General features: G+C 50.3%; 50 protein-coding genes and 1 tRNA gene (1 of these 51 running past the window's edge). 5 read left to right on the top strand and 46 right to left on the bottom strand.

All coding sequences use genetic code 11. From position 1 onward, the window contains the following. The 23 genes from IJG50_06125 to IJG50_06015 form a co-directional block, all read right to left on the bottom strand. On the bottom strand, positions 1 to 282 hold the beginning of the coding sequence (locus IJG50_06125) for a hypothetical protein (GenBank protein ID MBQ3379425.1). 426 nt of this gene lie to the left of the window's left edge; only the first 282 of its 708 coding nucleotides appear in the window; it begins with the start codon at positions 280 to 282; the stop codon falls past the left edge of the window. A gap of 113 nt (positions 283 to 395) precedes the next feature. Then, the gene (locus IJG50_06120) at positions 396 to 1,079 is read right to left on the bottom strand and encodes a hypothetical protein (protein MBQ3379424.1); all 684 of its coding nucleotides are present in this window, start codon (positions 1,077 to 1,079) and stop codon (positions 396 to 398) included. 69 nt (positions 1,080 to 1,148) lie between these two features. Beyond that, the gene (locus tag IJG50_06115) at positions 1,149 to 1,724 is read right to left on the bottom strand and encodes a 1-acyl-sn-glycerol-3-phosphate acyltransferase (protein MBQ3379423.1); all 576 of its coding nucleotides are present in this window, start codon (positions 1,722 to 1,724) and stop codon (positions 1,149 to 1,151) included. 67 nt (positions 1,725 to 1,791) lie between these two features. Continuing rightward, positions 1,792 to 2,466, bottom strand: coding sequence for a (d)CMP kinase (locus IJG50_06110; GenBank protein ID MBQ3379422.1), 675 nt, complete (start codon positions 2,464 to 2,466; stop codon positions 1,792 to 1,794). 34 nt (positions 2,467 to 2,500) lie between these two features. Then, positions 2,501 to 3,733: an NAD(P)/FAD-dependent oxidoreductase gene (locus IJG50_06105; protein MBQ3379421.1), complete on the bottom strand. Its 1,233-nt coding sequence runs from the start codon at positions 3,731 to 3,733 to the stop codon at positions 2,501 to 2,503. A gap of 2 nt (positions 3,734 to 3,735) precedes the next feature. Further along, positions 3,736 to 4,566, bottom strand: coding sequence for a MurR/RpiR family transcriptional regulator (locus IJG50_06100; protein MBQ3379420.1), 831 nt, complete (start codon positions 4,564 to 4,566; stop codon positions 3,736 to 3,738). A 238-nt stretch (positions 4,567 to 4,804) separates the two neighbouring features. Further along, positions 4,805 to 5,536: an rRNA pseudouridine synthase gene (locus IJG50_06095; GenBank protein ID MBQ3379419.1), complete on the bottom strand. Its 732-nt coding sequence runs from the start codon at positions 5,534 to 5,536 to the stop codon at positions 4,805 to 4,807. 108 nt (positions 5,537 to 5,644) lie between these two features. Next, positions 5,645 to 6,079 carry a GerW family sporulation protein gene (gene ytfJ / locus IJG50_06090; GenBank protein MBQ3379418.1) on the bottom strand — a complete coding sequence of 145 codons (435 nt, stop codon included), beginning with the start codon at positions 6,077 to 6,079 and terminating at the stop codon, positions 5,645 to 5,647. Positions 6,080 to 6,136: 57 nt separating this feature from the next. After that, positions 6,137 to 6,739, bottom strand: coding sequence for a DUF2953 domain-containing protein (locus tag IJG50_06085; GenBank protein MBQ3379417.1), 603 nt, complete (start codon positions 6,737 to 6,739; stop codon positions 6,137 to 6,139). Between the two features lie 30 nt (positions 6,740 to 6,769). Continuing rightward, entirely contained in the window at positions 6,770 to 7,318 is a 549-nt protein-coding gene (gene scpB, locus IJG50_06080) for an SMC-Scp complex subunit ScpB (protein MBQ3379416.1), read from the bottom strand. Between the two features lie 18 nt (positions 7,319 to 7,336). Further along, positions 7,337 to 8,059, bottom strand: coding sequence for a segregation/condensation protein A (locus IJG50_06075; GenBank protein MBQ3379415.1), 723 nt, complete (start codon positions 8,057 to 8,059; stop codon positions 7,337 to 7,339). A 9-nt stretch (positions 8,060 to 8,068) separates the two neighbouring features. Continuing rightward, complete coding sequence (locus IJG50_06070; GenBank protein ID MBQ3379414.1) at positions 8,069 to 8,734, bottom strand: site-2 protease family protein; 666 nt, start codon at positions 8,732 to 8,734, stop codon at positions 8,069 to 8,071. Between the two features lie 15 nt (positions 8,735 to 8,749). Next, the gene (locus IJG50_06065; GenBank protein MBQ3379413.1) at positions 8,750 to 9,949 is read right to left on the bottom strand and encodes an AI-2E family transporter; all 1,200 of its coding nucleotides are present in this window, start codon (positions 9,947 to 9,949) and stop codon (positions 8,750 to 8,752) included. A gap of 167 nt (positions 9,950 to 10,116) precedes the next feature. Continuing rightward, on the bottom strand, positions 10,117 to 11,835 hold the full coding sequence (locus tag IJG50_06060; protein MBQ3379412.1) for a thiamine pyrophosphate-binding protein: 1,719 nt from the start codon (positions 11,833 to 11,835) through the stop codon (positions 10,117 to 10,119). 186 nt (positions 11,836 to 12,021) lie between these two features. Then, positions 12,022 to 13,173, bottom strand: a complete 1,152-nt coding sequence (locus tag IJG50_06055; protein ID MBQ3379411.1) for a hypothetical protein — start codon at positions 13,171 to 13,173, stop codon at positions 12,022 to 12,024. A 26-nt stretch (positions 13,174 to 13,199) separates the two neighbouring features. Further along, positions 13,200 to 14,492, bottom strand: a complete 1,293-nt coding sequence (gene lysA / locus IJG50_06050; GenBank protein ID MBQ3379410.1) for a diaminopimelate decarboxylase — start codon at positions 14,490 to 14,492, stop codon at positions 13,200 to 13,202. Beyond that, complete coding sequence (locus IJG50_06045) at positions 14,461 to 15,090, bottom strand: YihA family ribosome biogenesis GTP-binding protein (GenBank protein ID MBQ3379409.1); 630 nt, start codon at positions 15,088 to 15,090, stop codon at positions 14,461 to 14,463. Before IJG50_06045 ends, lysA begins: the two co-directional genes overlap by 32 nt. 12 nt (positions 15,091 to 15,102) lie before the next feature. Continuing rightward, on the bottom strand, positions 15,103 to 17,541 hold the full coding sequence (lon, locus tag IJG50_06040; GenBank protein ID MBQ3379408.1) for an endopeptidase La: 2,439 nt from the start codon (positions 17,539 to 17,541) through the stop codon (positions 15,103 to 15,105). Positions 17,542 to 17,672: 131 nt separating this feature from the next. Next, the gene (locus tag IJG50_06035) at positions 17,673 to 17,828 is read right to left on the bottom strand and encodes a hypothetical protein (protein MBQ3379407.1); all 156 of its coding nucleotides are present in this window, start codon (positions 17,826 to 17,828) and stop codon (positions 17,673 to 17,675) included. 236 nt (positions 17,829 to 18,064) lie between these two features. Further along, complete coding sequence (locus IJG50_06030) at positions 18,065 to 19,273, bottom strand: aspartate kinase (GenBank protein MBQ3379406.1); 1,209 nt, start codon at positions 19,271 to 19,273, stop codon at positions 18,065 to 18,067. 29 nt (positions 19,274 to 19,302) lie between these two features. Continuing rightward, a complete protein-coding gene (locus IJG50_06025; protein MBQ3379405.1) occupies positions 19,303 to 20,190 on the bottom strand; it encodes a homoserine kinase in 888 nt (295 codons plus the stop codon). Between the two features lie 9 nt (positions 20,191 to 20,199). Beyond that, positions 20,200 to 21,429: a homoserine dehydrogenase gene (locus tag IJG50_06020; GenBank protein ID MBQ3379404.1), complete on the bottom strand. Its 1,230-nt coding sequence runs from the start codon at positions 21,427 to 21,429 to the stop codon at positions 20,200 to 20,202. 26 nt (positions 21,430 to 21,455) lie between these two features. After that, positions 21,456 to 21,902, bottom strand: a complete 447-nt coding sequence (locus tag IJG50_06015) for an ACT domain-containing protein (GenBank protein ID MBQ3379403.1) — start codon at positions 21,900 to 21,902, stop codon at positions 21,456 to 21,458. A 214-nt stretch (positions 21,903 to 22,116) separates the two neighbouring features. Between IJG50_06015 and IJG50_06010 the strand changes: the two genes are divergently transcribed. Next, the gene (locus tag IJG50_06010) at positions 22,117 to 23,313 is read left to right on the top strand and encodes a cofactor-independent phosphoglycerate mutase (GenBank protein ID MBQ3379402.1); all 1,197 of its coding nucleotides are present in this window, start codon (positions 22,117 to 22,119) and stop codon (positions 23,311 to 23,313) included. Positions 23,314 to 23,392: 79 nt separating this feature from the next. Here the strand turns inward: IJG50_06010 and IJG50_06005 are convergent, their stop codons facing one another. The 8 genes from IJG50_06005 to IJG50_05970 form a co-directional block, all read right to left on the bottom strand. Next, positions 23,393 to 23,695, bottom strand: coding sequence for a hypothetical protein (locus tag IJG50_06005; GenBank protein MBQ3379401.1), 303 nt, complete (start codon positions 23,693 to 23,695; stop codon positions 23,393 to 23,395). 225 nt (positions 23,696 to 23,920) lie between these two features. After that, positions 23,921 to 26,779: a hypothetical protein gene (locus IJG50_06000; GenBank protein ID MBQ3379400.1), complete on the bottom strand. Its 2,859-nt coding sequence runs from the start codon at positions 26,777 to 26,779 to the stop codon at positions 23,921 to 23,923. A 4-nt stretch (positions 26,780 to 26,783) separates the two neighbouring features. Continuing rightward, positions 26,784 to 31,235, bottom strand: a complete 4,452-nt coding sequence (locus tag IJG50_05995) for a hypothetical protein (GenBank protein ID MBQ3379399.1) — start codon at positions 31,233 to 31,235, stop codon at positions 26,784 to 26,786. A gap of 330 nt (positions 31,236 to 31,565) precedes the next feature. Then, positions 31,566 to 31,910 carry a hypothetical protein gene (locus IJG50_05990; protein MBQ3379398.1) on the bottom strand — a complete coding sequence of 115 codons (345 nt, stop codon included), beginning with the start codon at positions 31,908 to 31,910 and terminating at the stop codon, positions 31,566 to 31,568. Between the two features lie 86 nt (positions 31,911 to 31,996). Then, complete coding sequence (locus IJG50_05985) at positions 31,997 to 33,574, bottom strand: MBOAT family protein (GenBank protein MBQ3379397.1); 1,578 nt, start codon at positions 33,572 to 33,574, stop codon at positions 31,997 to 31,999. Between the two features lie 3 nt (positions 33,575 to 33,577). Beyond that, positions 33,578 to 33,805, bottom strand: coding sequence for an acyl carrier protein (locus IJG50_05980; GenBank protein ID MBQ3379396.1), 228 nt, complete (start codon positions 33,803 to 33,805; stop codon positions 33,578 to 33,580). Positions 33,806 to 33,817: 12 nt separating this feature from the next. Continuing rightward, positions 33,818 to 35,215: an AMP-binding protein gene (locus IJG50_05975; protein MBQ3379395.1), complete on the bottom strand. Its 1,398-nt coding sequence runs from the start codon at positions 35,213 to 35,215 to the stop codon at positions 33,818 to 33,820. 23 nt (positions 35,216 to 35,238) lie between these two features. Then, positions 35,239 to 36,897, bottom strand: coding sequence for a hypothetical protein (locus tag IJG50_05970; GenBank protein ID MBQ3379394.1), 1,659 nt, complete (start codon positions 36,895 to 36,897; stop codon positions 35,239 to 35,241). Between the two features lie 361 nt (positions 36,898 to 37,258). Here IJG50_05970 and IJG50_05965 point away from each other — a divergent pair, with 361 nt between their 5' ends. Together IJG50_05965 and IJG50_05960 are read left to right on the top strand one after the other, a co-directional pair. Further along, positions 37,259 to 38,524 carry an S-layer homology domain-containing protein gene (locus IJG50_05965; GenBank protein ID MBQ3379393.1) on the top strand — a complete coding sequence of 422 codons (1,266 nt, stop codon included), beginning with the start codon at positions 37,259 to 37,261 and terminating at the stop codon, positions 38,522 to 38,524. 167 nt (positions 38,525 to 38,691) lie between these two features. Then, a complete protein-coding gene (locus tag IJG50_05960; protein MBQ3379392.1) occupies positions 38,692 to 39,957 on the top strand; it encodes an S-layer homology domain-containing protein in 1,266 nt (421 codons plus the stop codon). A gap of 687 nt (positions 39,958 to 40,644) precedes the next feature. Here IJG50_05960 and IJG50_05955 read toward each other — a convergent pair. Next, a complete protein-coding gene (locus IJG50_05955) occupies positions 40,645 to 40,890 on the bottom strand; it encodes a GIY-YIG nuclease family protein (GenBank protein MBQ3379391.1) in 246 nt (81 codons plus the stop codon). A 4-nt stretch (positions 40,891 to 40,894) separates the two neighbouring features. Continuing rightward, complete coding sequence (locus tag IJG50_05950) at positions 40,895 to 41,596, bottom strand: RibD family protein (GenBank protein ID MBQ3379390.1); 702 nt, start codon at positions 41,594 to 41,596, stop codon at positions 40,895 to 40,897. Positions 41,597 to 41,792: 196 nt separating this feature from the next. On the opposite strand from IJG50_05950, the gene IJG50_05945 reads away from it, so the two are divergent. Beyond that, positions 41,793 to 42,860 carry a hypothetical protein gene (locus IJG50_05945; protein ID MBQ3379389.1) on the top strand — a complete coding sequence of 356 codons (1,068 nt, stop codon included), beginning with the start codon at positions 41,793 to 41,795 and terminating at the stop codon, positions 42,858 to 42,860. A gap of 315 nt (positions 42,861 to 43,175) precedes the next feature. Here the strand turns inward: IJG50_05945 and IJG50_05940 are convergent, their stop codons facing one another. The 9 genes from IJG50_05940 to IJG50_05900 form a co-directional block, all read right to left on the bottom strand. Next, positions 43,176 to 44,459, bottom strand: coding sequence for an O-acetylhomoserine aminocarboxypropyltransferase/cysteine synthase (locus IJG50_05940; GenBank protein ID MBQ3379388.1), 1,284 nt, complete (start codon positions 44,457 to 44,459; stop codon positions 43,176 to 43,178). A gap of 89 nt (positions 44,460 to 44,548) precedes the next feature. After that, complete coding sequence (locus IJG50_05935; protein ID MBQ3379387.1) at positions 44,549 to 45,283, bottom strand: PrsW family intramembrane metalloprotease; 735 nt, start codon at positions 45,281 to 45,283, stop codon at positions 44,549 to 44,551. A gap of 45 nt (positions 45,284 to 45,328) precedes the next feature. Then, complete coding sequence (locus IJG50_05930) at positions 45,329 to 46,039, bottom strand: SHOCT domain-containing protein (protein MBQ3379386.1); 711 nt, start codon at positions 46,037 to 46,039, stop codon at positions 45,329 to 45,331. Positions 46,040 to 46,295: 256 nt separating this feature from the next. Then, a complete protein-coding gene (locus IJG50_05925; GenBank protein ID MBQ3379385.1) occupies positions 46,296 to 46,766 on the bottom strand; it encodes an NAD(P)H-dependent oxidoreductase in 471 nt (156 codons plus the stop codon). Between the two features lie 97 nt (positions 46,767 to 46,863). Next, a tRNA-Arg gene (locus IJG50_05920) sits at positions 46,864 to 46,938 on the bottom strand. A 194-nt stretch (positions 46,939 to 47,132) separates the two neighbouring features. Next, complete coding sequence (locus IJG50_05915) at positions 47,133 to 48,053, bottom strand: glycyl-radical enzyme activating protein (protein MBQ3379384.1); 921 nt, start codon at positions 48,051 to 48,053, stop codon at positions 47,133 to 47,135. 5 nt (positions 48,054 to 48,058) lie between these two features. After that, positions 48,059 to 50,257, bottom strand: coding sequence for a pyruvate formate lyase family protein (locus tag IJG50_05910; GenBank protein ID MBQ3379383.1), 2,199 nt, complete (start codon positions 50,255 to 50,257; stop codon positions 48,059 to 48,061). A gap of 287 nt (positions 50,258 to 50,544) precedes the next feature. Then, a complete protein-coding gene (locus tag IJG50_05905) occupies positions 50,545 to 53,157 on the bottom strand; it encodes a hypothetical protein (protein ID MBQ3379382.1) in 2,613 nt (870 codons plus the stop codon). Position 53,158: 1 nt separating this feature from the next. After that, the gene (locus IJG50_05900) at positions 53,159 to 53,521 is read right to left on the bottom strand and encodes a BlaI/MecI/CopY family transcriptional regulator (protein ID MBQ3379381.1); all 363 of its coding nucleotides are present in this window, start codon (positions 53,519 to 53,521) and stop codon (positions 53,159 to 53,161) included. Positions 53,522 to 53,724: 203 nt separating this feature from the next. Between IJG50_05900 and IJG50_05895 the strand changes: the two genes are divergently transcribed. Beyond that, a complete protein-coding gene (locus tag IJG50_05895; GenBank protein ID MBQ3379380.1) occupies positions 53,725 to 54,150 on the top strand; it encodes an EamA family transporter in 426 nt (141 codons plus the stop codon). Between the two features lie 58 nt (positions 54,151 to 54,208). On the opposite strand, the gene IJG50_05890 is transcribed toward IJG50_05895, so the two are convergent. The 4 genes from IJG50_05890 to IJG50_05875 are packed head-to-tail and all read right to left on the bottom strand — an operon-like array spanning position 54,209 to position 57,302. After that, complete coding sequence (locus IJG50_05890) at positions 54,209 to 54,367, bottom strand: FeoB-associated Cys-rich membrane protein (GenBank protein MBQ3379379.1); 159 nt, start codon at positions 54,365 to 54,367, stop codon at positions 54,209 to 54,211. Between the two features lie 12 nt (positions 54,368 to 54,379). After that, complete coding sequence (locus IJG50_05885; protein ID MBQ3379378.1) at positions 54,380 to 56,842, bottom strand: ferrous iron transporter B; 2,463 nt, start codon at positions 56,840 to 56,842, stop codon at positions 54,380 to 54,382. 11 nt (positions 56,843 to 56,853) lie between these two features. Beyond that, positions 56,854 to 57,078, bottom strand: coding sequence for a ferrous iron transport protein A (locus IJG50_05880; GenBank protein MBQ3379377.1), 225 nt, complete (start codon positions 57,076 to 57,078; stop codon positions 56,854 to 56,856). Positions 57,079 to 57,089: 11 nt separating this feature from the next. Beyond that, positions 57,090 to 57,302: a ferrous iron transport protein A gene (locus IJG50_05875; protein ID MBQ3379376.1), complete on the bottom strand. Its 213-nt coding sequence runs from the start codon at positions 57,300 to 57,302 to the stop codon at positions 57,090 to 57,092. Positions 57,303 to 57,671 lie beyond the last annotated feature (369 nt).

Raw genomic sequence — 57,671 nt, 5'->3', positions numbered from 1 at the left:
CGTGATAGTTATCGTGTCGCCGTCAAGCGACCATTTAATGCTGTTTGCGTCGCCTTCGATATCCATGGTGCCCTTGCCGCCCGCGTCAAGCTGCAGAGAAAATCCTGCGGCGTCATCTCCGGTCAAATCGATACCGAACGCCGAAACCTTAACGGATATGTAATTTCCCTCATATCCGGTCTCCTGTGCGCTTCCCGATGAGCCTCCGGAGCATCCTGCAAGCATGACTGCCAACATAAGTACAGCTACCATGATTGCTATTACCCTTCTCGTTCCTTTCATTTTTTTCCCTCCTAATATTTTTTAAGCCTTGGACTTGTGCTTTGATTTTAGCACATTATCCGCAAAATGTCTAGATATCAAGTGTTTTTTCGAGCATTTTTCGTGTTTTTTTCTTATTGTGCGCAATAAAATGTAAGATTCTGCCCCTTTTCAACGTAGTTTACCGAAAGCGTGCCGTCCTCCTTTAGAGTAAACGTTACGTTCACGTCTTCCATAATACCCATGTCATCGAAAACGCTCCATCTGCCTTCGATCGGCTCTGCGTCGGCAAACGTGACAGACGCCGTTTTATCCGAACGTATATCGATCGTGAGCGCGTTCGGCGACACCTTATCCGATGCATCGCTGCCCAGGGCGTCGTATACCGCGTCGGACTTCCAGGCGCCGACGAACAGCTTTTCTTCGTCGGTCAGATAATTTACGGGATCCGCAGCGTCGGAGCCTTCCCTTGCAAATACTATGCTCATGCCGCTGCCGCCGATATCGTTGAGACGTATCACGTCTTTTTCTATCTCGCCTGTCATCGTACCCTGCTCATTTGTTATTGATATTTCGCCGTCTTTTACGGACCACTCTATATCGTATGTTTCGCCGTCAATATCGAACGTGCCCTTTCCTCCTTTTGAAAGATCCAAGGTGAAGCCCTCCACTTCACTGCCGGTATGGAGCCTGTCAAATACCGTTGCGGCGACCGATATATATTTGCCCTCCGGCCCGCTTCCTGCCGAACATGCCGAAAATACTGCGGCCATACACAAGAGCGAAAACACAAGCGCAGTTGCGCGTTTTATATTCATCTTTTGCCACTCCTTTATATTACTGTATAAAAAGCATATCCGCTCTTTATAATTGCGAATATGCTTTCTTCAATTTGCCCTTATTCTATCCATAATCATACCGCTTATAGTGCGGTAATCTTCCGAATTCAGCTTTCTGGCCGCGTACTCTGAAAAGTCGATCGCTTTTCCTACTGTTATAAGCAGCTTAGAGCGGAATTTTTTGCCGCCGCGTATCGTGATCGGTATCACGGGGCGTCCCGTCTTTGCCACGATAAAACCCACGCCGGCCTTTGCCTCCATATCTTCTCCCGTTATATTGCGCGTACCCTCGGGGAAGAGTCCCAGCACACCGCCGTCCTTGACTATTTGTATCGCGGTCTTCATAGATTTTATGTCGTTTTCGCCACGGCTTACAGGGAACGCTCCCAGCCTGGTCAGAAAGTAATTCTTTAGCTTACCGTTAAAAAGTTCCTTTTTTGCCATAAAGCGCACCTGCTTCGGTAAGGTAGTCCCTATAATAATGGGATCAAGATACCTGGTATGATTGGAGCATACTATCGCCCCGCCATCAAGGTCGGACGGGTTGGCCTCAAACATTATTTCTACCGAGTAACAGAGTCTTAAAATGAGATTGCCTAAAACATATGCCATTCTATATAACATAAACGACCTCCCTTCACAAGGCGTCTGACTTCTGTACAAAAACCGTTTGACGCAGAGCAAGCGTCTCTCAGCCTATTATTTTATCAACGGCGTCTATCGTCTGTTCAAGCGTAAGCTTAGTTGAGTCAACGAGCACCGCGTCGGGAGCGCTTTTAAGCGGCGCGTTCGCGCGCGTGGAATCGTTCTGGTCGCGGTACAGAACGTCTCTGAGAACGTCGTTATACTCCACCGACTCGCCTTTTTGTATCATCTCGTTATAACGCCGCATCGCGCGCGCCTCGGGCGTCGCCGTAAGATATATTTTTTTCTGCGCGTTCGGCAAAACGACCGTGCCTATGTCTCGTCCGTCAAGCACACAGTCATGCCCGGCTGCAATATCCCTTTGAAGTCCCAAAAGAAACTCTCTTACGCATCCGAGAGAAGACACGTCCGACGCGCAGACTGAGACCTCGGGAGTGCGTATCTTTGACGTGACGTCCTCTTCGTTCATGATCACATGCTGTTCGCCGTTTATATATTCGAGACCTATCTTGATTTTCGGAAGCAGCGCTTCTACCGATACGCGATCCTTTGGGTCGACCGCGGTTCTTATAACAAAAAGCGCAACAGCGCGGTACAGGCTTCCCGTATCAAGGTAGAGAAAGCCTCTCCTCTCTGCAATGGCTTTTGCTATCGTTGACTTGCCCGCTCCCGCAGGGCCGTCTATCGCTATGTTTATTTTACTCACGGCAAATACCTCCATTACGAAGCGCCAAAGCTTCGGCACACATAAAAAATCACTTTACGTTATCTCCGGCCATATATCCGGTCGAGAACGCTATCTGCAGGTTGAATCCGCCCGTATATCCGCTTACGTCTATAACTTCGCCCGCAAAGTAAAGCCCTTTTACGAGCTTCGACTCCATAGTCGATGGGTTTATTTCCTTAGTGTCCACACCGCCGGAGGTTATTATCGCCTCTTCAATGGGGCGAGTCCCGGAGATCGGCACTCTGAAATCCTTTATCAAACGCGCGAATGCGGCGCGCTCATCCTTCGTTATGTCGGAGCATTTCTTTTCCGGCTGAATGCCGGAACGCTTTACCATAACGGACGTGAGCTTTCCGGGGAAAAGCTTGCCCAGCGAATTGGAAAAATTCTGCTTTGCGGCGGCGTCGAACTCGCTTTGGAGCCTCTTTTCAAGAGTATCCATGTCAAGCGCGCTCTTTAAGTCTATTGAAACTGTGTATCCGTTCTCCTCATAATCTCTCAAATGCGTACTCGCACTGAGCACGATGGGGCCTGAAATGCCGAAATGCGTAAAAAGCATCTCTCCGAAATCCTCGTATACGAGCTTCTCGTTTTTGTCGTACACCTTAAAGCCCACGTTTTTAAGCGAAAGGCCCTGAAGCTCACGGCATACCTTGTCGGGACTTTCAAGCGGTATCAGCGCGGGCACGGGCGGGACGATGTGATGTCCAGCAAATTCCGCGAACCAATAGCCGTCTCCCGTGGAGCCCGTCTGCGGATACGAAAGACCGCCCGTAGCTACGACTACGCTTTTTGCCGGATAATACAGATCGTTCGACAGATATACGCCCTTTACGGCTCCGTTTTCTATAACGACCTGATCTACGTCGCCGTTTATAACGCGGACGCGGCTCTTTTTTAAGAAAAACTCAAGCTTTTCAAGCACATCGGCCGCCTTCTGCGACTGCGGGAAAGCGCGTCCTCCGTGTTCCTCTATGAAATAAAGTCCCAGATTGTTGAAAAATTCGATAAGCTGAGCCGAGCCGAATGTCTTTAGCGCGCTGTACATAAAGCTGCCGTTTACCGGTATGTTTTCAACGAACCCCTGCAGGTCGCACCCTACGTTAGTTATATTGCAACGTCCTTTGCCCGTGAGCAAAAGCTTTTTACCAAGCGACTTATTCTTTTCAAACAGAATAACGTCCTTTCCTCTTACTGCGGCCATTCCCGCCGCTATCATTCCGGCGGGACCTCCGCCTATAACCACTACCTGAGAAGCCATTGTCACACCTCGTTGTTCTTTTCATATACGTCGTATTCGTCCCAGATATTTTCAAGCTCCTCAAATACCGAGAAAACTTCTTCCTTTTTTCGTAAGCCTATTGCAACTATAAGCGCGTTTATCACACTTAGCGGCGCAACAAGCGTATCCACAAACGATATCATATCGCTCTTGGCTATAAGATTATAGTCCGAATGATCCGTAAGCGGCGAGGTCAGCGTATCGGTTATCGCCACAACGGCAGCGCCTCTATCCTTTGCGTACTGAAGCGCGCGCACCGTGCGCCTTGAATACCTGGGAAAGCTTATGCCAATTACTACATCGCCTTTTTTGACTCTCAGCATCTGCTCAAACATCTCGCTTACGCTCGACGTATTAACAAGACGCATATTGTCAAATATGAGATTAAAGTAAAAACCCAAAAATCCGGCCAGCGAAGCCGAACTGCGTACGCCGAGAATATATATGTTTTCCGCGTCGAGTATAGCCGACACGGCATTTTGAAAATCGTCCTTCTTTATATCCTCCAGCGTGAGCCTGAGTTTATCTATATCGGATAATATCACGTTTCTAAGCACTTCATCCTCGTTTATCCTTCCGGATGAAGCCTGTATCCTCTGTACGGACGTAAGTTTTGCTCGGATAAGCTCCTGAAGCGCCTTCTGAAGCTTCGGGTATCCGTTGTATCCCAGTTCCGTTGCAAAACGCACTACCGTAGACTCGCTCACTCCTACGGCTTGACCGAGTTTGCACGCTGTCATGAACGCCGCTTTATCGTAATTTTCAACTATGTATTTTCCGATTGCCCGATGTCCTTTTGAAAAGGAGGGCATAGATGACTGTATCTTTAAAAGCAGATCTCTTTCGGACGTCACTTTTTGTCTCTCCTTTATACGTTTGCTTGCTTTTTACATAGAACATTTTATAACACGCCAAAGCTAAAAGCAAGAATAATTTCATTTTTTATCCGGATTCGCGCGTTATCAGCCGTTTTTTAGATAAATCCGTGTGAAAAATGAAGATTTTAAAACCGTTTCATGCATAAACCAAATTCGGCTCGGTAAAAAGCCGTCAATCGTCGCGCGTTATATCCTGAAGCTGTGCAAGCTCCGCAGGATTTAAATATCTGTAATGACCCGTTTTCAGATCTCCGAGTTCCAAAAGACCTACCGATATTCGTTTAAGTCTTTTTACGAACAGCCCCGTCTCATCGCACATGCGCCTTATCTGACGGTTTCGTCCCTCGAATATTTCTATGCAAAGGACCTCGTTGTCGCCTTTCATAGAAACTCTTGACACATTCGCTCCGCGCGTTATATACCCGTCGAGCTTCATGGGGCGCGAAAGCTTGATCATCTGCCCTTCGCTTGCCTTACCCTTTATGAGCACATGATACTTTTTGCTTATATGGTGCTTGGGATGCGTCATTCTGTATATAAAGTCGCCGTCGTTCGACAAAAGCAGCAGTCCTTCGGAATTATAGTCTAGCCTGCCCACGGGAGACACCCTCACCGGAACGTCCGAAAGCAGGTCTATTACAGTCTTTCGCCCTCTGTCGTCAGACGTCGAGGTTATGCATCCGCGCGGCTTGTTGAGCATTATGTAAACCTTTTTGTCAGTCTCCGAGCCTATGCGCCGCCCCTCCAAAAACACCTCGTCCTCTCCGGGCGTTACCATATCTCCCGGCACGGCGGTACGCCTGTTGATGCGCACCTTTCCTTCCTCTACCATTTTGTCCGCGCCGCGACGGGAAGCCGCTCCGTGCATAGCCAAATATTTCTGTATTCTTATTTTCTCCGCCAATACTCTTTCCTCCGAAGCCTTCTTTGAAATTATCGTAAGTTTACAATACAAATCACCTGCCGCAAAAAAGCGTATGCAGCAGGTGATCGCGTCTTTACATTACGTCTCTCATTCCTGCGAATCGTTGTCGGGCGTCCAAGTGCTTTCCTGCGTACCCATTTTTTCATCTACTATCATCTTCACCTTGTCGATAACGTCAGGTATGAGCTCAATGACCTTATCTATCGTAGTTATCGAGTTGGATACGGATATAATCTTTACCTGCCCCTTGCTTACGATAAGAAAAGCAATCGGCGTGACCGTAACTCCGGAGGACGCCGCCGCTCCGAACGGCTTTTGAATTGCCGACGGATCGGATTCCTTGGCCTGCTTCGGGATATCGCTTCCGCCCGCAACGAAACCGAACGATACCTTCGATACGGGGATTATTACCGTACCGTCAGCCGTTTCTATCGGCGTACCCACTATCGTGTTCACGTCTACCATTTCCTTGATGCTGCTCATCGCCGTTTTCATAAAATCATGAATAGGATGTTCGTTCATAATTACACCGCCTTACTGTTTAAAAATTCGTTTTTATTCTAACCTTTTATATTAAATTTATGTCACGGGGTCAAGCCTGCTTTTTGGCTTTGCGCCCTTTTTTTGATTTTTGATCCTGTTATACGACATAAACAGATTTATTCCGAAGATAATAAGGCTTATAAGCCTTGCCTTTATGCATACGCGCGCCCTCACATCGAACGTCTGTGTGTCAAATTCGGGACGAACGTCTATACGCATATTCTCCGTTTTAAAGTTTGACCAAATGAACGGCTCTATCACATATACAGCCGAATAAATATATCCCGTCGTCATGGCCGTGCTTTTCGCGTCGGCTGAGCCGAAGTCTATATCGACCGATACGTCCTCGAGAATTATGGTCTTCGTTATTCCGCTGACCGCTTCTTTTGCGACGGCAAATCCTACGGAAAGCTTGTCAAGAAATCCGAGAGCCTCGTCCTCGCTTTTTTTCTTCTTTTTGGGCTTTTTCTTCGCCTTCTTCTGAAACTTCTTCACGAGCTTTAAAACATCGAGCTTTATGAATAAAAGCGACACGAAAACGGAAAGCTCCCCGTCGTACGTTATACGCACCTTTAAAAAGGAGAAAAGAAAGCCAAGCACAAGCGCCGCAATAATAATAAATACAAGCGTCTTTATCATTTCTCTCCCCCCTTTTATTTATTACGGTTATTATTGTGCGTCGGAGGGATTTTTATCCCCGCCGCTTTTGTTTTCTTCCGGCTTCGGAAGCTCGTCTATTGACGAAAGACCGAACATTTTAAGAAACTCATGCGTAGTCACGTAAAGCTTGGGCCTTCCGGGCGCGTCGAGCGTTCCCGCCTCTTCTACAAGGCCTCGCTCAATAAGATTCTGCAGCGAATACGAGGAGTCCACTCCCCTTATCTGATCTATATACGCACGCGTTACAGGCTGATTATACGCCGTCGCGGCAAGCACCTCGAGCGCCTGCTGTGACAGCGAGTACACACGCCCCGTATCGAGTGCGTTTTTTATTTCTGGCGCATATTTGGGCTTTGTCACAAGGCGCACGCAGTCTTCCATGCGTATAAGCTTTATCCCTCTTGCGGGCGCATCGTAATCGTTCATCATCTCGTCTATACACTCGTTTACGGCCGATGCGTCAAGTCCTGTTGCCGAGGCTATCCGCTCTAAGGAAAGCTCTTCTCCGGATGCGAAAAGCACCGCCTCTATTGCCGCTTTTATATTGTCTCTCTCCAAAAAAACACCGCCGTTCGTCTAAATATGCGTGTCAGCCGCTTCTATCTCGTAATTCATATCACCGACGTCTCTTACGGATATTTTTTTGTCGCTGACAAGCTCAAGCACCGCAAGGAACGTGGCAACTATTTCGGAGCGTGAGCGCGCCCCCGAAAAAAGCGTTATGAAATCAAGCTTCAGGGCTCTTTTAAGTCTGCTTTTTATCTCGCTTATCTTATCCGATACGGAATATATTTCACGCTTCAAAAAATCGGCAAGCGTATCGGGATTTGTCGGCTTTAAGCGCTCACTCCTTTGCAGTACGCGGATATACGCATTTCTAAGCGAGCTTTGAGGCATCGTTTCGCGATATTTTTTCGGAAAAGACAAAGGCATTGGCATATGCGCATACGTTTCGCCGGCTTCATCCCTAAGCTTTGCAAGACACGCCGCGTTCTGCTTGCATTTTTCGTATTCTATAAGCGCCCATGTAAGGTCGCGCCGCGGATCGTCGTCTTCGTCGGCTTCTGCCCTCGGCAGAAGCATGCGCGACTTTATAAGAAGCAGCTGCGACGCCATGACAAGAAAGTCTGCCGTAAGCTCCATGTTCATCTCATCCATCGTTTTGATATATAAGAAGAACTGTTCTGATATCTCGAAAATATCTATATCGAAGATATCAAGCTTGCTTGTTTTTATCATATCGAGCAAAAGGTCAAGAGGTCCCTCATATACCCTAAGCTTAAAAAGCGGTTTGTCCATGCTCCCTCCTTACGAAAAAAGCGAAACGAGCGAAACGGCCAAAAATTCTATTCCCGACCACACCTTGGAAAAAAGAAACGACAGCGGAACATCAAGCACGTTTAAAAACAAAAGCGCCATTAGTCCCAGCATGATATATCTTTCGTATCTCATAATGCCGAAATACGTGCGCTCCGGCAAAAATGCAGTCACAACACGCGAACCGTCGAGCGGCGGCACGGGTATGAGATTGAATACGCCGAGGCCAATATTTATACTTATACATACGGAAAAGAAGGTTATTATTGCTATGGCGGTTGCTCCCAGGCTGCCGTCCGGCTGCGCTGCGTTTATCTGCACTATAAGCGCGATCACATAGAATAAAAAGGCGAGTATAAAATTCGACACAGGTCCCGCAAGCGCCGTTATCGCCATTCCTCCTTTGGGGTTTTTAAACCGCATGGGATTTACGCCCACGGGCTTTGCCCAGCCGAAACCCACTAAAAGAAGCATTATTCCGCCGAATATGTCGATATGCTTCAAAGGGTTAAGCGTAAGCCTGCCCTGTATTCTGGCCGTATCGTCGCCCATGAGATAGGCCGCGAGACCGTGCGAAAACTCATGCACCGTAAGCGCAAGTATTACTGCGATCACTCTGAAAATAAGCTCTGAAAAGCTTGATATATTAAAAAGCATCCGTATCTCCCGTAATTATTCTTTCGGCGGCCGGTCGTCACTCTCCGCACCGCTTTCGCTTTGCACTGCGGCCGCCGCATCGTATTTGCTTCTGTCAATGCCGCGCTTCGTCACGGCTTTCTCTGCGTATTTTCTGATAAGCGAATATATAACCGCCATAAGCGGCACGCCAATAAGCATACCCGTAACGCCGCCTAGTCCTCCGCCTATGATTATAGCTGCAAATACCCAAAGTCCCTCGAGCCCTATTACGTTACCCACGACCTTGGGATATATGAGATTGCCCTCTATCTGCTGGAGTATTATTATGAAAATAATAAATACGAGCGCCTTTATCGGGTCGACCATAAGTATGATGAACGCCGACGGTATAGTTCCGAGATAGGCGCCGAGCACGGGGATCAGACTCGTCGCGCCGACGAGGCACGCAATGAGCGGCGCATAAGGTATGCCGATTATCAGCATTCCTATAAAGCAAAGGCAGCCGAGTATTACGGCTTCCAAAAGCTGACCGCCGATAAAGCGCGAGAACGTCACGTTCGCCTCTTGGGCTATCTCTATTATTTTATCTGCCGCTTTTTGCTTAAATACGGCATAGCAGAGTTTTTTCGATATTCTTACGAGCTTTTCCTTCGCGTAGAGCATATAGGCGGCGAATATCAGACCTATAATGAAATTCATCACCGCTTTTGTAGCGCTTACCGTAGCATCCAGCGCCATGCTTGCCGCGTTCTTTATAAGGTCGCTCAAGGTCAGCTCGAACTGCTCCCAAAAGCTTTGTACCGTGTCCCAAAGATTATCGGAAAGGCTGAGCCTTTCGGCGAACTGAGAAAAGCCTGCGTTCGCGCCGGCAAGATAATCCGGAAGGCTCTCCGCAAGCAGCCGCACACTTTTTGCCACCTGAGGCACAACGACTAACGAAAGTACCGTGATAAAGAGCGCAAACGTGGCGTAAGTGAGCAGTATGCAGACAACTCGCTTTAATTCTGCGCCGTTTTTAAGCGAGGGAAAGCTCTTTTTAAAAAGATGCTTCTCGTAGATCTTTAAGAGCACATTCATTACGAACATAATGCACGCGCCTATCACGATGGGCTTTATCACGCCGAATACGAAGCCCAAAGACGTTACGACAACATCTATATGCGACAGCACGAGATAAAGAATCACGATATAAGTTGCAAGCAGTATATATTTTTTGAAAACCGCCTTATCCAAATACAGCCCTCCGGTCGCACACGTTTTACTGTTTTTCATTATATAACAATACGGCGTCAAACGCATTACAAATTTGTAAATTCATTTTTAAAATATGCATAAAAAAGAGTAAGCGGCGCGTTCGCGCCGCTTAGAGTGTCTTATATTCACCCGGTTACGCCGGTATATTACATAAGAGTCGAGAGAGAGCCGCCTGCCGTCATCGGGCTTAAGGTAACTCTGTCAACTACTACGTTTACGATGCCGGGCTTGCCGGATGCAATTACCTTCTCGATCGCGGGGATTATATCCTCGGGCTTTTCAACGAGAACGCCTACGCCGCCCCACATAGCGGGAAGCATATCGTAACGGCGGTTCATTTCGAGCTCGCACGCAACGGTACCGTTCTTTGCAACGTAGTCTTTATTGCCGTATTCCTCAGACAGCTTGATAACGCCCCATGCGGAGTCGTTCGAGATAACTGCTACGAGCGGAACGTTGTTCTTTGCGAAAGTATCGAATTCCATGGGATAGAAGCCGAAGCTGCCGTCGCCGCTGTAGTAGATTATCGGCTTGCCGGTGCCGTAGTAAGTACCGAGCGAGAAGCCTGCGCCGGTGCCTATCGTACCGAGAGGACCGAACGTAACTACCTGGCTCGGACGGCTTGCCTTTGCGAAGAGGCCCGACCACAGCGAAGCCTCGCCGCCGTCGCAGATTATCGAGAAGTCCTTGCCCTTGTCGGACTCTAAGAACTTAACTACTTCCATAGCGCAGCGTCCGGGGTTAATCGGTATAGCGTCGGAGTTAGCCGCAGCGTTTACCTTATCGTCGTACTCTTTGTTGAGTTCCTTTGCTCTTGCAGTCCAACCGCCGTCCTTAACGGGCTCGGGCATCTTCTTTAAGAGAGCCTCGTAGATCTGCTTCATAGCTGCGCCTGCGCCCGCTACGATACCGATGTCGGCGCGGGTGTTGAAGCCGATGAAGTTCTTGTCGGTGTCTATCTGAACCAAAGTAGCGTCTGCATTGAAGAACGGAGCCCAGCCGCGGCGAACGAGATAGTTGTTGTTCATGCCTATTTCAACTATAACGTCAGCTTCGCACAGGCATCTGCCGCCTATCGAAGCCAGCGGATGATGGTCGTCTATAAATACGCCGCGCGCAAGGTTGCAGACCATAACGGGGGCCTGAAGATGTTCTGCAAGCTTAGTGAAGCATTCGCCGTACTGTGCGTTCCAGCGCGCGTGGTCGCCGATGAAGAAAGCGGGCTTCTTAGCCTTTGCCAGAGCGTCCGCAACTGCGTCGATAAGAACGGGATCGCCGAACGGAACGGCATCGGTGCGGTATTTTGCGGGCAGGTCGAGCGGCTTCTTCTTTCTCGGAAGCGTCTCAACGTCGTCGTCAAAGGGAACTGCGAGAACGTCTGCGGGCATCTCTAAGTAAACGGGTCCGGGAGTGTCTGCAAGCGCATATCTGAACGCCATCGAGATATACTCGGCGGTGCGGTTGCCTGCGCCTACTCTTCTTGACCACTTCGTGCAGGTAGACATAACTTCGAGAGAGTTTATGCACTGCAGAGCGCCGGTATCTACGAACGGCTGCATGCCTGCGCCGCCGATGTGGATAACGGGCGAACCTAACATCTTAGCCTCGATCATAGCCGTAACGGTATCGGTGATACCGGGGCCTGCCGTTGTGATAACTACGCCCGGCTTGCCGGTAGCTCTCGCATATGCGTCTGCCGCATATGCTGCTGCGCACTCATGGCGGCAGTCAACTACCTTTATGCCTTCGTCGCGGCATCCGTATAAGAGCTGGGTGATGTGTCCGCCTACAAGCGTGAACACTACCTCAACGCCTTCCTGCTTCAGAGCCTTGGCAGCGAGATAGCCGCCGTTAATCTTTCCCATAATTTTTTACCTCCTATATTCAGAATTTTTACGGTGCTATGTAAAAAATGTGTATAAAGCACATATCTGTGTAACATTATATCCTAAATCTTTCCGATTGTAAACACCGCATTTGGCTTTTTGCACAATTTTTTGCAAATAAAATGCGGCCGAAGCCGCATTTAATTTACATCTCTCAAGTTTTTGTTACGAAATATCTATACTTATGCATTGCGACTTTGACGTAAATCCGTCAGAACACAGCCAAACAAGTTTAGCATAAGCTGCGCTTTTGGCGTCTACGACGGCGGAAGACGAAAGCCGAGTGCAGGAGATCATCTGCCCGCTTTCATCATACAAAGCTGCAAATACAAGGCTTTCCTCAGATATATCTCCGGTCACAACAATGCACCCGTCGGCGCATACGTATGACAGAGTCTCGCCCGTATCATCGTCCTCGACCGTGCCCCCGGGCGCGTCTTTTGGCGCTATAATTACTTTTGTCGCCCTTGTTTTGTCAGCGTTGAGTATCGAATATCCCGACCAGCCGTATTCCGCCTTTTCACTGTCGGTCTGCTCTGTCGAAACATATCCGTCCGACGGATAAATAAGCTCCATATTTTCACCTGTCACGATCGGCTTATCCCAACTGTTCACGGCAGTAACGGAACCCTCCGCCACAAATATGCCGCCCGTTATATTAGCTCCGGCAAAGGCTGCGCCCACGCTCCAGTCGTCATCGGACGATACAACGCCCTTTGATTCAACGTATCCGCCGCTCATATTGAAATCACAGCCATATATCGAGCCTATCCACGACCATTGACCGCCTATTCCCGCAAAATTGGCTGCATAAATGCACCCTCCTGTAACCGTCATACGATCCGCGCAAATGGGAAGGTATCCGCTTGCTCGGATAACGCCGCCGTTTACCGTAAGATCCTCTGTAACTATCGGCAGAGAAGCAGTTATCTCGCCGTCGTTTATCTCAATGCTTTCCGCCTTCATGCCTATAACTACACCGTCGCCCTCCTGCGGATAGCGCGAATAAAGCTTTCCTCCGTTTACAACAAGCTGCTTTGTGCTTATTTGGTTGAACGTAAGCTCGCCGTTTCCTTGTATGGTCAAGGCATGTTCGTTTCCATATATTACCGATACTGTTTTATCTGTGTCTATCGTAAGTATTGCGTCTTCGTCAAGCTGTATTATTTTATCCGACTCAAGCTCGCTTGCATTGACAGCGCCGCCTATCTTCTGAAAATCGGGCTCGCCGTCGCTTGCCGATGCAGAAGCGACGCATAAAAGCACAAGCAGAATTGCAGTTATCAAAGAAAAGATCCGTTTGCGTCTTGCACTCATTTTGATTCCCTCCAGCCCATGTTTTATTACAAGTCGTTTCTTATAAGATCTTCATAGCTTTCGCGGCGTATGACCTCGCGGCTTTGTCCGCCGCTTACGAACACCGTCGCGGCGCGCGGCACGCGGTTATAATTCGACGCCATGGAATAATTGTATGCGCCCGTCGAGAATACAGCGATTATATCGCCGGCCTGCGTCTTTTGAAGCGGCATATCTTTTCCTATAAGGTCCCCGCTTTCACAGCAGCGTCCCGCAAGCGTTATGATTTCGCTTGGCTCCTCTCCCGCACGGTTCGCGACCGTCGCCGAGTAACGCGACTCATAAAGCGCATAGCGAGGGTTGTCCGTCATGCCGCCGTCAACGGCAACGTAAGTGCGAACGTCCTTTATGGTCTTTACAGAACCCACGGTATAAAGAGTCACTCCCGCCGCCGCAACTATGGAGCGTCCCGGCTCTATAAGTATTCGCGGCACGGGCTCTCCCATACTTTCACACTTCTTTTTAATATGAGAAAGCACCTTTGAGAACATTTCCGAAGGCGAGATCGGCTTGTCCTCCTCAGTATATTTTATGCCGTAGCCTCCGCCTAAGTTAAGCTCGCGTATATCTATCGAAAGCTCGCGTCTCAAGCGCGCTATAAAGTCTATCATAACGTCGGCAGCGCCGAAGAACGGCTCCGTCATGAATATCTGCGAACCGATATGGCAATGTACCCCAACTACTTCTATGCCCGACAGTCCGGACGCCGTTTTCATTATTTCAAACGCCTCGCCGTTTTCAAGCGCAACGCCGAATTTCGAATCTATCTGTCCGGTCATGACGGCGTCGAACGTATGAGCGTCGATGCCGGGTTTTATGCGGAAGGATATCTTAGCCCTGACGCCGCGCTTTTTTGCAAGCTCATTTAAAAGGAAGAGCTCTTCTTTATTGTCGACCGCAAAGCGTCCTACCCCATAGGAGAGCGCAAGCTCTATCTCGTCGGCTGTTTTGTTGTTGCCGTGAAAGTATATCTTTTCAGGCGGAAAGTTCTCCTTCATCGCCGTGTAAAGCTCGCCTCCCGACACAACGTCGACGCCGAGCCCTTCCTCGTTTACAAGGCGATACATAGCACGGCACGAAAACGCCTTGCTTGCATAAAGCACAAGCCCGTTTTCTCCGACGCCGTCATATATTGCGCGCTTAAATTCGCGGCATGTATCTCTTATCATATCTTCGTCCATCACATAAAGAGGCGTACCGTACTTCTTTGCAAGATCCACAGTGTTCACGCCGCCTATATGGAGGCAGTTATCCTTGATCGTTTGATTTGGGTAAAGCATCTTTAACCTCCGTTATATTGTCAAATTCATTTATTATGTCAACTATTTCTTTGCATCCCTGCCCCGTTTTCGCAGAAAACGATATGACCTCGGTATCCTCACTCAGCGCAAGCTTTTCTCTTATATTGGCAACCGACTCCGAAGCGGCAGTTTTGGAAAGCTTGTCCGCTTTTGTCGCAACTACCATAAAGGGGATCTCTGCGGCCTTTAAAAATTCGGCCATGGCTATGTCGTCGTTCGTCGGATCATGGCGTATGTCCACAAGCGAAAAAACAAGCTCTATGTTTTTTGAAAGCCTGAAATAATCCTCTATAAAGACTCCCCAGGTCCGTTTCTTTTCCTTAGATACCTTTGCAAAGCCGTATCCCGGCAGATCGACGAGATAGACCTTCCCGTCGAGCAGATAATAATTTATAGTAGCCGTCTTTCCAGGCGTTGACGACGTGCGCGCAAAGTTCTTTCTGTTTAACACTTTATTTATAAGCGAGGATTTTCCCACGTTGCTGCGTCCCGCAAATACGATCTCGGGCAGCCCGCTTTTTATGAACTGCGACTTGTGAGCCGCCGATATGGCAAGCTCTACCTTGTGAAAATTCATATGCACCTCTTTTTACTGGCTTATCTCAGCCATGTTCATGCGCGGCTCGTTATGCGCCACGGTCAGGTCTATATCATTATTTTCTGCAGACGCAAAGGGCGATACTGCAAACGCCGTATTTATGACTTCATCAATATAAGATGCGGTCACAAATTCTATGTTTTGTTTTACCTCATCGTCAAGCTCCGCTATATCCTTTTCGCACTCTTTCGGTATTATCACCGTCTTTACGCCCGCCTTATAGGCCGCCATGCTCTTTTCCTTAAGACCGCCTATCGCAAGCACGCGGCCGCGAAGCGTTATCTCGCCCGTCATCGCAACATCGCGGCGCACAGGGCATCCCGACAGCGCGGAAATAAGCGCGCATGCTATAGTTATACCGGCCGACGGACCGTCCTTCGGTATCGCTCCTTCGGGAAAATGTATATGTATATCCTTCGTTTTATAAAAGTCGCGCGGTATCGAACCAAAAAGAGCGATGCGGCTTCTTATGCAGCTTATCGCCGCATGAGCCGACTCCTTCATAACGTCTCCCAACAGTCCCGTAAGTTCCACCTTACCGGAGCCGTCCATAACGTTCACCTCTACGGAAAGAAGGTCGCCTCCCGTCTGTGTCCATGCAAGTCCGTTCACAACGCCTACCTGGTCTTCTTTAGGGATCTTTTCTTTTATTACCTTTACCGGGCCCAAAAACTCTGCGAGATTTGCCTCTGTCACGCGAACGCTTTCTTTTTCCCCCGAAACTATAAGCGCCGCGGCCTTTCGGCATACCTTGGCTATCTCGCGCTCCAGGTTTCTCACTCCGGCCTCCATCGTATAGCTCTCTATTATCTGCGAAACGGCCGTCTGGTCAAATTTAAGCCGTTTCGCCGAAAGCCCGTGCTTTTTAAGCTGCTTCGGTATAAGGTGGAGCTTTGCGATGTTCTGTTTTTCCACGGCGGTGTAGCTCGTTATCTCTATTACCTCCATACGGTCCAAAAGCGGGCGCGGTATCGTATCGAGCGTATTTGCCGTCGTTATGAACATGACCTTCGAGAGGTCGAACGGAAGCTCGATATAATGGTCGCGAAACTCCACGTTCTGCTCCCCGTCGAGGACCTCGAGCATTGCGGACGCGGGATCTCCTCTGAAATCGCTCGACATTTTGTCTATCTCATCAAGTATGACAACGGGATTTTTGCTGCCGGCCTGCCTGAGCGCATTTATAATGCGGCCGGGCATCGCGCCTATATAAGTCTTTCTGTGTCCCCTTATGTCGGCCTCATCACGCACTCCTCCCAAGGAAACGCGGGCATATTTTCTGCCCATGGCGGAAGCGACGGAGCGCCCCACAGACGTCTTGCCTACGCCGGGAGGGCCTACAAGGCAGAGTATCTGCGGGCTTTGATCCTGTGTCAGCGCGCGCACGGCCATAAATTCTATTATCCTGTCCTTTACCTTTGTAAGGCCATAATGATCGGCGTCCAGGATCTTTCGCGCGCGCTTTATGTCTATGCGCTCGCGCGTCGTTTTGTTCCACGGCAGCTCAAGACAAGTGTCGAGATATGTACGTATCACAGCGCTTTCCGAGGAACCGTAGGGCATTTTCATAAGGCGTGCCGCCTCTTTTAAAAGATGCTCTTCAGATTCCTTTTTAAGCTTCAGCTTCTTTATTTTATCCTTGTATTCAAGCGACTCCTCGTATGTGTTCTCGCCCTCGCCCAATTCGCCCTGTATTACCTTCATCTGCTCTCTGAGATAATACTCACGCTGATTCTTATCTATCTGTTCGCGTATTTTTTCACGCATTTCGTTTTCAACGTCGAGTATGCTTATCTCGTTTTCAAGCGTAAAAATTATTTTTTTAAGGCGTTCGTACTCGTCGAACTCCTCTAAGACCGCCTGCTTCTCGCTAAGCTTGATAGGCGTTCCCGAAGCAAGCTCGTCTGCAAGTGCGCCCGGCGTTTTTGCCTCTATCACCTTTAGCATAAGATCGCCCGGCAGCTTCGGCGCAAGCTCGGAATAATCCAAACAGGTATTCTGCGCGTTACGCATAAGCGCTTCGCGGCGTATGCGCGATACGGCGCGCGCCATCGGCACAAAATCGTCGACTTCGGCCTCAAAATACGGCTCGGTGCGTATGATCTTTATTATGCGCGCGCGTTTTACTCCCTCAACTATGACGCGCAGAGTGTCGCCCGGCACTTTGATTATCTGCTTTACCTTTGCTATAGTGCCGACTTCGTAAAGGTCTTCTGTTTTGGGCTTATCAGTTATCGTATCCTTTTGCGCCACCAAAAAAATGCGCTGATCCCGCTCCATCGCCTCGTCAAGCGCTTTTACTGATTTCTTTCGTCCCACGTCAAAATGAAGATTCATTGCCGGGAAGACGCAAAGCCCCCTAAGCGCCAGAAGCGGCATCCTTATAGGCTCTCTGTTTTCTATATCAGAATTTGACTCGTTATTTATCATTATACTTGATCCTCCGTAAAATCCCTTGCGGAATATGAATAAATAATAACATATAATGTCGATTTATACAATAAAAAATAATTGGGAGCGCGACTATAATTTTCGCGCTCCCTATCTTTCTATGTACTGTTTTATGCCGATTCGACACTCGCCTGATGCTCTTCCGTGTGGACCTTGTTCGATATGCCGCTCCAATTATCTCCGCTTGCAAAAACAGAGAAAAGGAAAGAGATAAGCCCCAGACACGCGATCAGCGCAATGCGCATAAGCCATTTCCTAGCGACCACACATATGCCCTCCCCGTTTTAAAGACGATCACAGCGCCATCCGAAAAGCGAACGGCTGCTTAGACTCAATATGTTCCTTTTCAAAATATTCTAACCCCAAATTAAGCAAAAATCAAGTAAAAATATATTATTTCGACAAAAAAATCGTCATATTTATTAAACGAGGATCGCCGCCTTTTTTCGATGGATCATAAAAACAGCCGCGCCCCAAAGGGCGCGGCGGTCAGCGTGTCATATTACGGAAGCATGAACTTGTCGTGTATTGCGGCAACAGCCTTTTCGGCGTTCGCTCTCTCAACAAGGACGGATATCTTTATCTCGCTCGTTGAGATGCTCTTTATATTTATGCCGACGTCCTGAAGCGCTTCGAACATCTTCGCCGCAACGCCGGGGTTGCTTGCCATGCCTGCTCCTACTATCGATACCTTCGATACGTTCTCGTCGAACTTAACATCGGTGCCGCCTATCGCGCTTAAATTGTCCTTTATTACCTTCAGAGCCGTTTCGAGATTACCTTCCGTTACGGTGAAGCTTATCTCCTGTATGTTATTCTCCTGTCCTGCCGACTGCAGTATTATGTCTACATTGATATTATGCTTTGCCAAAAGCGAAAACAGCTTAAAAGCTACGCCGGGCTGATCCTTAAGCCCCGTAACTGCTATCTGCGCAACATCGTTGTCGCGCGCTACACCCTTTATCAACATTTTTTCCACGTCAGAAACCTCCTTAACTTTTGTTCCGGGTACTCTATTAAAGCTTGAGAGCACTTCGAGCTCTACATTATATTTCTTTGCCATTTCTACTGAGCGGTTATGAAGTACGTTCGCGCCGAGGCTTGCAAGCTCCAGCATCTCGTCATAAGATACGTCCTCTAACTTCACCGCATTCTTAACTATGCGTGGGTCAGCCGTATATACGCCGTCAACGTCGGTATATATCTGGCAAACGTCGGCCTTTAACGCCGCCGCCAAGGCAACGGCCGACGTATCGGAGCCTCCGCGGCCGAGCGTGGTTATATCGTCGTAACGGTTTATACCCTGGAAGCCAGCAACTATGACTACTTTTTTCTTGTCTATCTCAAAGGATATGCGCTCTGTGTCGATATCCTTTATCCTGGCTGCGGAATAAGTGGTATTGGTATGCATACCGGCCTGCCAGCCCGTAAGCGAAATAACGGGAGTGCCCATCTTTTCAAGAGCCATTGCAAGAAGCGATATAGATATCTGTTCGCCCGTTGAAAGAAGCATATCCATTTCACGCTTCGACGCCTTCGGATTTATTTCCTTCGCCTTTTCGATAAGATCGTCCGTCGTATCGCCCTGAGCCGAAACAACGACTACGACGCTGTTTCCTTTATTGTAGTCGTCTGAGATTATGCCGGCTACGTTGAAAAGCTTTGCAGCGTCGGCAACGGAAGAGCCGCCGAATTTTTTTACTATCAACATATCTTTTTTAACACCCTTTCGTGTACTGATTACTTATTTAATATCTTTATGCCGTGCGAGTCGGAAAAGAGCGGCAGTACGCGCCAGCCTATCCCTCTTTCCTTCAATGCTCCGCGCACCTTTTTTACAAAACTCCTGTCGGAAGCCTCCGATATCGCCATTATTGTAGGACCCGCGCCGCTTAAATATACGCCATAAGGTTCAAAAGAGTTTAAAACCTCCATGACTTCGCCGGCTCCTTCGATATGAGGCAGTCGGTACGGCTGGTGAAGCTTATCGGAAAGCGCAAAGCGCAGCGCTTCAAAATCATGTTCATAAAACGCCGAAGCAAGATATGCCGCTCTCGCAGTGTTGTACACCGCGTCCGAGTGGCTTACGCGATGCGGTATAAGCGTTCGCGACTTGCTCGTTTTCATTCGAAAGTCCGGCACAAGAGCGCAGAACATTACCTTTCGGCCGATCGTTATGCGTTTGTAGCTTACTTTGCCGTTTTCGTATATACAGAAGCACAGCCCGCCCGTGATGCAGGGCGTCGTATTATCGGGATGTCCCTCCAAAGACGCGGCAAGGTCGATAAGCTCGCCCGTTTTAAGCGGTTCACCCAGTATCGAGTTAGCGCCGAAGATCGCCGCCGATATGCAGGCGGAGCTCGATCCCAGTCCCCTTGCGGGAGGTATCTTGGTTTCCTGAGTTACGCGTATGCCGTAGAACGGCTTTCCGCATATATCGTATACGGCGCGCGCACTTTTTATGAATATATTGTTCTCGTCTATTCGTTCTTTTACGTTTCGGCTTATTACGCAGCTTTCATCGCTTTCCTCTATCGTGACGGTATTATAAAGGTTCAAAGCTACACCGATACAGTCAAACCCCGGACCGATATTCGCGCTCGTTGCTCCTACTCTTATTTTTACCATGCGAAAAGCTTAAAGCACGCGAATAACGGAACCCACCTTGCAGCATCCCGAAGCGGAAAGCTTGTCGATGTTTTCCTTCATCTGCTCTTCGCTAAACGATTTCGTAAGGAAGGTATATTCGCCTGCAGGCATGTCCTCGCGCACTATGCGCTTTACCGTGCCGAATATCGAATAAACGGCTGCCTTCATATCAACGCTTGCGTCTGTGGTGCGAACGTAGAACTCATGCTCGTAAGTATTAAAGTCGCGCACGTTCTCGTAATCCACTTCACCCCAGAATATATCTCTTCTTCCCTTTGACGCGTCTATTATATCGGCAACTACCGCCGAAGCCGTGGGCAGCTTGCCCGCGCCTCTGCCGTAGAACATTACGTCGCCTATCGAGTCGCCCTTAACGAGTATCGCATTGAATACGTCGTCAACATTTGCAAGCGGGTTGGACGAGGATATGATGAACGGCGCAACAAGCACCGATACCGTTCCGTCGGAATTGAGAACGGAGCGGCCGAGAAGCTTTATAACGCTCGACGTCGCCTTTGCATACTGCACGTCGGTAAGGCTTATGCCGGTTATGCCCTCTGTATGTATCTTATCGGGCGATACCTGCATGGAGAACGCAAGCGAGGAAAGGATCGCTATCTTTCTGCAGGCGTCTATTCCCAAAACGTCGGCGTCGGGGTTCGCCTCGGCGTAGCCCTTCTTCTGAGCGTCCTTTAATACCTCGTCAAAGCTTAAATGCTCGTTTATCATTTTTGTAAGTATATAGTTCGTCGTGCCGTTTAAGATGCCCGTGATCTCTTCTATCTCGTTTGCGGCAAGGCACTGGTGCATAGGTCTTATTATCGGTATGCCGCCGCCTACGGAAGCCTCGAAAAGATAGCTTATGCCCTTGTCCTTCGCTATCTTTAAAAGCTCGTATCCCTTGTTTGCAACAAGCTCCTTATTTGAAGTTACAACGCTCTTTCCCGCCATGAGAGCCGCTTTCGTAAAATCGTACGAAGGCTTTATTCCGCCTATTACCTCGGCGACAATAGACACCTCGGGATCGTTTAAGATGTCGTTGAAGTCCTTTGTAAAAAGATGAGCGTTGGGCGCGTCGGAAAAATCGCGTATATCAAGTATGTATTTTACGCGTATCTCGTCGCCGGCCTTCTTTTTGATGCTCTCGGCATTCTTCGTAAGCACCTCGTAAACTCCGCTGCCTACCGTGCCGTAACCTAAAATAGCAACATTTATCATTAGAATACCTCCGAAAAGTTTATATTTTATCCTGCTAAAATTTCAAGTTTTTTTAAACCCTGTATCGATTCGGCGCGCTTTGTAAAGTCCGATATATCGGCGGCGCCCGTCGCTCTCGCCGTTATCGTTATGCCCGCGACCGAATTTATCGGTATGTTCTGGCTTATCGTTAAAATATTCATGCCGCAGCGCGCGAAAACCTCAAGAAGCTGTGACAGCACGCCCGGCTCGTCCTTTAATTCCACATAAAGCGTAAACGACGAGCCCCCCCTTATCTCATGAAACGGGGCGATCTTATCTTTATATTTATAATAGGCGCTTCGGCTTATTCCGACAAGCTCAAGCCCCTGCGCCACGGTCTTTACTTCTCCTCGTTCCAAAAGCGAATTAAGCTTTGCAACATCTTTTAAGACCTTTGGCAGCGCACTTTCCGATACTATATAATGGCTTACCCTGTCGCGTGTATTATCCATAATGCTGTCCCTCCGGAAAAAACAAATGTTTCTCGCAGACACTACATAATATACTCTTGCAAAATTATTTTAACAAATTTTAATATTAAGGATTATCGCCGTATCTTTCCGGTTTTCTCTCAAATGCTCTATATTACGTCGTTTTTTATAATCTAGCAATACAAAGTATCAGGTGATATAATTATTTATACTTACGAAAGGACTGATAAAGTTTATGAAATATATTGTAATGCTCGGCGACGGCATGGCAGATTATCCTATTGAAGAACTTGGCAAAAAAACGATACTTGAATACGCAAAAACCCCCGTTTTTGACAAGCTTGCGCCCGTAAGCGAGATAGGTCTCTGCAAGTCGGTGCCCGACGATATGCCGGCAGGCAGCGACGTTGCGAACTTATCGATAATGGGCTATGACCCGAAAATATATCACACGGGGCGTTCCCCGCTCGAGGCGCTGAGCATCGGCGTTCCGATGGGCGCGCACGACCTGTCGTTTCGCACTAATCTCGTAACGCTCTCCGACGAGGAGAATTACGAGGACAAAACGATGGTCGATTACTCCTCGGATGAAATATCTACCGAAGAATCCTCCAAGCTCATCGCGGCATTGGACGAGGCGTTTGAAGACGAAACGAAAAAATTCTACGCCGGAATAAGCTATCGTCACATATTGCTTCTTCACGATGACACAAAGAAGTATAAGCTTACTCCTCCGCACGATATTTCGGGAAAGAAGATAGCCGAGTATCTTCCCGACGACGATATGATACTCGATCTTATGAAGCGCTCACACGATATCTTAAAAAAGCATCCCGTAAATCTCGAACGCATAAAGCGCGGTCTTCATCCCGCCAATTCCGCATGGATATGGGGAGAAGGAAAAAAGCCGCAGCTTGACTCTTTCAAAGAAAAGTTCGGTATAAGCGGCAGCGTCATATCGGCAGTCGATCTGATAAAGGGCATAGGCAAAGCGGCGGGCCTTCGCGCTATAGACGTAGAGGGAGCGACGGGCAATATAAAGACCAACTTCATGGGCAAGGCAAAAGCCGCGCTTTCGGCGCTTTTATCGGGCGACGACTTCGTTTACATACACATAGAGGCGCCCGACGAGAGCGGACACCGCGGAGAGCTTGACAACAAGATAAAGTCGGTCGAAAAGATAAACGAAGTCATCGGCTTCATAAAGGACGGCCTTGACCGCGAGGGCATAGCGCACCGCATACTCATAATGCCCGACCACCCTACGCCGATGTCCGTGCGCACTCATACGCACGACGCCGTGCCGTTCATGCTATACGATTCGACGAAGGCGCAAAAGGGCGCGCCCCGCTACAACGAAACGACGGCGAAAGCCTCGGGAATATACGTTGAGCCGGGATACACGATGATGCAGCGGCTCATAAAAGGCTGATAAGCCCAAAAAACAAAAAAGAGAGCGTATTTTACTGCGCTCTCTCTTTTTTCGCCTGTTTTTATATCAAGCCGAATCGTCAGAAATCGGTCAGCCTGCTTTTAAGCAGCGGTATCCCTTCTTCCATCCACCATTCGTTATCAACGCCTCCGGAGCTCATTCCTCCGTGAGCGAATTGCTCTATTACGGCAAAATCGCCGTAATTGTCTGTCATGGCCTTGCCCGAAAGCGAAAAGTATTCTTTTTTTATCCATTCTTCCAGTTCATCGGGAGAATGGATATCCATATTCTTTGCAAGTTTTTTTAAGTGATCCCAAAAATACGGATCTCCCCGCAGTCCCCACCTTTTGGGCTTTTCCTCGAATATTTTTGACAGCTTCATATTCCTGCTCCTAAAAAAACGATTTATCCGCATTTACAGTTTGCGATAATAGGACATATTTTTTCATCTTCATCTCAAGTCGCCGAGAGCTGCGTCATCAGGCGTCCGGATTTTGTATATGCCGTTATAAACATCCTAATGCTTCTGATATATAAACGCCGCTGGGGCGTATCATTCGCCGAATTCATAAAATAACATCACCGCAAATATGGCGGCGCACATTTGTCACGGTTTCAAAGAGGCGACAGCCGTAAGCGGCTTGCCGTTCTTGTCCAGCACGAACAGCCGATACTCCTTCTGGCTTTCCTTCACTGTGATCGTACCGGTCTTTGGGCCGTCCTGCGTCACGTTGTTTACGGAGCAGCCCAGCATTTTTCCGCCTGAGTCATACCAGGCGGCGATCAACCGGGCGGGCTCCCCGTTTGAGGGAAAAACAATACTGTATTCCAGTTTGTTTCCGCTGACAGAGATCGTCACAGCAGGTCGGATCAGTATATCGGCGGGCAGAGTCTCGTCGCCGTTTAATATCCTGCCGTCCTTCACGATCCCGTCCTCAGGAGCGGCGATCACGCTGTTTATCAACTCAATACCGTTTTGAAAACCGTCGATCGGCGTATTCCAGGTGTTGTTGACGTTGGCATGGACGGTGCTGCCGTCTATGGTCAGCTTCCCGGGACTCCAGCTCCCGCTGCCATGAATGCCTGCGTTCCCGTCTTTAACCGTCAGATCCAGACTTTTCAGGGTCAGGTCTCCGGAGCCCATCTCCAGTCCGCTGTTATAGTTCATAGCGACCAGCGTCAGCTTGCCCGGGCCGGTTATGGTGGTGTCCCCTCTTAAGAAGATGGGAAAGCCCATGGCAGATTCTGACATTTGCAGCGTGGAATCTTTTGCAACCCGGATCACAAGTCCAAAGATCGAACTGTCAATTATTATATAACTTCCGGTATAGTCGCCGTTTATGGTGAGGGTATGGTCACCGTCGAAGGAGAACACGCCGTTTCCCAGCACGTCGGACATATTTTCCTCTGTTACCTGCAAGCCGTCGATGTTGAGCTTAAAAGCCTTGATCGTCTTTATAGTGGCTTCCTTCGAATGGTTCCCCAAGCTGTCCGTCACCGCGCCGTCTTTGAACATGCCTCCCACCGGGTAGACGATCCGGGTCAACGTGGGATTTGCGGCCTGTATACCGCCGCCGAAGCCGCTGACGGCGGCAGTCCCGCCCTTTGCCTTTATCTCAGCGTCTCTTATTACAAGCTTGGCGCTGCCGCTTCCCTCCAAGGCGCAGGTAACGCCCTTCGCGTCCAGACTGATGCCGCCAAAGGAGAGGGTGCTGCCTCCGGAAACCGCAATGGCGGATCCCGAACCAGACACGACTGTCAGCTTCCCTCCGCCCTCGAGCGAGGCGTCCGCCTGGATGTTCAGGCCGGTCTTATTCGCCGTCAGAGCGGCGCTGTCCTCCACACGTATCACCAGGTCTTTGACGCCGCTGCGGATGAGAGCTCCGGACTTGGTCTGGGTATAGTCGCCTTTGATGGTCAGCGTACGGACGCCGTCGAAGGAGAAGACCCCGTTTCCGAGAATGTCTTCACGGTTCGAAGAGGTCACGCCTGTTCCGTCGATCCACAGATTGAAGCTGCCGGGCAGGATCCGAACCTCTCTGGCATTGGAGCCGTCGCCGTTGACTACGGCGCCGCTTTGGATCTTTCCTCCCGCAGGGATGTTAAGCACCTCTGAGAGCTCCCCGCCCGGGTCGATGCCTCCCCGTAAATACCCGATCGCGTTTACGCTCACGTTGCTCCTTGCGTAGAGTGTGGAATTGACAACAGTCAAAGACTCGTCTTTGTTGGCGCCGCAGACAGCGCCCAGCTTGCCTCCGTAAACGTACAGGTTGGTGTCTTCTACGGAAAGATTGGAGTTGTTTACGACGTGGATTCCTGCGCTGCCGTCGGTTCCTTCCGCCCTCAGGGTGAGGGTGCCGTCGCCGCAGATCCTGAGATCCCTTTCCGTCTGCACCGCATAGACCGTCCCATTGAGGGTGCAGTCCGTGTCCGCGCTGATAATGAGGCCGTCAAGTCTGTTATGAATGAGCCCTTCTTCCTCCACTGCCGAAGCGGTCTGTGTAAAGCTCTTTTTGACATGGAGCGTATTGGCGCCCGGATCATAGGAAAATGCCCCGTTGCCCAGGATGTCGTTCTTGTTCTGCTCGTCGACATACACGCCGTTGACCCTAAGATCGTAGCCGGGGACCAGATCCAGCTGCCAAAGAGGATCCCCGTAATGGTTGTCTCCTTCCGTACCGACGCAGATAGCCATTCCTTTGTATCTCTCCCACTCCTCGGAGTACATCACAGCGAGCTTCATTTTTATCTCTTCATTCGGCCCGTCCGGCATCGGGCGCATATCGGCAAGCCTCTCCCCGGACAGAGTGATCCCGCCCGGGAAGCCGGCCGCCGCGAAGCCGTGAACCCAGCCTTCGCCGTAACCCAGCGCGTCGCTATAGCAGTGGTGGATGGACAAAGCGGTGTCTTTCACCGTCAGAGACGCTCTGTCGTAGTTGCCCGCTATTCCGTAAGTCCATTCAGTTATGAGAATGTCGGCGTCCTGCAGCGTCAGGCTGTGGTCTCTCACGAGTATTCCTATCGAGTAGGGACGGAGCAGTGCGCCCTGAAGGGTCAGCCTTCCCGGTCCTGTGATTGTGGTGTCCGCACTCAGATTGAACATTGCATGGTACAAGTATTCATATGTGGCATATCCTTCTTTGGGGACGGACAGTGTGCAGTCGTTCTTAACGTAGATCACAAGATCCTTTATCCCGCATAGGATACACGGCTTGTCCTTTCTCGGTATGAATTCATAGCTTTTCTGAATGGTAAGGGTTTTGGTCACGGGATCATAGGAAAAGGCCCCGTTCCCCAGTATGTCGCCGCAGTTCTCGGAGGTCACCCTCGTGTCGTCGATCCATATATTATACACGTCCTCCGCTCCGGCGGCGACCGGCAGCAGACAGAGCGCCAGCACTGCGGCCAAAAACAGCCCCAGCAGCCGCAACTTATTCTTCATGGTTCTCAACCCCTTTGTATCCATTTTTTCACTCCTTCCAGGTCAGCGCCGCGGTCAATGGCGCGAATGTCTCCGTATCCACAGCAAACAGACGGTATTCCGCCTGCCCGGCTTTTACCGGCATCGTGCCCTTCATGAGGCCGCCGTGTTCGGTGTCCCGCATTACGGCTCCCTGCTGCCGCCCGTCCGAGTCGTACCATGCGGCGATGAGGCGAGCAGATCCGGCGTCAGGCGGCAGATATACGGAGTATTTAAGCGTCTCGCCGACGACGGAGATCTCCACCGGTGCGATCACAGCGGAGAAGACCGTCTCGCCGCCGGATTTAAGCAGGCCGTCCTCCATGGCCGCGTCGGGCGGATCGGCGAGGACGCAGCCTGTAAACTTAAGGCCTCCGTCAAATCCCTTGATCGCCGCAGTCTCGCCCTCCAGCGTTACGACGGAGTCCATCACATGCAGGGTCTCAGGCCCGCCCACGCCGAGAATCCCGTAAGGCCCCTTTGCCGTGACCTCCGCGTCCATGATGGTCACGGAGGCGTTGTAGGGCACAGAGATCCCGGCCGTACTGCCGGAGATAAGCACAAGCTTTCCGGGGCCGGTGATCGTCGTATCCGCACCGGCAAAGATGGGGTCTCCCATGGGCATGCTCCACTCGTCGTAGCCCTTGGTGCGCAGCGTAACGTCCTTTTCGACCCGTATCACCAGGCCGTCCATGTTGTTTTCGATAATGTTGAATTCGCTTGTATAGTCCCCCCGTACCGTCAGGGTATTTATCCCGTCGAAGGAGAATATCCCGTTTCCGAGGATATCTTCCATATTAAGCTCAGTCACCGGCATGCCGTCGATCATTATGTTGAAGGTCTTGAAGTATTTGAATAAAGCCTCCTTAGCCCATGCGCCTCCGCTTTCGACCACAGCGCCGTTTTCTATCCTGCCGCCTTCGGGCTCCGCAAGCGAAATGAGACCGGACGTATAAATGCCGCCGCTCGTTTTGAAGCCGGAAACGGCAGCCGCTTGGCCTTTGGCAGACAGCGCCGATTCTTCGAGGTAAATCACCTCGCTGCCGCCGCTTCCCGCGATGCCGTTCACCGCGCCCTCGGCAATTACGTCGGCATAGTCCAGAGTCAGTCTGGCGCCGTTTGTCACCGTCACGGCGCTGCCGTTTGTCGAATGCAGAGTCAGAGTCCCGTCAAAGGTGCGGATCCTGGCGTTAGCCGCAAGCTCCAGACACGGCCCCCGTGCCTCAATTGTCACGTCGTCCATGACTCGGATGATCGGGCCGTTTCCCGTTACCCGAATCACAGGGTCCGATATCTCCGTCGGCTGGGTATAGTCCCGGTTGACGGTCAGAGCCCCGTACACGTCGTAGGTAAACGTCCCGTCTCCGAGAACGTCCTCCATGTTCCGGTTCGTCACTGTGACGCCGTTGATCTCTAGATTGTATTTTGTCTCGAATGGGGTGACGATAAGGTGCGTGACCGGGGTCCCCCCGGCATCCCTAATCTCAGGCTTCACGGCGATCGCGTGCTTCGGCTCCGCCGCAAGGCATCGGCTGAGCCACAAACTGCCATCAAAGCCTTTGGCGGCTCCGCCGGGGGCGTTGACCGTGAGATCGGAGTGGTTGAGGCTTAGCCTCTCCCCTGTCCCGCTTCCGGCGAGACCGCTGCCCGTGCCCGTATTCGTCACCTCCAGGTTTGTATTGCTCACTTCCAGCCTCGCCCCGTCGGTAAGCTGTACGGCAGCGCTGCCGCCGGAACCTCCCGAGGTGAGGAACAGATCCCCGCCACCGGAAATGGTCAGGTCGGCGGAGGCCTTGATGCAGGGCCCGGCGCTGTTTATCTCCGTCTGGCCGTCCGTGCGGATGACAAGCCCCTTAAGGCCGCTTTGGATCACAGGCTGCTTCTTTGTGGTGAAGTGATCGTCCATGACGGTAAGGGTATTCACGCCGTCGAAGGCAAATGCCCCGTCTCCAAGCACGTCGGTCCTGTTTTGGCTGGTGACCTGCGTCCCGGCGACAAAGAGGTCATACCGATCGATGAGGTGGAAGCGGACGGTCTTTGCGTATTTTTTGGTGTGATCCGTAAGATACTTCTGATCTGCGGCGTCCAGGGCGTCCTGGTTCAGCGTCAGGGTGAAGTCGTCTCCTGTGAGGGAGCTTTCGGGCAAAAGCTCATAGACAGCTCCCCCGCCCCTTCGGATAACGGATACGTCCCAGCTTCCGTCCCTGTCCATATCCAGAAGGATCTCTCCCGTGGAGCCGTTGACCTTCATCTTGATCTGCTCCCCCGGGTTTACGGCACAGGCAATGGTACGGTCCAGCCAGGTGTTATGATCCTCCAGGGACACGGTGAACGGGCCGCCGCTCAGATCGACGGCGTATTCCTCCAGGCTGGGCGCTTCCTTATACACCCGGATGTTGACCCTGTGGGTGAGCAGTGTCCCGTCACTCATGAGGATCTGAAATACCGCCGTCCATGTCCCGATGGACTTTGGCGTCCCGGTGACGCTCAAGGGCTCGCTCATGCTGAACTGCCAGTCCATGCCCGTGGGAAGATGTCCCTCGATCAGGCTTGCTTGGAGAACGGAACCGGGATCCTCCACCCCCAGAGGGACCAAAGCCTCCACGCCCTTCCGAAGAGAGAAGCTCTCCGCAGACTCGGCGATCCTGGAGGGGACCAAAACGGTTATCGTATGCTCCGCGCATTTTCCGCTGGTCAGCTGAAGGCGGAACACCGCCCTGTAGGTTCCGGGCTTGGCGGGCGCGCCGCAGTAGCGGGCTCCCTTGGCGTCCCACAGAAACGCCAGGCCGGGCGGGACCTCTCCGCTTATCTGCTCCGCCGAGTAGATCTCGCCGCCGCCGTAGGAAAAGGCGATGGTTTGTTCCTTGCCTGCCTCAGCGGTCTCAGACTGTTCCGTTTTCACAATTTTATCAATGATATATATCCTTGCCCATCGGGTCTCCGTTTTTCCGGAATCCAGTTGGGCCCGGAACTTTGCCTCATAGTATCCCGGCTTCGTAGGCGTCCCGGTGAGGCAGGGCCGCTCCGTACGGTCGATATTCAGCATCTTTATCTCGATCCCCGGGGGAAGGCTGCCCTCAAGAAGTGTAAGCCCCTTGACCTCCGGGAAAAACGCCTGGAAACTGCTTCCTACCCTGCCGCTGGCCGAGAGGTCCCCGGAGGCGCTCCCGTCCAGGGGCAGCTTCCATGTGGATTTCACGGTCTGGGACTCGTCCTTATGGTCATGGCCCGGATAGGAGTCCTGTTCAGAGACGAAGATCAGAAACGCCGCGTCCTTTTCCTTCGCCACCGATTCACACATGGAGACGGAAGAATACGGGTCAAAACTCACGGAGTCCGCGGCCAGCAGTTCCTCGTACTGGGCGGCATCATATGCGCTCAATTCTCGAGTCCAGACCGGCCAGCCCAAAATATCCTCCCGCATCTTCTGCTTCGTAAACAGGGCGGCCTCCGCCACTGTCTTTCCCTGCACCAACGCATCCACAAAGCGCCTTTCAAAGTCATACGCAGCGGTGAACGTCACCGACTGGGAGTAGCCCGAGATCACGTCGACCCCCTTCTCCCGGAGGGGGCGGGCCAGACCGTCCGTGTACATGCCGTAGCAGGCGAACAGTTCCAGATATCCGGCGGACGCTTCGGAGTTCATGTGACCTGCAATGACCGTTCCGTCCACACACCAGATCGGAAACCCGCTTTCGTATCCAATAAGCGCTACGTGATAGTATTGCCCCTGGGCCCCATGGGCCACTTTCTTATCCTCCTCCCGGATCCCCTCACCGGAAAAGATGGTGATATATGATGTGTTTCCGGGGGCATCCCTCTTATCCGTGTCCCCGTGGGTAGCAAGGATCACGACGCCGCAGGCAGTCAGCGCCTCCGCCACCGAATCGACGGTTACGTCCGTTCCGGTATACAGCCGGCACTCTCCCCCCATGGCGTTGGCCAGCTGGACGCCCCGATAGTAGCTCTCCAGCGTAAAGCTTCTGTCGATCCCATACCAGGGCATGAGCACCGCCACGTCCCGGCTGTCGGGGGACCCGGCCAGAACGGCGGTTCTCTCTCCTGCTTTGGGCAGCTCTGCGGCAAGCTCCTCTTCGGACCTGGGAACGGCGCTGCAGAGCCTTGCCCGCATCGCCGGGTCATAGCCGTTGGGCTGCCCGTCGGTATCCTCCCAAAAGAAGGAATCGCCGTTTCGGAACACGCTTCCGGGCGCATAGTCCTCCCGGGCAGTGACCATTGCCTCCACTTCCTCCGAAATCGAGGCGTAAAAGGCGGCGGAGGCGCTTAGCCCGTCCCGGCTCTGTCCCTCTCGGACGGCCTCGTCAAGCTTTTCCTGCTCCAAAGCCTCAATGGCGGTCCAAACGTCGTCCTGCCGGTCTGACGTGTTCTGTGCCGCTCCGGCGGGAACAAAGGTCAAAAGCAGCAGGGCGCAAAGCAGACAGGAAATCGCTCGTCTTATCATTTTAAGCCCCTCCTTTAACATGCAAATGGTCCCCCTTAGTTTTTCGTGCGTCCCGAAACAGGAGTATAATAATCCATAATATTACTATTACTAAATCACATTATATTGACGGCTTATTGATTTGTCTATGTCATTGTACTGCAAAAGCCGATAATATATATTATTATAACACAGCCGCCGCTCCTTTTCAATCAAGCACCGCGCGAAAAGCTTTCGGCACAGCAAGACCCAATAATATAAAAGAGAGCGTATTTCGTTACGCTCTCGTTTTTGCCGTTTACAGCTCGCTGCAACAGAGGCATATATTTTTCATTTTCATTTTTATCTTCATCAAAACATGAATATTCTTGCCAGCGCTGAAGCATCCGCAGTATTATTCGTCCGCTCGCCGAATACCCACTTGATTCCGAGCTCTGACAGCTTCGTTTTATCTGAGGTACAGTAGTCTATCTGCTTTTGATCGCATGAAACGTCAGCTATCCTGCCGATGTTGGAATAAATGACCCATCCTATTTCAGACGTCTGAGGAATGGGCCAGTCGTTGCCGTTTCCTCCGTTCAGAAGTATAAAAACAAGGTCGCCAAGCGTTGCGTCGTCAGACATCTGAATTTTGTATACTCCGTTGTCAACATCATCACCCATACATAAAGAACGGCGATTGTATTTAATAATCATACTGCTCTTCTCCTTCTTAAAGCACGATTATTATTGTTAGATCCCGGAATAAATGCATAAAAGGCGTCATAACCCTGGTGTCTGTCTTAATACTGCATATATATAAACGCCGCGGGGTCGTATCCTATGCCGTATTCGCCGAATATGATCACCGCGAATATGGCGGCGTACATTATTAGCCACCTGAAAACGAGATTCTGCCCCGCAAGCCTCTCGCGCACTCCGAAGCGCTCCTGCATCATGCTTACAGCCCATATTATGAAGAAGCATACAAAAAGGAGCCCAAGGTCGTATGACGCAAGGCCGTAATTCAAAATGCCTCCGTCGAATAAAAGCCACCCCTGAAAATCGGTGAATATCGTCTTTAAAACAAGACCCGTATTTTCAAGGCTTCCGGGACTTGTAAGGAGCCTTCCTCCCATGAACACAAAGAAGATCCGTATCATGCGAAACAGCTTAAATGAAAACGAATCGGCGTTTATGCGAAGCGCCTTGTTTATCGCTTCGTATTGACGAGCAAATCCGACGGAAAGCGTTATAAGCGCGCCGTAATAAATGCCCCAGCAGATGTACGTTATGCCGGTGCCGTGCCAAAGTCCCGTCAAGAACCACGTTATGAGCACGGGTATAGCTACCGTAATAAAGCGGCCGAAGGGCTTTTTGCCTGTTTTTTTGTTTATCGCCTTCATCCATTTTGATACGGTCAGCGGGTAGTATACATAATCCTTGAACCAGCTTCCCAGCGACATATGCCATCTGCGCCAGAACTCCGGCACGCTCTTTGAAAAGAAGGGGTGATTGAAGTTCGGCTCAAGCTCTACGCCGAAAATCTGCGAGACGCCGCGCACGATGTCCATATAGCCCGAAAAGTCGGTATATATCATCATGGCGTCGAAAAGGCACGTCACGAGGAATATGCTCCCCGGATGAACTCCGCCGTCGTACACGTTCGACACGAATATATGAAGTCTGTCGGCGATAACGAGCTTTTTGAAAAAGCCCCATATCATAAGCTGAACGCCCGCAACAACGCGCCCGTAGTCGAATTTAAGCTCCTTTTTAAGCTCCTGTCCCAAAAGGCGGTAGCGGGATATAGGTCCCTGAACGATATGCGGAAAATATATCGCGTAGAGAAAGAACCTAAAGAAATTTTTCTCGTATTCGCACCGCTTCCAGTACACGTCGAGTATGTATCCCACGGTGGAGAAGGTGTAATATGATATGCCCAGCGGCACTATTATCCACATCGCCGCGGAAGCCGCCCCGTCGGAATATGCGGGTACGGTCATAAGATAATCAACGACATAATGGGAAAATTTCGTAACGCAAAGAATGCCTATCCCCACAACGAGCGCAAGGATAAGAAGTACGCGCGAGCGCGCCTTATATTTTGCTTTAAGCGCCTTTTTTTCTTCCTTTGAAAGGCCCTCTCTTTCAAGCTCGGCCGCAAGCGCGGCATTTTGCTTTCCTATCTGCCGCGCGAATATCCACACGGCAAAGGACGTGATGATGATATACGGCAGAAAGTTCACGCTGCCCGCTATGATATAAAACACTACGCTAGATATCAAAAGTATCACCCAGCGGAACTTAACGGGGCAGATATAGAAAACAATGACCGTTATAAGCACGAACAGAAGAAAGTTAAGGGATGCGACAGACATACCTTACTCCTCCGAAAGCTCCTTGATCATTTCCCAGATAGCTTTTGCCGAATCAAAATTCTTATTGTCCATGTATTCCATGCTTATCTCAATGTCAAACTCGTCCTCAAGGGCCGTTATGAGCGAAGCAATATCTATCGAATCGAGTATTTTGCCCGTTGCGATATTTTCGGCCGTTGAAAAGTCGACTCCCGATTTCAGACCGCTCAAGATCTCAATTATTTTGTCCATGATATTTCCCCCTTACGGCAATTTTTCATATAATGTTTTTCCGGCTTCGTTCTTCGGTATCTCTTTTATATACGACACCGAAAATGCCGACTCTCTAAGATGCGTTTTATCGGAGAGCCAGCGTCTTATCTCATCAGTTTTCGATTCGTCGGTTATGTAAACCTTCATCTTATCGTCAACGCCGCTCGAGGCGCAGTCGAGCCCCTCGAAGTGCGATTTTATCAATCTGTCTATTTCGTCGAGATTGACACGGCTTCCCGATATTTTTAAGAAGCGTTTTTTTCTTCCCACGACGTAATAAAAGCCGTCGCCGTCGCGTTTTGCCATGTCTCCCGTCAAAAGCCTGCCGCCGCGCTCGTCTCCTTTTTTAAGGTCTTCGGGCGTTTCGGCATATCCCATAGTTACGTTGTCGCCTTCGTATAAAAGTTCGCCCACGGTATCGGGAGACTCGATCGCGCGCCCTTCGGCGTCGATAAGCAAAAATCTTCCGCCGGGTATTGCGCGTCCCATGCTGCCCGCCTTTTCTATTCCGTACTCCGAAGGCAGGTATCCCATGCGCGCCGTCGCCTCCGTCTGGCCGTACATGACGATGAAGCGCTTGCCGTGCTCCTTCGCCCATTTTGCGTATTCAAGATGAAGCTCATAAAGAAGCTTTCCGCCGGCCTGCGTCATATATCTTAAGCTCGGAAGCTCCATTTTGAAAAACTTTATCTTTTTAAGAAGCTCATAAGTCGACGGAACTCCGCCGAACGAAGTGGCGCGCTCGCGAGTCATAAAATCCCAAAACGGCTTCATTATAACGGGCTTGTCCGTAAAAAGGATCGATGCGTTTGCGTAAATATGCGTGTTGATTATCGAAAGCCCGTAAGTATAGTTCATTGGAAGCGTCGTTACCGCGCGTTCGTCGGAAGTAAGCGCAAGGTAAGACGCTATGGCCTCCGTATTAGACTGAATGTTTTTATAGCTCTGCCGCACGAGCTTCGGGCTCCCCGTAGAGCCTGACGTCGTAAGAAGCAGCGCAAGCTCGTCGTGAAGCGGGATATTGTTCCCGTTTTTCGATCTGAAGAGCGCATACGACGTAAATTCGTGCGCTTTTTCATATCCCGAAAAGCGATCCGCCATATCCGAGGGCGCGTATATGTAAGTCGGCGCATACACGTTTATAAGGCGCTCCAAAAGTTCGCTGTCTATCTTTTTATCCAAAAGCAGCGGCACCGTAGACGAATTAAGAAAGCCGAGATATCCTATCGCGCTTTCTGGGCTGTTCTCACACAGACAAAAAGCCAGTGTGCGTCCCGTTTTAAGGCGCACGAACTCCTCAATACGCTCTGAAAGCTCGGCGTAATCGAGCCTTACGCCATTGTCGGATATGAAAGCCTCCTTTTCTGAAGGCGAAATCTCATAGAACAAAGAATATCACTCCCGTCCTTATGTTAATCTGCGCCAGCGTTCTCCCTTGCTTGAGCGCAGCGTTTGTTGTAAAGATAAAGCTTATAAAGATTATCTGTAAGCTCGTCAGGCGAAGCGCCGCTGTCAAGCGCTTCTTTATGATGCTCTTCGATATCTCCGCTCTCGCGCATGGGAGATGCAAACGTATCAAAGACGGCGCTGCATTTTACCTCGCCCGTTTTATTGTCGTATACTACAACGTTGATCCCGCGCTCGTTGGGCGCGTATTCCTCATCGTTTATAATTATCGACGCCGTGTCTCCGAATTCGGCGCCTCCGCTCGTAAGAGCGTACTGCGTGCCGTCCGAAAGCGTACCCGAGACCGTAAGCGGAGGAACGCTGCCCGACGAAGTCTCCATATTTGAAACGTCTGTATTTTCCTTCCGCTCTTCTGTAAGGATCTTGCCGTTTCTTATAACGGCGGCGTAACAGTCGCCGTAGGCAAGCTGGGAAAGCTCGGATAATCCCATTCTGGAAAACTGTCTTCGCTGCTTAGAGCTAAGGCTTACGCTCGCCTCGTCTCTCACGGCAATAAACACGCTGTAACCGCGCTTTTTGAACTCGGCAATGTAGTCGCACGGATCTATTATGTTCTCCATTCTAACGCGCTCTCTTATATCGGCGGCATACTCCTCTGACTCATCAAAAAGAAAAGCATACCGCTCGTCTTCGCGCACATCGGCGGCTTCGCATTCATTTACCAGGTAATCTCCAAGCCACATGGTAAGCTTGTGAGCTCCGTAATAATTCATGTGTCCGTTGTCCTGGCTGTCCGCGTCGTGATTGTATCCCATTTCATCTAAATAAGGAAGATAATTAAAATCGTAATACTCAAGCCCGTAATCGTCTGCAAGCGCCTGCGCCGCATTATGAGACGACGACGGCCACGAACCGATTATGGGCGTTTTTATAATCACGAGCCTTATCCCGTTATCGGAGCAGAATGACGCAAGCCTGTCGAAATAGTCAAGCGCCTTTTCTTCAAATTCATCCGCCTCTTCGTCCTCGTCCGGTACATACTCAGGTATGGCTATGCCGCCCAGGGGCACGAGGTCCGAATAGCGCTCCGTATTGAAGTCATATCCTCGAAGATAAAGCACGGGCTCGTAATCCGCCTTTTCAAAATCGGCCTGCTCAAGCGACGACCAGCGAGAATGATATGAGAACGCGGGAAACAGCGTCATTACAGCCTCATGCAGATCCTCTGTATACGCGCGCACCGCGTCGTATTTTGTGCGCGAAAAACGCATGTCGTCAAACGCCTTTCTGTATGCTGAAAGCGGAGGGTCGCGTCTTAACATCGAAACGTCCAGAACTACGTTCTTAAGCGATCCCGACTGATATTTATACGCCTCTAAAAGCCAGTAGTACGACGCCATCAAAGGCTGCTGCTCTGTTGCCAGATTATAGGCGCAAATGCCGTACTCGTCGTAAAGCTCCGTAGGCGTCACGCCGTTTACCATATAGCTTGAGCCCAAAAAAAGCGTTTCAATCGTGTCTTCGGGTTCTTCGTAAAAGCCGTGTATAGTGTTGTAATTATTGAGATAAGTCCATACGGGCTGTATAAAAAAGTTAAACCCCGCGAAAAGCAGCGCGAAGATAAGTATAAACAAAACTGTTTTAACTATTTTTACGGATCTCATAAATCAAACCTCTCCGTTTTAAGGCCGCATATCGTTGGGTCAGCAGCATAAAAGGGCGCAGTGCAACCGTTTATCATTTAGTATACCATGACGTATATGATTTTACAATCTTCGATTTAATTTTTTGCAGACTCTTACCGATATTACTCATCTTTTGGCCGCTTTGTGGATAGTATGCACAAATAACGGTTTTTAACAGCTTTATTTTGCCAAAGCAGGCTTTGCTGTCAAAAAGGCCGGCCTGAAATTATTCGCCTAACATATCACAAGCTCCACTTTTTTCTTCGCTGCAATATAGACACCGCCATACAAAATACGTATAATATTTATACAGATATTTATTAAGAAAGGAAGAGACAACATGAACAGAAAACGTCTTATATCCATCGCTCTCGCTTTGGTGCTTGCCTTAACGCTTCTGCCTGCGGCAATGGCGGCGGATCTGCCGTTTACCGACGTGCCCGCCAACGCATGGTACAGCGCGGACGTGCAGAGCGCTTATGAGCTCGGTCTTATAAACGGCAAGTCAGCGGACAAATTCGCCCCCGATGACAACATGACGTATGCCGAGGCCGTAAAGCTGGCCGCATGTATCCGTCAAAAAGACTGGATAGGAGAGGTAACGCTTGAAAACGGCGACCCATGGTATCAGCCCTATGTCGATTTTGCAAAGGAATGGGGCATAATCTACAAGGACTACGACTGGAACGCCCCCGCCACTCGCGCGGGATATATGGAGATATTCGCGCATGCGCTCGATCTTGATAAAGCCGAGCAGAATTATATCCCCATGGGCGCTATCCCGGACATACCGATAACGCATCCTCAGGCGTACGAGATATACATGATGTATCGCGCCGGCATTGTACAGGGTGTTGATCAAAACTTCAACTGCTCTCCCGACTCATATATAAGGCGCTCGGACGTCGCTGCTATACTCTCGCGTATGATGGACGTTGACAGACGAAAGTCGTTCTCTATTCCGTATCCCGCCGAGACCGGCGCGCCCGACTTTGATCATGCCGCAGCCAAGGCAATAAACGACTTTTTAGCCGAAGGCATACTGCCCGACGGACGTGACATAGCCTTTGACGACGGGATTGCATACGACTGGTATGCCGTATGCGACGTTGACGGCGACGGCAAAACAGAGCTTCTCATAACCGTAAACAACGCTGTCGAGCCCGTGGAGATAGTATATGCATTTGACCCCGCAACAGGTAAATTCACTCCCGAGATCGAGGCTCTTCCCGACCTTATCTACTATGCGAACGGTATAATAACCGTAATGTGGCCCGACAGGATAGGTCTTGAAAGCTACGATTTCATCCCCTACGACATCTACCGCTACAACAGCGCAAAGGACGTTTACGAATACCAAACGAGCATTGCCCTTTGGGACAAGGTAGCTGCGGATAAAGACTTCTCGGGAAATCCGTTCCCCGATGATATCGATAAAGACGGCGACGGCGAGGTGTTTATGTTCTACATCGACGGCGCTTGGGACGGAAAATACGTTGACGGCGAGGAAGCAGACGCAAGATTTTCCGAGTATTTCCCGACGACCGAATCCCTTAATGACCTTGTGGATATAAGCTGGCGCGCGCTCTATGAGGCAAGAGGCTGACGATAAAGCTCAATAATCAAAAGAAGGACCGCCCGGTCCTTCTTTTTTCTCTTGAGTTCAATCGTACAACCGTCCTTTTTTCGACAAAACCTCTCACAATATAGACACGGACGGGTAAAGGCGGTATAATACTCATACCGAAATTCTTAAGAAAGGAAGAAAAAAACATGAAAAGAAAACGTCTTATTTCCCTTCTGCTGGCTTTGGCGCTCGTCATCGTGCTTCTGCCCACGGCAATGGCTGCAGGTCTGCCGTTCGGCGACGTGCCGGACAGCGCGTGGTACTATCCCGACGTACAGAACGCGTACGATATGGGTCTTATAAACGGCAAGGCGGCGGATAAGTTCGCGCCCGAGGACAACATGACGTATGCCGAGGCCGTAAAGCTGGCCGCATGCATGCACCAGAACGCCATGGAGGGCAAGGTCACGCTTACGAACGGCAATCCGTGGTACCAGACGTATGTTGACTACGCAAAGGAAAACTACATTATCTTAAAGGACTATAATTGGAACGCTCCCGCCACCCGCGCAGGGTATCTCGACATTGTCTCCCGCGCTCTGCCCTACTCGCTGCTTGCAGAGATGAACTACGTGCCCGAGGGCTCCATACCCGACGTAAAGATAACGCATCCTCAGGCATATGAGATATACCTGATGTACCGTGCAGGCATAGTTCAGGGCGACACGAATTTCAACTGCTCCCCCGACTCGAACATAAAGCGCGCCGAGGTCGCAGCCATACTTTCCCGCATGACCGATCCGAGCAAGAGAAAGAGCTTCTCCGTTCCCGAAGCGGCAGAACCGGGTGCACCCGACTTTGACTATGCCGCTGCCAAGGCCGTAAACGAATTTATGGCTACGACGACTCTTCCGGCCGGGATAAAGACGGGTTACGACGACGCCCCCGGCTATGACATCTACGCTGTATGCGATATAGACCGCGACGGTGAGAACGAACTTATCTTCACCATATACAACGCGCCTGTCTCGGGTCAGGTGACCGTCGTATATAAGCTTGATTACAGAACGGGCGAGCTCTTTATAGAGTACATAGGCACCAACGCATCCATATTCTACGACAACGGCACCGTGCGCTCCTGGTGGTCGCACTCAACGGGTCTTGAGACCGAGGATCACTGGCCCTTCGACTTGTACGTATATAATAAGAGCGACGACAATTATGAATTTGCAGGCTCCGTATGCGCATGGGACAAATCGGTCGCTTCCGAAGCATATGAGACAAAATTCCCCGACGACGCAGACAAAGACGGAAACGGAACAGTATACTGCATAACCACTGAGGGCGACATTGTAAGCGACTGGATGGACGCAGCCGAAGTAAACGACTGGCTCTGGCAGTACGGCGCTTCCCTCGGCGAAGAGGATATCACCGACATACCGTGGCGTACTCTCTACCAGTCGAGAGGCTGATGAAAAAAACAAAAAAGCGGCAAAACGCCGCTTTTTGTTTTTCCCAAAAAAAGCAAGGACCGAGGAGTGTGCGCTCCTCGGTCCTTACTTCTATAAAGTTTAGGGGAAAAATAAATAAGGGAGTTTGAAATATCTTTCACGTGTACGTTTTTCGCCCGTATGCCATAAATTCCGTTTCTGCATCCGGGCCGAAAACAAGCAAAAAAACCATGACACGGCGTTTCATATGCTTTTGATGCGAAAACATACGAAACATTCTTTCTTCGCGGGCGTTCCGCTTGTGCGCGAACGGACTGCCCGCTTCGCAGATTTACGAAGGCGCGTAAAATTCTGCTGTGCGTTCTGCGTGTCACAAAACGCATTGTAACCAAATTCTTTTTGAGGAAATATTATTAAAAGCTTCTATGTTTTTTCCTGTCTGCCACCGCCTTTCTTCCGCATTGACAGCCGATGCTTTTTCACGGCCAAAGCATCGTCATATGCGTAATTTACATTGGCGCACGTCATTTAACGCCGTGAAGGTATATGCATTATATATGTAAAGCCGGAGAAGATCCGGCACCGTGCCTTATTACAGCGCATCGGGGTTAGTTTCGATTAACTCCTTGCAATGTTAGGTTAGCATAAACTAACTTAGTTTGTCAAGCACTTTTTTAAAGTTTTAAAAAAAATTTTCTTCTCCGCTCGTTATCGTTCTTTTGTCAGGCGTTCTTTCTCTTCATGGCTGAGCTTTTTTAGGGCGGCCTCTCTTTTCATGGCGTCGGATCTTTGTTCAAAGCTTTCGCAGTAAACGATCCTCACAGGACGGCGCGAGCGCGTGTATTTTGCGCCCTTGCCCTCGTTGTGTACTTTTTCGCGCCTTTCGGGGTCTGTCGTATATCCGCTGTAGAACGTACCGTCGGAGCATCTGAGAATATAAGCGAAATAAGCCACTTCGTTATCCTTTCGTAAAATACCTGAGCCACACCACGGAGTTTCCCAGCGGCTTTGCTTCAATAAGCTCAAAATCGACAAGACAGCTTTCCGAAAACAGCGGACGCGCGTCGTCGCCGGCAATTACGGGAGCTGTAACAAGGCTTAATTCGTCGATGACCTTTTCCTTAAAAAACGCGCCGTTCAAAATGCTTCCGCCCTCCAACAAAAGCTTTTTTATGCCGAATATCCGCCTAAGCTTGAATAGCGCAAGACGCAGATCAAGCTCACGCTCTCCGGCAAAAATATACGAAACGCCTACTCTGTTAAGGTACAGCAAATATTCATCGCTCGTATCCTCGCACAGCACCTCTATTATATGAGAGTCGTCATATCCCGGATCCTCGTCGTATATGCGCCCCGACCCCCAACCAAGCCTGCCGCGTCTGTCAAAAGCCACAGCATAAAATGCAGGATCGTCTACTGCTATGAAATCGCTGCGTAAAGCCTTTTTTCCATAAAACGCCGAAAGATCGGGCGCGCGCCCTTTTGTAAAGCTTCCTTCCATCGTTACCCTGCCGCATGCAAACGCGTCGGCCGCAAAATTTCTATGTATCTCGTAATATTTTTCACTTGCAAAGGCGCACTGAGGCCTATAGAGAAAATCTCCCGTCACCTTTAAGTCAAGCGAACTTACCATATGACATATGATATAAGGTCTGTCCATTTTTTCACCCCGGATTCTTAAGAAAGATTTATTTAATTATACAAAAAAACGCGCGATTTTTCAAAATATACAAAAAACCTTTGATTTGCCGTTAAATATAATAAAATAAGCTCATTGTCCATTACGAAAAAACGTGTTATATTTATGTTATACTTTAATATAATACTATATTATAAAACAAGCAAAGGGACCAACTATGAAAAAGGCACTTATCTTTACATTACTTGCAGCGTTTTTTCTTATCACAATGCCTTCCTGTACCGTCAATATAAACAACACGGACAATGCTGACGAAACCGGAACGGACAGCGCAGCCGAAAGCGAAGAAAGCTTCGTTAAAGAGATCAACGCTTCTGATATTATGACTTACGAAATATCGGACGACGGCGTGCTTACAGTCAGCATGAAAAACGACTCGGGCGACCCCGATTCCATATGGTATTATACGGCAACCGAAGGCTCTGAGGCGTCAAATTATATTGAGATAACCTCCGCCGAAAACAGCGGCACGGGCTTTACGTCGCATTTTTCGGGAGTTTCGGACGGCAACGTACAGCTTATATTCAACCTTTCGCGCGACGATGTGCTCTATAAGGTGGCGTCGCTCGATGTTACCGTAAGCGGCGGCATAATAACAGAAGCAAAAAATGCCGCAGTCACCGAGTTTTCGACATTCACTCCGCCCGATATAAGCGCGCTTACACCTGACGACAGCGAGTTCGGCAATGAAACCGCGCCCGTTTCGCATTCCTTGCTTCCCCCGTATTTTTACAGCGGATCCGATGAATACTTAGGCGTTATATGCGCGTATATGACCATGGTATACGCTCCCGATTACGACGGAGATGTACAAATACCTGCGCCCGTCATCTATAAGATGGACGATTCCGACCCCGAATACCTGAAGGTATGGGGACGCTTCCTTATAGATTCATATGTTCTGAACGGTCATACGCTTGAAATAAATAAAAGCGGCGAGGTGCTGGGTCTCTTTACTCTTCATAAAACGCCCAACGGATTTGAAACGGCCTCATTCGACACGGTGAGCGACGGCTACGACAAGAACAACGACATAAGGCGCATCTGCGAGGGCGACGAAAGCCTTGTAAACAGATTTCACAAATCACACGAAAGCGACCTCACGGCAGCGCGCATCGACTATGTAAGCGCATATGTTTTTGTAAATTCGCTTGCGATCGACAGGTATAAGGATCAAAGCGGCGAAGAGCATATGCTTGTGGGAGTGCCCGTTATAGAAGACTGATGCCGCCTATAAAAAAGGCGAGCCAAAATGAAAAGCCCAGAGTATGTAATTAAATATTTTGATTTTGGATATGGTGCGGTCAAAAATTGCCGCACCTTTTCAATTTTATGAGTAAAGTCTGAACGATTGCCGTTTAACTTCTGGGGATGCAGCATTTGACGCGATCCGTTTGCCGTTGCCGATCTTCATGAACATAACGGCGCGGACAACCGTCAATGCCGTCCGCGCCGTTTTACGCCGTATTTTCTTTTATGATTTATTGCTCTGCAATCGCTGCATAGAACCGCATGAACATTGTAGCGACCTGTTCTCGTGTCAAACTCTTTCAAGCGCCTGCTTTATATCGGCTATGATATCGTCTGCATCTTCGATGCCTACGGAGAACCTGATAAGGTCGGGCGATACGCCTGCCGCCTCAAGCTCTGCGTCGTTCATCTGGCGGTGCGTCGCCGATGCGGGATGGAGCACGCACGTTTTTGCGTCCGCCACGTGCGTTGCTATCGAGGCGAGTCTAAGTCCTGCCATAAACCTTTCGGCAGCCTTTCTGCCGCCCTTTACGCCGAACGTTATTACTCCGCAGGTACCTTTCGGCATAAGCTTCTTTGCAAGCTCATAATACTTGTCGCCCTCAAGTCCGGGATAATTGACCCAGACCACTTTTTCCTGCTCTTTTAAAAACTTTGCAACGGCAAGGGCGTTCTCACAGTGGCGCGCCATTCTTAAATGCAGCGTCTCGAGGCCCATATTGAGAAGGAACGCGTTCATAGGCGCCGTCTGAGAGCCGAGATCGCGCATGAGCTGCGCAACGGCTTTAGTTATATACGCGCCCTCGAGGCCGAAGCGCTCGGTATACGTTATGCCGTGATAGCTCTCGTCAGGCGTGGTAAGGCCGGGGAATTTATCGGGATACTTCGTCCAGTCGAATTTGCCGGAATCGACTATAACTCCGCCCACGGTCATTGCGTGACCGTCCATATATTTCGTCGTAGAATGGATAACTATATCGGCGCCCCACTCTATCGGGCGGAAGTTTATCGGCGTTGCAAACGTATTATCAACGATGAGCGGCACTCCGTGACTGTGCGCCGCCTTTGCGAATTTCTCTATGTCAAACACAACGAGCGCGGGATTTGCAATGCTCTCTCCGAACACTGCTTTCGTATTGGGCTTAAAAGCCGCTTCAAGCTCTTCGGGCGTACAGTCGGGATCTAAGAAAGTGAAGTCTATGCCCATGCGCTTCATAGTTACGGCAAAAAGATTGTATGTGCCGCCGTATATGGTGGACGATGATATAACGTGATCTCCTGCAGAGCAGATATTGAATATCGAGTAAAAAGAGGCCGCCTGACCCGACGAAGTGAGCATAGCCGCCGTGCCGCCCTCAAGCGAGGCTATCTTTGCCGCTGTAACGTCGTTCGTCGGATTCTGAAGACGCGTATAGAAATAGCCCGACTCCTCAAGGTCAAAAAGCTTCGCCATAGCTTCGCTCGTCGCATATCTGAAGGTAGTGCTCTGTACTATCGGGAAGTTTCGCGCTTCGCCGTTTTTTGCGGTATATCCGCCGTGTATACAGTTTGTATTTATTTTATAATCGCTCATATATCTCTGTTTCCTTCCTTCTTTGTTCTCTAATATGTGTTAATTATAGCAAGCGGGGGCTTTGCATGTCAATCAAATCTGCATCCCGTTCAAAAGCGCTTCATTCGCTGATCTTCGCTCTCAAAGAACGTCTCTTCCTTTGAGATAAACGGAGCGTCCTGTTTAGACAGCTTTCTGAACTTTATTATCGTTACTACGGTTACGATTATCTCAAAGATAAAGAATATCGCAATGAAAACATCGCTTCCCGTTGAAAGGCAAAAGTCGTAAAAACCGTGAAGCAGCATCGGCACGATAAGCGCAAGCTTTAAATTGAGCTTCATACTTCTAAAGTCGCCCCTGTATTCGCACCTCTTTGCAATGCCGTAAAAATAACCCATGAAAACGCCGTCCATTGCATGTCCCGGCACGGAGAGTATTCCGCGCATAAAGGCAAGCCCCACCGTCGCGCCGGAAAGATAGAGTATATTTTCCACCACGGCAAATCCCAAGGACACCGTAACGGCATACACTACAGCGTCAAATGTATAGTCAAAAGCGGGAGAACGCCACGTCAGGCGTTTTAATACAAAATACTTACCGCCCTCCTCTACAAGCGCCGTTACTATAAAGTTATCTATAATAAGATAAAGAAGGCTCCCCTCCACGACTAAAGCATTTAAAATCGCCGTGCCTATAAGACCGATAATCATTGCGCTTATTATCGTAAGCGCGCCGCCGATAAGAAGCTTTAACAAAAGCTGCGGCGGCTCCTTTTCTATCTTATCGCTTCTCCATACTATAATGAAAAGTACAACGCAGGGCAGTATTGCAAGAAACGTCATATCGCCTCATCCCCATTCTTTTTATGCTGCTTTGCTTCAAATGTATCACAAGCCTAAAATCTGCTTTTTCTTCGCGTCAAATTCCTCCTGGGTTATAACTCCCGATTTGAGCAGCGAGTGAAGCTTTTCAAGCGCTTCAAGCGACTCGACTGTCGTATTGTTTTGCGGCGCGTCGTCCTCAAAGCTTGCAAAAGCTCTGCTTTGGCGGTCGCCGAGGAACATATAGAGCTCATGGCAGCACGCATAAGCGCCGCGCACGTCGCTTTCGCTCGTGAAAAGTCCGGGAAAGACGTCTATCTCAACTTTTTCAAGTCCAAGCTCGTTGCTACGCAGACGAACGTCAAAATACATGCCCGTTATCTTCTCGTCATAATGGCATCTGGGAAGCTCGGGATATTCCGAATAAAAATCAGGCGCGAAAAGCCAATCGAGAAAACCTCGGTTGCGTCTTTCGTCCTCGTCGAGATATCTTGTCACAAGGCGCATATTATAGCTTATTATATCGTCAAGCTTCAATAGATAAGGCTCCGCCTCAGTCGCGTCTATCCACCAGCCGTGAGTCTCGTCGGCGTATATGACGGGCTTGTCCCGTCTTGCGCCTGTGAAAAACTCCCTCGTCGTTTCAAATTCTTCCGAATAAAGACGACGGTTCTCCGCAACTATCTTCATATTCTCCTCTATCTCATACACGCCCATCGTTTTAAGTTCCTTAGACGTAAGACCCGGAGTGCACTTTTTGCGGCAGTCGCCGCACATTACCTGGTCGCCGGATATTTTACTGTTAAATACCGCGCCGGCCTTACCTCCGCATACGGCGCACGTCTTTTTTGAAAACAGACCCATAACGCCCCTCCTATCTTTTTTTGAAAAATCTGCTTTATAAATATTATACATGCTCGTCTTTCTTTTTTCAACAAAATCCGCACGTGAGCGCATACAAAAGGGACGCGAAAGAAAAGTCCGCGCCCCGCTCTTAAAAAAACGTGTCCCGCCTTAAACGGCGTCGTTCATATCAAAGGCCGTCTGCCCATTTTTTCAGTTCTTCTCCGCTTGCGCCCGAAGAAAACAGCTTTGCGTCTATAATTTTTGCATTAGGTCCTAAAAGCGCGGAAAGCTTTTTCGTCGAATGAGCCGCGCCGCTTCCGCCCGAGGTGGCAAAAACGGCTACGCGCTTGCCGGAAAAGTCATATCCTTTAACGAACGTCTCTACGACGTTAGGCGCGCCGTTGTACCATATGGGAAAGCCTAAAAATACGAGCTCGTAATCCGCCATGTTCTCCACACGTCCCGAAACGGGCACGTCCTTTTTGCCCATCTTTTCCTTATTGCATCTTGCCAACGGATTTGTCCATCTTATATCGGCCGCAGTATAAGGCACCTGCGGCTTTATCTCAAATATATCGGCGTCCAAAGCCTCGGAAAGCCTTTCGGCCACCTTCTTCGTCGTTCCCTCAGCCGAAAAATATGCAACTAATTTTTTCATTATGCTCCCCTCTCTTTTGTCTTTTTGAAATTATCAAAGCTTTTGCACTTTTAAAAAAACACAAAGGGCGCGAAAGAGACAGATCTTTCGCGCTCCGTGGCACCCCCTGCGAGAATCGAACTCACAACTAACCCTTAGGAGGGGTTTATTATATCCATTTAACTAAGGGGGCAACTCTCCTTACCAGATAATTTTAATAAAACGGCCGTTAAAAGTCAAGCTTTATATGGTACCTTGACTAAAGGCTGTTTTACGATATCAGATGATATGAACCATATGTGTCAAAAAGTAGGGCGTTTGTATGATATGGAAATCAAATAAAAAAGTCCGTGAAAGAGCCTTTCTCGGCTCTTTCACGGCATAAGGCTATCCGCGTTTTACGGGTACGTCGGTGTGCGCGGCTATCGACGATATCCAGCGCGCGATCGTCTCGTCGCCCGGCATGGCAACGTTCGAAATGGGGTACTTTTTCCCCACTGAGGCGGCCTTGCTCTCGCCGAGCGGATGATAGGGCATAACGTCTATGCCCGTCACGTTCGCAAGGCTTGACGCAAGCTTGCCCACGGCCGCAAAATGCTCCTCTCGGTCGTTAAATCCGGGTATAACGGGGCAGCGTATAACCGTTTTTGCGCCCATGGCGTCTATCGCCCTGAGATTTTGTAAGATCGGCTCAAGCGGCGCGCCTGTATATTCTCTGTGGCGCGCAGAGTCTGTCTCCTTAATATCGTAAAGAAAGAGATCGACGAGCGGCACAAGGCTTTTTATCGTGTCCTGTGGGCAGAATCCGGCGGTCTCGACGCAGGTGTTTATCCCCTCCGCGCGGGCAAGCGACAAAAGCGCCCGCGTAAAATCCGGCTGAAATGTCGGTTCTCCGCCCGAAACTGTAAGCCCGCCGCCCGATTTTTCGTAAAATAGTCTGTCTTTTTTTACCTCGATCACGGCTTCGTCCGCGCTCATCGTGCTGCCGCTAACTTCAAGCGCTCCCACGCAGGCGTCTACGCATTTAAAGCATACCGTGCAGTTCGTTCTGTCAAGCTCGTGTATGCCGTCTTTGAAAACATGAACGCCCGAGGGACAGACATTCGCGCATTCGCCGCAGCCGATGCATCGCGCCGGCACATAGAAAAGCTCAGGGCGCGCCGACTGCGATTCGGGGTTATGGCACCACAGACAGCGAAGCGGGCAGCCCTTTAAAAAAACGATCGTGCGAATGCCCGGTCCGTCGTTCACCGACATCCTTTGAATATTGAACACGGTACCCGTTACAGCCTTCGGATCGGTTGACATAATTTTTACCCCTTGTGAAGTATTCTTTCGATTATGCTGTCCTGGAGCACCTCGCTCAGATAGATAAAGTGCGCCGAATATCCGCCTACGCGCACGCAGAGATTGGGATACTTCTCGGGATTCTTCTTCGCGTCGAGAAGTTCCCGAACGCTCGTTACGTTGCCCTGGAAAATATGCGTGCCGCAGCCTATGAACGATTCAAGCAGGCTCTTGCCCACCTCGGGCGTAGCCCACGACTGCTCCATATCCCACATCTGGGACGCGCCCGCCGTGAACATATAAAACGGCATCTTGCCCGATGAGTTCATCGCGGCCGTTATGCCCTTCGTCTGAGCGCACGACTGCGGAGTAAGCGAAATGGCGATGTTGCGGTTCGAGTGACCGCCGTCGGGCGTTGCTCCGAGCAGCGCCGCCGCTCTCGTCGTTATCGTGAAGTTTAATCCTATCGAACGTCCCCTGCCGCCCCAGCGCGTGGTATAGCTGTGGTAGATGTTCGCAAAGTCGTAAAATACGCGCGCGGCCATTGCGTCAGCCTTTTCATCCTCGCAGCCGTATTTCGGTATGTTGGCGAGCTTGAGCCTCAGTCTCTCATAGCCTTTATAGTCGGCCTTTATCGCCTCAAGCATCTCCTCTGCGGTGCAGATGTGGTCGTCGAATACCGCCTGCTTTATGGCGTTGAGTCCGTCGGCCACGTTGGGCAGTCCCACGTGCATTCCGCCGTAATCGTGATATTTTGCGCCGCCGCCGTGCTGATTGCGTCCGCGCTCTAAGCAGTTGTCCATAAGGCTCGACAAAAGATACGACGGTCGGTGGCTTTCGGCCACGTCGCTCGATATCTCGGAGCAATCTATAAATATATTCGTAAGGCGCGTAGCTTCGGCGATGAAATCCTTATAGAAGGACTCGAAATCGTCGTAGCCTGCAAGGCTCTTCGTGGCCTTGAACGCGTTCACGCGCTTGCCCGTGCGAAGGCATATGCCGCCCGTGACCATAAGCTCCAGCATCTTTGCGGCGTTCTGCCAAGCGATCAGAAGAAAGTCGCTCGTCGTGCCGGGTATGCTTATCTCCATGCAGCCGCTTATCGCGTACGTTGTCGCCTCCTCATAGGGGATGCCGCGGTTCATAAGCGCCTTGAATACCGCCGGATCGGAATAGAACTGCGCCTTGTTGTTGCCCTTCGTAAGATAGAGAGCGCAGAGCTCTAAAAAGTCCTCCGGCGGATTTTCGGGGATGCGCACGTAGATCTCGGGATGGTGCGTGCCGAGTCCCATCGCAAGCTCTATCATCATATACGACAGCGGATTTATCGCGGACGTGCCGTCCTTTTTGCTGCCGCCGACGGTAAGTACCTCAAGATAAATGTCAAGCTCGTATTCCTTCATGATCCAGCGCTCGTCAAGCCTTAAGAACATCTCGCCTATAAGATCGCGCGCTTCCTCCATCGTTATAATGCCCTTTTCAAGGTCGGCCTCGAGATACGGCCAGAGAAACTGGTCGAGGCGGCCGTTGCCGTTGCCGGGGCTTTCCATAAGTATTACCGTATGCTGCATGTAATACGACTGTACGGCCTCGCGGAAATTCTCGGCCGGGTGTCTCGGCACCTTGCGGCACAGCGCGGCAAGCTCCGTCATGCCCATGCGCTCAAGCTCGGCTACGTATTTGTCGTTCCATTCAAGCATGGCCTCGTACGAGATGAGCACGCCTTGATAGAACTCGCGCGCCTTCTCGTCGGGGGCGTTCTTAAGACGCGCGCGCACCTCGTTCATTATGCCCTCAACACCACGTTCGAGTATGCGCTCGTACGCCCAGTTTACGTGGCTTCGCGTGCCGTCGTGGCAGAGCTGGTTTGCAACGAGCTCATCGTATTCGGGATACTTTTCGCGGCGGCGCTTTATGCCCTCGTTCCAGAAATCAAGGTCGGGGCACATCTCCTCGGGCGGCTCCTGATTTGCGAATATGGAGCAGCGTCCTATAATGGTGTCATCGGGATAAATGCGCACCGGCTCGTTTACGATGGCATAGGCCGAGGCTCGCGCCGTCTTCTCCCACTGGGGCATATCCTTATAGATAGTCATGGCGGACTTGTTGTAGTTGTAATCGAAAAGTCCTTTGGGATACCCCTTTACACGTTCGTGGCTCTCGTCTCTCAGACGGCTGAGTTTTTCGCTGATGCGTTTCACGTCCTTTTCCTGCATGGTCAACATTCTGTGTCTCCTCCTCCCGCAAAGTTTTATATTTTAATATGATTTTAGACGCGTGATAAGACCCCGATATGATATATTACTGTCTTCAATGCTATTATAAGCCATAATATGTAAGAAATCAACAATTATTTATCGGTTTTCGGCCAAAAAACGTGAAAATTGTATGAAAAAGAGACGAAAACGCATGTTTTTAAACTTAAAAGGGGACGCTTTGCAAAAAACGCAAAGCGTCCCCAAAAAATGCGGCGCGCGATATGGGGAGAGCGCACCGCAATTATTGCTGTTTTTTACCATCCCGTGCCCACAAGCTCTATGTGCCAGCCGTCGGAGGCGCGCGTCACATATCCGCAGCGCCCGTATTCATAGGCGCCGTACGGCACTTTAGGGTCGTTTCCCGTATATTCTCCGGTATTGCCCGCCATCGACTCCCACAGTGCGCGCTCGTTTTCGGGCACGAACGCCACTACGACATAAAACGCCCACGTATTATCATCGAGCTTTCCGAGACTGCGGAAATGCTTCGTTTCCTCGGCGGCCTCGCTTACCTCGCATTTGACGAACGAATACTTGAACTGACTTCCGTCCGATACCTCAGTATGGCGCGATTCGAATATGCGGCAGAATTCCTCGGCCGCCTGAAGGTGCGTCTGTCCGCGGTCGGCCACGAGTATATTGTACTGCTCGTCGTAAAATCCGCCGAATGCCTTAAATTCGGCCTCGTCGTACCACGAGCGCATCAGCGTCCCGAGCTTGATATTTCTGCTGTCTTCTCTGTATTTATACTCCGCATCAAAGGCGTAAGTCCCGCCCTCGGGAGTATAGAGAACGAGCGTGTTTTCACCCTGCATGAATTTCATCCTGTAACCTGATACGGAAAGCATAACGCAATCTCTGGACTTGTCGGGCTCGTCTGTTTTCGCATACTCAAAGTCCGAAAGCGAAGTTGAAAGCTGCGCCTCGTTCGGTACGCCTCGCCCCGAATAGGCGGCCGTTTCCCTTTTATCGGCATGATCAAGCCAAAGAGACACGTGTGTGCTTTTGTTCTCCGTAAGCGCTATTGCCTCCGAAAGCGCTTCTTCGGGAGTTTCGGGAGTTTTTCTTTTAAAGCTCTCGTCAGCGGTAAAGCTGTCGGCCATTATGCGGATAAGCTCCGGCTCGAAACCGATGGAGTTGTATTCGCTCTGAAGCGCGTTTATCGTTTCGGGATCGTACGTGCCGCGCACTATCCAAACGCCTCCGTCGGAAGAGCGCACGGTACGCACTTCGCGTCCGCTTATGTACGTTTCCGTGGGATATTCCGGCTCCTGCTCCAAGGTGACTTTATTTATCCTGAATTTCGATCCGGTTCCGTAAAGGGAGATAAAGACTGCGCTTTCTCCGTCTGATTCCGTTAGATCCCAAGACTGAACGGGGATATAGACATACCAGCCGTCACCGTCACAGCGGCGAAGCGCAAATTGCCGCGTTTCGCCGTTTAAGCCCTTTACGTCCTCGGTCTTTATATAAAGCGGCAGATCGAGCGCGTATTCCTTTACATACCAATCGTAGAGCGACTCCTCAACGCTCTCATGCATACCGAAAAAATCGCCGCCGTCGTTTACGGGTTTGTCGCTCAGAATATCGTAAGAGCCGTCTCCGCGCAGCAAGGCGATTATTATATGGCCTCCCTGCCCCTCAAGATCGTACCAGCCGTCAGACTCGCTCATTCCTCCGACGAGCGCAACGTCGCCCTTCGGCGCGTCGAGCTTTACGTATTTCTCGTAACGCCACGCTTCAAGCGTCCCCTGCGGCGAAAGCCCCGAAAGCTCGCCCAGTTTTTCAAGTCCCTCCGTCTTTACGTCGGTCACGTTCGCTGTCTTCATCTCGCCGCTTATGCTCGGATACTCCGCCGTATCGGTGGATATCACGCTCATAACATATCTTTCTATGTCATCATATTCGCCGTCTTCGGCCTTCGGGTCTGCCGCACATGCAGCCACGGCGGCTATGCACAATACGGCGGCCAAAAGCGTCATCCACGCCTTCGGCTTTTTAAACGAGAGCGCATTCTTTATGCGTCCCTTTACGCCCGTCTCTCCGAACGCGAGCGGACTTGCCGCAGGAAAGCGCTCCCTTACGGCAAACGATAAAAGCGCCATGCTGTAATCCTTTTTTATATTCATATTTCCGGACAGCACCTTCTCGTCGCAGCTCATCTCCATGTCGCGGCTCATAAGACAGAACGCCAGCCAAACGAGCGGATTGAACCAATGGACGCCAAGAATTATGAACGCTATGATTTTTATTATATGGTCGCCGCGCTTTATATGGTATCTTTCGTGCTCCAGCACGTATTGCAACACGTCTTTGGACAGTCCCAAAGGCACATATATGCGGGGACGTGCAAATCCCAGTATGAACGGCGTCGAAACGCCGTCTGCGGCATATACGCCGTCCTCAGTAAGCTGCGCGCCCCTCATTTTGCGCCAAAGCCTCGTATAGCTTACGGCGGCGTATATCATCATCGCAATAACTCCTATAAGCCATATCGCCGCGCCCGCCGAAAGAAGCGTCTGCATCGGGTCTTGGGACAATGCGGCGGCCGTCTCCCCTGCGCCGCTTCCGCCGCCGATATATACGGGATCGGGAGTGGCCGCGCTCTGCGCCGCCTCCACCTCTGCGGGCGCGCGCACGACAATCGGCGCGCTCACAGGCTTTATCGCGCTTACCTCGAATATGCTGAACGCCGCCTTAAAGCTTATCGGGCATAAAAGCCTGAACGCGGCGGCCGTCCATAAAAGAAACGACCACTTTTTCGGCGCGCGGCAAAGACCCAAAAGAAAGCGCACGGCTATAACGGCCAATATGACTATCGCCGAAGACGCGCTCATATTGAGGATGCCGGTAAATACTGCTTCCATCTCAATCCTCCTTATGCTCGTCTATAAGCCTTTTAAGCTCCGCCGCTTCCTCTTTAGATATCTTTTTGCCGCCCAAAAACGAAACGAGAAATCCCGGAAGCGACCCGGAAAACGTCTGCTTCACGAAAAGCTCGCTCTCTACCGCCTGCACCTCGCTCTTTTTTATGCGCGAAATTACAGTTGCGTTCTCGTTTTGAATAAATCCCTTTTCGCTCATCTTTTTTATCATCGTATAAGTAGTCGATTTCTTCCATCCGAGCCGTTCAAGGCAGAGGCGCGCAAGCTCGGTGGAACCCACGGGCTCGCTGTCCCAGATCACGCTCATAAATTTGAAATCGCTTTCGGCAAGTCTTTTGCTGTCCATAACGGCGCCTCCTGTTTTTAGGTCTATTTATATAGACCTTTATCTTTAGTCTATAACAATAGACCTGACTTGTCAAGCGGTTTTCGCAATTTTTCTTGACCCGCCCGTTTTTATCTGATAATATTACTTTAAAAGGGTGAGCACCTACCTTTATTGAAAACTCAGGCTATGAGCCTGGGTTTTTTCTTTCGGAGGAGATCGTTATGTTAAACTACGTCTGGCCAATCGCGCTCGTCGTCGCATCAAACGTCGTGTATCAAATATGTGCAAAATCAGTGCCCGGCAATATGAATCCGTTCGCGTCGCTTACGGTAACGTATCTTATCGCCGCGGCGGCCTCTCTGGGGCTTTTCTTCGCCACGCCGCACGGCGCAAGCCTTGCCGCCGAATACGATAAGCTCAACTGGGCGCCATTCGTTCTCGGCATATCCATAGTGGGGCTCGAGGCAGGCTTTATATACGCGTATAAGGCAGGCTGGCAGATAAGCACGGCCTCGATAGTGCAAAGCGCGTTTCTTGCTGTCGCGCTTTTGTTCGTCGGCTTTTTATTGTACAAAGAAAGCATCACGCCGAATAAAATAATCGGCCTTATCGTATGCCTCGCCGGACTTTTTATAATAAACAGATAGCCCTGACTGCATTATGCAAAAAAAGCACCGCCTTTTTAAAAGACGATGCTTTTTTGATTCAGCTTCTCTTTTCAATGTGGCAGCTCTCGTGCGACGCGCAGCTTTTGCATTCATGGCCGCAGGAGCATTCTCCCCTTTTTTTGCGGCGAATGAGATATATCACGTCCGCCGCGACTGCGGCAACTATTATGAGAAGCACTATCATCCATGACGACATAACTTTCGCTCCTTATACCATGACCTTTTGGGTCAGAGTTTTCGGTTCCTTATACGGTCTGAACAAAAGATATACGGCAAATACTATAACTGCGGCGGCAATTACGGCCCCCACGATATTTAGCGCCGAGACGGGGCCCGAAAACAGGCTTCCTATCTGGTAAATTACAAACGATACGGCGTAAGCAAATCCGCATTGATAGCCTATTGCGAACCAAGTCCATTTTCTGTTGTTCATCTCGCGCTTTATTGCGCCGATAGCCGCAAAGCAGGGCGCGCACAAGAGGTTGAACGCAAGGAACGCATATCCCGCAACGGGCGTGAACGCCGCCGCGATGGCCTGATATACGCTGCCTTCCCCGCCTCCGTAGAGTATGCCGAGAGTTCCGACGATGTTTTCCTTTGCTACGAGTCCCGTGATAGACGCCACGGCCGCCTGCCAGTTTCCGAATCCTATCGGAGCGAATATCCACGAGATCGCGCCGCCGACAGCCGCAAGTATAGAATGCTCTATCTCGGATTCGTCGAGCATTCCGAACGCTCCGTCAACAAATCCGAAGTATGTGGCAAACCAGATGACTATCGTTGAGAGCAAGATTATCGTGCCTGCTTTCTTTATGAACGACCAGCCGCGCTCCCACATCGAACGCAGAACGTTTCCGACGGTAGGCATATGGTACGCGGGCAGCTCCATTACGAAAGGAGCGGGGTCTCCCGCGAACATTTTCGTCTTTTTAAGTATTATGCCCGATATTATTATCGCTGCCATCCCCAAGAAGAACGCCGATACCGCGATTACGGGGGAGCCGCCGAATATCGCGCCGGCTATCATTGCAATAAACGGAAGCTTTGCGCTGCACGGTATGAACGTCGTCGTCATTATCGTCATTCGGCGGTCGCGCTCGTTCTCAATGGTGCGCGACGCCATAATGCCGGGTATGCCGCATCCCGTACCGATAAGTATGGGGATGAATGATTTTCCCGAAAGGCCGAAGCGTCTGAATATCCTGTCAAGCACGAACGCGACTCTCGCCATATAGCCGCACGCCTCTACTATCGCAAGAAGCAAAAACAGCACGAGCATCTGCGGAACGAAGCCGAGCACCGCGCCTACGCCCGCTACGATACCGTCTATCACAAGACCGTGGAGCCATTCGGGGCAGTCCTCGCCGAGAAGTCCCTCGATAAGCACAGGCACGCCGGGGACCCAAACGCCGTAGTTTGCGGGGTCTACGCCGCCGTCGTATTTCTCATACATGTCTATCGCTTCCGAAAAGTCGGCGCCCGTTGCCGTAAGCGTTTCTGTCTCTAGCGTCTCTTCGTCTTCAAGCGTATATGTAAATTCCGCGCCCGCGCCCATTTCGGCCGCCACGGCTCTCATGCCCTCTGCATCCTCTGCCGCGGAAACGTCTATGCCGCGCTCTTCGGCATAAGCGAGCGCGCCATCGATCACAGCGTCTGTATCGCCGTATTCTTCTTCGGCTTCAGCCGTCTCAGCGCTGCCTATACCGAACAGGTGATATCCATCGCCGAAGAGTCCGTCGTTTGCCCAGTCGGTAGCGCCGAGTCCTACGGTCACCATTGCAAGGTAGTAGATAAGAAACATTACCGCCGCAAATATCGGAAGACCGAGTACGCGGTTCGTGACTACTTTATCCACCTTGTCGGACGTTGAAAGCTTCCCTTGGTCCTTCTTTTTCTGACAATCGCCTATAATTCGCGATATATAGTCGTAACGCTCGTTCGTGATGATGGATTCGCTGTCGTCGTCAAGCTCTTCCTCTACAGCTTTTATGTCATTTTCGATATGGTTTATTATATTTTCTGAAAGATCAAGTTGTGCCGCCGCTTTTTCATCGCGCTCGAAAAGCTTTATCGCGTACCATCTCTGGCGCTCCTTAGACATTTCGTGAAGCGCGGCCTCCTCGATATGCGCAAGGGCGTGCTCTACCGCGCCCGAAAAGCGGTGGCGCGGCGCTGCCGCGTGCGACTTTGCCGCTTCTATCGCAGCCTCGGCCGCTTCTTTTACGCCCTCGCCCTTTAACGCCGATATTGCAACGGTCTTGCAGCCTATCGCCTCGGAGAGCTTTGAAAGGTCTATCGTATCGCCGTTCTTTTTTAAGACGTCGCACATATTTACCGCCGCAACAACGGGTATGCCCAGCTCCGTAAGCTGCGTCGTAAGATACAGGTTCCTCTCAAGATTCGTTCCGTCGATTATATTAAGTATCGCGTCGGGACGCTCGCCTATGAGATAATTTCTCGCAACGACTTCCTCAAGCGTATAAGGCGAAAGGGAATAAATGCCGGGAAGGTCGGTAATAACTACATCGCCGTTCTTTTTTAACTTGCCCTCTTTCTTCTCCACCGTAACTCCGGGCCAGTTTCCGACGAACTGATTGGAGCCTGTCAGCGCGTTGAACAAGGTCGTTTTTCCACTGTTGGGATTTCCCGCAAGCGCTATTTTTATACTCATTTACGCATTCCTCACTTTCCTTCAACCTCTACGTTTTCGGCGTCTGCTTTTCGTATTGAAAGCTCATAGCCTCGAACCGTGACTTCGATGGGATCTCCGAGCGGCGCGACCTTTCGCACCGTGACGCTTACGCCCTTCGTTATGCCCATGTCCATGATCCTGCGGCGCACGGCCCCTTCTCCTCTCAGCTTCACGACCGTTACGGTATCGCCTATCTTCGCTTCTTTAAGATTCATGCTCTTCCTCCTCAAACCATTATTTTTGCCGCAAGCTCACGGCCTAATGCTATCCTCGAATCCTTCACCAATACGATAAGATCTCCGCGAAGTGAGCTTACGACCTTTAACCTGCCCCCCGAAACAAACCCCAGATTTTCAAGATGGGTCCTCACATCGGACGAGCCTCCGATCTTTTTGATTATGTATTCTTCGTTCACTGCGGCTATTGTAAGCGGTATCATAGCTTAGCCCTCCTCTTTTAATATCGGCGTGAAGCTCATGCAGATCTCTTTTTTCGTTCCTATTTGTTAGCTTTAGCAAACTTTTGTTAGCTCTTGCTAACTCATAGGCCTAAATAAAAGCCGGTGCGTTCCGGCTTTAGTTAGTATATACTAACATCATCTGTATTGAATTATACACTCGCAAAAAAACGTTGTCAATAATATTAAGAAAAATATATTCATATAAATGTGTAGAGTCGTCAATGATGTGTGACACTTCACCCGAAAAAATATGACGAAGGTTATATGTGCGAATTTGAGAAAGACGAGGAGCCGTAGGCGACGAGGCTTTCTCAAATTCGGCGCGGCTCGGTCTGGCCCTCTGTGAAC

It is taken from the genome of Clostridia bacterium (assembly GCA_017405765.1).
GTDB lineage: Bacteria > Bacillota > Clostridia > Oscillospirales > RGIG577 > RGIG577.
This window is presented reverse-complemented; position numbering and strand designations above follow the sequence as displayed.

Bases quoted from the DNA above. Each gene is read 5' to 3' on its own strand.
- IJG50_05890 (MBQ3379379.1), bottom strand. From the start codon at position 54,367: ATGTCGTCATGGATGATAGTGCTTCTCATAATAGTTGCCGCAGTCGCG.
- IJG50_05895 (MBQ3379380.1), top strand. From the start codon at position 53,725: ATGTTAAACTACGTCTGGCCAATCGCGCTCGTCGTCGCATCAAACGTC.
- IJG50_05940 (MBQ3379388.1), bottom strand. From the start codon at position 44,459: ATGAGCGATTATAAAATAAATACAAACTGTATACACGGCGGATATACC.
- IJG50_06075 (MBQ3379415.1), bottom strand. From the start codon at position 8,059: ATGGACAAACCGCTTTTTAAGCTTAGGGTATATGAGGGACCTCTTGAC.
- IJG50_06005 (MBQ3379401.1), bottom strand. From the start codon at position 23,695: ATGAAGCTGTCAAAAATATTCGAGGAAAAGCCCAAAAGGTGGGGACTG.
- IJG50_05985 (MBQ3379397.1), bottom strand. From the start codon at position 33,574: ATGTCTGTCGCATCCCTTAACTTTCTTCTGTTCGTGCTTATAACGGTC.
- IJG50_06100 (MBQ3379420.1), bottom strand. From the start codon at position 4,566: ATGCCCTCCTTTTCAAAAGGACATCGGGCAATCGGAAAATACATAGTT.
- lysA (MBQ3379410.1), bottom strand. From the start codon at position 14,492: ATGCTTTACCCAAATCAAACGATCAAGGATAACTGCCTCCATATAGGC.
- IJG50_05880 (MBQ3379377.1), bottom strand. From the start codon at position 57,078: ATGAATCTTAAAGAAGCGAAGATAGGCGATACCGTAACGGTCGTGAAG.
- IJG50_05900 (MBQ3379381.1), bottom strand. From the start codon at position 53,521: ATGGACAGCAAAAGACTTGCCGAAAGCGATTTCAAATTTATGAGCGTG.
- IJG50_06060 (MBQ3379412.1), bottom strand. From the start codon at position 11,835: ATGGGAAAGATTAACGGCGGCTATCTCGCTGCCAAGGCTCTGAAGCAG.
- IJG50_05905 (MBQ3379382.1), bottom strand. From the start codon at position 53,157: ATGGAAGCAGTATTTACCGGCATCCTCAATATGAGCGCGTCTTCGGCG.
- IJG50_06025 (MBQ3379405.1), bottom strand. From the start codon at position 20,190: ATGGTAAAAATAAGAGTAGGAGCAACGAGCGCGAATATCGGTCCGGGG.
- IJG50_05935 (MBQ3379387.1), bottom strand. From the start codon at position 45,283: ATGACGTTTCTTGCAATACTGCCCTGCGTTGTACTTTTCATTATAGTA.
- IJG50_06120 (MBQ3379424.1), bottom strand. From the start codon at position 1,079: ATGAATATAAAACGCGCAACTGCGCTTGTGTTTTCGCTCTTGTGTATG.
- IJG50_06030 (MBQ3379406.1), bottom strand. From the start codon at position 19,273: ATGTTGATAGTAAAAAAATTCGGCGGCTCTTCCGTTGCCGACGCTGCA.
- IJG50_05885 (MBQ3379378.1), bottom strand. From the start codon at position 56,842: ATGAGTATAAAAATAGCGCTTGCGGGAAATCCCAACAGTGGAAAAACG.
- lon (MBQ3379408.1), bottom strand. From the start codon at position 17,541: ATGATAAATAACGAGTCAAATTCTGATATAGAAAACAGAGAGCCTATA.
- IJG50_05970 (MBQ3379394.1), bottom strand. From the start codon at position 36,897: ATGAGATCCGTAAAAATAGTTAAAACAGTTTTGTTTATACTTATCTTC.
- IJG50_05910 (MBQ3379383.1), bottom strand. From the start codon at position 50,257: ATGTTGACCATGCAGGAAAAGGACGTGAAACGCATCAGCGAAAAACTC.
- IJG50_05995 (MBQ3379399.1), bottom strand. From the start codon at position 31,235: ATGATAAGACGAGCGATTTCCTGTCTGCTTTGCGCCCTGCTGCTTTTG.
- IJG50_05875 (MBQ3379376.1), bottom strand. From the start codon at position 57,302: ATGATACCGCTTACAATAGCCGCAGTGAACGAAGAATACATAATCAAA.
- IJG50_06015 (MBQ3379403.1), bottom strand. From the start codon at position 21,902: ATGGATAATACACGCGACAGGGTAAGCCATTATATAGTATCGGAAAGT.
- IJG50_05930 (MBQ3379386.1), bottom strand. From the start codon at position 46,039: ATGTGCGGCGACTGCCGCAAAAAGTGCACTCCGGGTCTTACGTCTAAG.
- IJG50_05960 (MBQ3379392.1), top strand. From the start codon at position 38,692: ATGAAAAGAAAACGTCTTATTTCCCTTCTGCTGGCTTTGGCGCTCGTC.
- IJG50_06105 (MBQ3379421.1), bottom strand. From the start codon at position 3,733: ATGGCTTCTCAGGTAGTGGTTATAGGCGGAGGTCCCGCCGGAATGATA.
- IJG50_06055 (MBQ3379411.1), bottom strand. From the start codon at position 13,173: ATGAGTGCAAGACGCAAACGGATCTTTTCTTTGATAACTGCAATTCTG.
- IJG50_06115 (MBQ3379423.1), bottom strand. From the start codon at position 1,724: ATGTTATATAGAATGGCATATGTTTTAGGCAATCTCATTTTAAGACTC.
- IJG50_06010 (MBQ3379402.1), top strand. From the start codon at position 22,117: ATGAAATATATTGTAATGCTCGGCGACGGCATGGCAGATTATCCTATT.
- IJG50_05945 (MBQ3379389.1), top strand. From the start codon at position 41,793: ATGAAAAAGGCACTTATCTTTACATTACTTGCAGCGTTTTTTCTTATC.
- IJG50_06070 (MBQ3379414.1), bottom strand. From the start codon at position 8,734: ATGCTTTTTAATATATCAAGCTTTTCAGAGCTTATTTTCAGAGTGATC.
- IJG50_06110 (MBQ3379422.1), bottom strand. From the start codon at position 2,466: ATGGAGGTATTTGCCGTGAGTAAAATAAACATAGCGATAGACGGCCCT.
- IJG50_06000 (MBQ3379400.1), bottom strand. From the start codon at position 26,779: ATGGATACAAAGGGGTTGAGAACCATGAAGAATAAGTTGCGGCTGCTG.
- IJG50_05965 (MBQ3379393.1), top strand. From the start codon at position 37,259: ATGAACAGAAAACGTCTTATATCCATCGCTCTCGCTTTGGTGCTTGCC.
- IJG50_06020 (MBQ3379404.1), bottom strand. From the start codon at position 21,429: ATGATAAATGTTGCTATTTTAGGTTACGGCACGGTAGGCAGCGGAGTT.
- IJG50_05980 (MBQ3379396.1), bottom strand. From the start codon at position 33,805: ATGGACAAAATAATTGAGATCTTGAGCGGTCTGAAATCGGGAGTCGAC.
- IJG50_05990 (MBQ3379398.1), bottom strand. From the start codon at position 31,910: ATGATTATTAAATACAATCGCCGTTCTTTATGTATGGGTGATGATGTT.
- IJG50_06045 (MBQ3379409.1), bottom strand. From the start codon at position 15,090: ATGAATTTTCACAAGGTAGAGCTTGCCATATCGGCGGCTCACAAGTCG.
- IJG50_06085 (MBQ3379417.1), bottom strand. From the start codon at position 6,739: ATGATAAAGACGCTTGTATTTATTATTATTGCGGCGCTTGTGCTTGGC.
- IJG50_05950 (MBQ3379390.1), bottom strand. From the start codon at position 41,596: ATGGACAGACCTTATATCATATGTCATATGGTAAGTTCGCTTGACTTA.
- ytfJ (MBQ3379418.1), bottom strand. From the start codon at position 6,079: ATGAACGAACATCCTATTCATGATTTTATGAAAACGGCGATGAGCAGC.
- IJG50_05915 (MBQ3379384.1), bottom strand. From the start codon at position 48,053: ATGTCAACCGATCCGAAGGCTGTAACGGGTACCGTGTTCAATATTCAA.
- IJG50_05925 (MBQ3379385.1), bottom strand. From the start codon at position 46,766: ATGAAAAAATTAGTTGCATATTTTTCGGCTGAGGGAACGACGAAGAAG.